The organism is Mesorhizobium sp. Root695 (assembly GCF_001428185.1).
In the GTDB taxonomy this organism is placed as follows: Bacteria; Pseudomonadota; Alphaproteobacteria; order Rhizobiales; family Rhizobiaceae; genus Mesorhizobium.
Genome location: NZ_LMHO01000012.1, coordinates 226,062 through 283,732, shown reverse-complemented (window position 1 = coordinate 283,732; position 57,671 = coordinate 226,062). Strand labels below are relative to the sequence as shown.

General features: G+C 63.1%; 48 protein-coding genes (2 of these 48 cut by a window edge). 22 read left to right on the top strand and 26 right to left on the bottom strand.

Annotation, left to right across the window (positions count from 1 at the left end; genetic code table 11):
- The 11 genes in view from icmH to tssA are tightly spaced (at most 47 nt apart) and all read right to left on the bottom strand, a layout consistent with a single transcriptional unit that may run on beyond the window.
- Positions 1 to 155, bottom strand: partial view of a type IVB secretion system protein IcmH/DotU gene (icmH, locus tag ASD99_RS14400; protein ID WP_056581796.1) — the 5' portion only. It extends 1,168 nt beyond the left edge of the window; 155 of the gene's 1,323 nt are visible here — the first part of the coding sequence; its start codon is at positions 153 to 155; its stop codon lies beyond the left edge, outside the window.
- Positions 156 to 159: 4 nt separating this feature from the next.
- Positions 160 to 1,494: a type VI secretion system baseplate subunit TssK gene (gene tssK, locus ASD99_RS14395; RefSeq protein ID WP_056581795.1), complete on the bottom strand. Its 1,335-nt coding sequence runs from the start codon at positions 1,492 to 1,494 to the stop codon at positions 160 to 162.
- Between the two features lie 39 nt (positions 1,495 to 1,533).
- A complete protein-coding gene (gene tssJ, locus ASD99_RS14390) occupies positions 1,534 to 1,986 on the bottom strand; it encodes a type VI secretion system lipoprotein TssJ (RefSeq protein ID WP_056581794.1) in 453 nt (150 codons plus the stop codon).
- Between the two features lie 3 nt (positions 1,987 to 1,989).
- Entirely contained in the window at positions 1,990 to 3,462 is a 1,473-nt protein-coding gene (tagH, locus tag ASD99_RS14385) for a type VI secretion system-associated FHA domain protein TagH (protein WP_057144121.1), read from the bottom strand.
- Positions 3,459 to 4,526: a type VI secretion system baseplate subunit TssG gene (gene tssG, locus ASD99_RS14380; RefSeq protein WP_057144030.1), complete on the bottom strand. Its 1,068-nt coding sequence runs from the start codon at positions 4,524 to 4,526 to the stop codon at positions 3,459 to 3,461. Before tssG ends, tagH begins: the two co-directional genes overlap by 4 nt.
- Positions 4,490 to 6,364 (bottom strand): type VI secretion system baseplate subunit TssF, encoded by a 1,875-nt coding sequence (gene tssF / locus ASD99_RS14375; protein ID WP_057144029.1) that lies wholly within the window; start codon positions 6,362 to 6,364, stop codon positions 4,490 to 4,492. The genes tssG and tssF overlap by 37 nt, the downstream gene beginning before the upstream one ends.
- A 1-nt stretch (position 6,365) precedes the next feature.
- Positions 6,366 to 7,121, bottom strand: a complete 756-nt coding sequence (tssE, locus tag ASD99_RS14370; protein ID WP_057144028.1) for a type VI secretion system baseplate subunit TssE — start codon at positions 7,119 to 7,121, stop codon at positions 6,366 to 6,368.
- Positions 7,108 to 7,569 (bottom strand): type VI secretion system tube protein Hcp, encoded by a 462-nt coding sequence (locus tag ASD99_RS14365; protein ID WP_056581790.1) that lies wholly within the window; start codon positions 7,567 to 7,569, stop codon positions 7,108 to 7,110. The genes tssE and ASD99_RS14365 overlap by 14 nt, the downstream gene beginning before the upstream one ends.
- Positions 7,570 to 7,616: 47 nt before the next feature.
- Complete coding sequence (tssC, locus tag ASD99_RS14360; protein WP_027035515.1) at positions 7,617 to 9,122, bottom strand: type VI secretion system contractile sheath large subunit; 1,506 nt, start codon at positions 9,120 to 9,122, stop codon at positions 7,617 to 7,619.
- 3 nt (positions 9,123 to 9,125) lie between these two features.
- Positions 9,126 to 9,665: a type VI secretion system contractile sheath small subunit gene (gene tssB / locus ASD99_RS14355; RefSeq protein WP_027035514.1), complete on the bottom strand. Its 540-nt coding sequence runs from the start codon at positions 9,663 to 9,665 to the stop codon at positions 9,126 to 9,128.
- Between the two features lie 6 nt (positions 9,666 to 9,671).
- Entirely contained in the window at positions 9,672 to 10,844 is a 1,173-nt protein-coding gene (tssA, locus tag ASD99_RS14350) for a type VI secretion system protein TssA (protein WP_057144027.1), read from the bottom strand.
- Positions 10,845 to 11,157: 313 nt separating this feature from the next.
- On the opposite strand from tssA, the gene tssH reads away from it, so the two are divergent.
- The 15 genes from tssH (at position 11,158) to ASD99_RS14275 (ending at position 31,259) form a co-directional block, all read left to right on the top strand.
- Positions 11,158 to 13,953, top strand: coding sequence for a type VI secretion system ATPase TssH (gene tssH, locus ASD99_RS14345; RefSeq protein ID WP_057144120.1), 2,796 nt, complete (start codon positions 11,158 to 11,160; stop codon positions 13,951 to 13,953).
- 117 nt (positions 13,954 to 14,070) lie between these two features.
- Positions 14,071 to 15,471, top strand: coding sequence for a phospholipase D family protein (locus ASD99_RS14340; protein WP_057144026.1), 1,401 nt, complete (start codon positions 14,071 to 14,073; stop codon positions 15,469 to 15,471).
- A gap of 512 nt (positions 15,472 to 15,983) precedes the next feature.
- Positions 15,984 to 17,519, top strand: a complete 1,536-nt coding sequence (locus tag ASD99_RS14335; RefSeq protein WP_057144119.1) for an FGGY-family carbohydrate kinase — start codon at positions 15,984 to 15,986, stop codon at positions 17,517 to 17,519.
- A complete protein-coding gene (locus ASD99_RS14330; protein WP_056581786.1) occupies positions 17,516 to 18,292 on the top strand; it encodes a DeoR/GlpR family DNA-binding transcription regulator in 777 nt (258 codons plus the stop codon). Before ASD99_RS14335 ends, ASD99_RS14330 begins: the two co-directional genes overlap by 4 nt.
- The gene (locus ASD99_RS14325) at positions 18,289 to 20,001 is read left to right on the top strand and encodes a glycerol-3-phosphate dehydrogenase/oxidase (protein ID WP_057144025.1); all 1,713 of its coding nucleotides are present in this window, start codon (positions 18,289 to 18,291) and stop codon (positions 19,999 to 20,001) included. The genes ASD99_RS14330 and ASD99_RS14325 overlap by 4 nt, the downstream gene beginning before the upstream one ends.
- A gap of 415 nt (positions 20,002 to 20,416) precedes the next feature.
- A complete protein-coding gene (locus ASD99_RS14320; RefSeq protein WP_056581784.1) occupies positions 20,417 to 21,427 on the top strand; it encodes a sugar-binding transcriptional regulator in 1,011 nt (336 codons plus the stop codon).
- A gap of 33 nt (positions 21,428 to 21,460) precedes the next feature.
- Positions 21,461 to 22,117, top strand: coding sequence for a DUF2291 family protein (locus ASD99_RS14315; protein ID WP_057144024.1), 657 nt, complete (start codon positions 21,461 to 21,463; stop codon positions 22,115 to 22,117).
- Positions 22,114 to 23,655 carry a sugar ABC transporter ATP-binding protein gene (locus ASD99_RS14310; RefSeq protein WP_056581782.1) on the top strand — a complete coding sequence of 514 codons (1,542 nt, stop codon included), beginning with the start codon at positions 22,114 to 22,116 and terminating at the stop codon, positions 23,653 to 23,655. Before ASD99_RS14315 ends, ASD99_RS14310 begins: the two co-directional genes overlap by 4 nt.
- Positions 23,656 to 23,681: 26 nt before the next feature.
- A complete protein-coding gene (locus tag ASD99_RS14305) occupies positions 23,682 to 24,812 on the top strand; it encodes an ABC transporter permease (protein WP_057144023.1) in 1,131 nt (376 codons plus the stop codon).
- A gap of 37 nt (positions 24,813 to 24,849) precedes the next feature.
- Entirely contained in the window at positions 24,850 to 25,791 is a 942-nt protein-coding gene (locus ASD99_RS14300; RefSeq protein WP_082525202.1) for a D-ribose ABC transporter substrate-binding protein, read from the top strand.
- 93 nt (positions 25,792 to 25,884) lie between these two features.
- Positions 25,885 to 27,444 (top strand): FGGY-family carbohydrate kinase, encoded by a 1,560-nt coding sequence (locus tag ASD99_RS14295; RefSeq protein WP_056581779.1) that lies wholly within the window; start codon positions 25,885 to 25,887, stop codon positions 27,442 to 27,444.
- Positions 27,441 to 28,958, top strand: coding sequence for a glycerol-3-phosphate dehydrogenase (locus ASD99_RS14290; RefSeq protein WP_057144022.1), 1,518 nt, complete (start codon positions 27,441 to 27,443; stop codon positions 28,956 to 28,958). The genes ASD99_RS14295 and ASD99_RS14290 overlap by 4 nt, the downstream gene beginning before the upstream one ends.
- Positions 28,958 to 29,896 (top strand): sugar phosphate isomerase/epimerase family protein, encoded by a 939-nt coding sequence (locus tag ASD99_RS14285; RefSeq protein WP_057144021.1) that lies wholly within the window; start codon positions 28,958 to 28,960, stop codon positions 29,894 to 29,896. Before ASD99_RS14290 ends, ASD99_RS14285 begins: the two co-directional genes overlap by 1 nt.
- Before the next feature lie 63 nt (positions 29,897 to 29,959).
- Positions 29,960 to 30,727, top strand: coding sequence for a triose-phosphate isomerase (locus tag ASD99_RS14280; RefSeq protein ID WP_057144020.1), 768 nt, complete (start codon positions 29,960 to 29,962; stop codon positions 30,725 to 30,727).
- 94 nt (positions 30,728 to 30,821) lie between these two features.
- A complete protein-coding gene (locus ASD99_RS14275; RefSeq protein WP_056581936.1) occupies positions 30,822 to 31,259 on the top strand; it encodes an RpiB/LacA/LacB family sugar-phosphate isomerase in 438 nt (145 codons plus the stop codon).
- Between the two features lie 25 nt (positions 31,260 to 31,284).
- Here the strand turns inward: ASD99_RS14275 and dhaL are convergent, their stop codons facing one another.
- From dhaL to oiaX, 4 genes are all read right to left on the bottom strand, one after another.
- Positions 31,285 to 31,926, bottom strand: a complete 642-nt coding sequence (gene dhaL / locus ASD99_RS14270; RefSeq protein WP_057144019.1) for a dihydroxyacetone kinase subunit DhaL — start codon at positions 31,924 to 31,926, stop codon at positions 31,285 to 31,287.
- A 27-nt stretch (positions 31,927 to 31,953) separates the two neighbouring features.
- On the bottom strand, positions 31,954 to 32,961 hold the full coding sequence (locus tag ASD99_RS14265) for a dihydroxyacetone kinase subunit DhaK (protein ID WP_057144118.1): 1,008 nt from the start codon (positions 32,959 to 32,961) through the stop codon (positions 31,954 to 31,956).
- Positions 32,962 to 33,090: 129 nt separating this feature from the next.
- Positions 33,091 to 34,425 carry a four-carbon acid sugar kinase family protein gene (locus tag ASD99_RS14260; RefSeq protein ID WP_057144018.1) on the bottom strand — a complete coding sequence of 445 codons (1,335 nt, stop codon included), beginning with the start codon at positions 34,423 to 34,425 and terminating at the stop codon, positions 33,091 to 33,093.
- A 4-nt stretch (positions 34,426 to 34,429) separates the two neighbouring features.
- Entirely contained in the window at positions 34,430 to 35,680 is a 1,251-nt protein-coding gene (gene oiaX, locus ASD99_RS14255; protein ID WP_057144117.1) for a 3-oxo-isoapionate-4-phosphate decarboxylase OiaX, read from the bottom strand.
- A 184-nt stretch (positions 35,681 to 35,864) separates the two neighbouring features.
- Between oiaX and ASD99_RS14250 the strand changes: the two genes are divergently transcribed.
- A complete protein-coding gene (locus ASD99_RS14250) occupies positions 35,865 to 36,578 on the top strand; it encodes a transcriptional regulator NanR (RefSeq protein WP_056581773.1) in 714 nt (237 codons plus the stop codon).
- A gap of 2 nt (positions 36,579 to 36,580) precedes the next feature.
- Here the strand turns inward: ASD99_RS14250 and ASD99_RS14245 are convergent, their stop codons facing one another.
- The 11 genes from ASD99_RS14245 to ASD99_RS14195 form a co-directional block, all read right to left on the bottom strand.
- Positions 36,581 to 38,419, bottom strand: a complete 1,839-nt coding sequence (locus tag ASD99_RS14245; protein ID WP_057144017.1) for a hypothetical protein — start codon at positions 38,417 to 38,419, stop codon at positions 36,581 to 36,583.
- Positions 38,416 to 39,450: a Gfo/Idh/MocA family protein gene (locus ASD99_RS14240; RefSeq protein ID WP_057144016.1), complete on the bottom strand. Its 1,035-nt coding sequence runs from the start codon at positions 39,448 to 39,450 to the stop codon at positions 38,416 to 38,418. Before ASD99_RS14240 ends, ASD99_RS14245 begins: the two co-directional genes overlap by 4 nt.
- Before the next feature lie 2 nt (positions 39,451 to 39,452).
- Positions 39,453 to 40,517, bottom strand: coding sequence for an ABC transporter permease (locus tag ASD99_RS14235; RefSeq protein WP_057144015.1), 1,065 nt, complete (start codon positions 40,515 to 40,517; stop codon positions 39,453 to 39,455).
- On the bottom strand, positions 40,510 to 42,066 hold the full coding sequence (locus tag ASD99_RS14230) for a sugar ABC transporter ATP-binding protein (RefSeq protein WP_057144014.1): 1,557 nt from the start codon (positions 42,064 to 42,066) through the stop codon (positions 40,510 to 40,512). Before ASD99_RS14230 ends, ASD99_RS14235 begins: the two co-directional genes overlap by 8 nt.
- Complete coding sequence (locus ASD99_RS14225) at positions 42,063 to 42,707, bottom strand: DUF2291 family protein (RefSeq protein ID WP_056581768.1); 645 nt, start codon at positions 42,705 to 42,707, stop codon at positions 42,063 to 42,065. Before ASD99_RS14225 ends, ASD99_RS14230 begins: the two co-directional genes overlap by 4 nt.
- A 94-nt stretch (positions 42,708 to 42,801) precedes the next feature.
- The gene (locus ASD99_RS14220; protein ID WP_024502459.1) at positions 42,802 to 43,743 is read right to left on the bottom strand and encodes a D-ribose ABC transporter substrate-binding protein; all 942 of its coding nucleotides are present in this window, start codon (positions 43,741 to 43,743) and stop codon (positions 42,802 to 42,804) included.
- A 333-nt stretch (positions 43,744 to 44,076) separates the two neighbouring features.
- Positions 44,077 to 44,904: a phosphogluconate dehydrogenase C-terminal domain-containing protein gene (locus ASD99_RS14215; protein ID WP_057144013.1), complete on the bottom strand. Its 828-nt coding sequence runs from the start codon at positions 44,902 to 44,904 to the stop codon at positions 44,077 to 44,079.
- A gap of 111 nt (positions 44,905 to 45,015) precedes the next feature.
- Positions 45,016 to 46,035, bottom strand: coding sequence for an ABC transporter permease (locus tag ASD99_RS14210; protein ID WP_056581766.1), 1,020 nt, complete (start codon positions 46,033 to 46,035; stop codon positions 45,016 to 45,018).
- Entirely contained in the window at positions 46,032 to 48,515 is a 2,484-nt protein-coding gene (locus tag ASD99_RS14205) for an ATP-binding cassette domain-containing protein (protein ID WP_057144012.1), read from the bottom strand. Before ASD99_RS14205 ends, ASD99_RS14210 begins: the two co-directional genes overlap by 4 nt.
- A gap of 74 nt (positions 48,516 to 48,589) precedes the next feature.
- On the bottom strand, positions 48,590 to 49,612 hold the full coding sequence (locus ASD99_RS14200) for an ABC transporter substrate-binding protein (protein WP_056581764.1): 1,023 nt from the start codon (positions 49,610 to 49,612) through the stop codon (positions 48,590 to 48,592).
- 247 nt (positions 49,613 to 49,859) lie between these two features.
- A complete protein-coding gene (locus ASD99_RS14195) occupies positions 49,860 to 50,540 on the bottom strand; it encodes a GntR family transcriptional regulator (RefSeq protein WP_057144011.1) in 681 nt (226 codons plus the stop codon).
- A gap of 321 nt (positions 50,541 to 50,861) precedes the next feature.
- Between ASD99_RS14195 and ASD99_RS14190 the strand changes: the two genes are divergently transcribed.
- From ASD99_RS14190 to ASD99_RS14165, 6 genes are all read left to right on the top strand, one after another.
- Positions 50,862 to 51,989, top strand: a complete 1,128-nt coding sequence (locus tag ASD99_RS14190; RefSeq protein ID WP_057144010.1) for a sugar ABC transporter substrate-binding protein — start codon at positions 50,862 to 50,864, stop codon at positions 51,987 to 51,989.
- Positions 51,990 to 52,067: 78 nt separating this feature from the next.
- Positions 52,068 to 53,597 (top strand): sugar ABC transporter ATP-binding protein, encoded by a 1,530-nt coding sequence (locus tag ASD99_RS14185; RefSeq protein WP_057144009.1) that lies wholly within the window; start codon positions 52,068 to 52,070, stop codon positions 53,595 to 53,597.
- Positions 53,594 to 55,678: an ABC transporter permease gene (locus tag ASD99_RS14180; RefSeq protein WP_056581760.1), complete on the top strand. Its 2,085-nt coding sequence runs from the start codon at positions 53,594 to 53,596 to the stop codon at positions 55,676 to 55,678. The genes ASD99_RS14185 and ASD99_RS14180 overlap by 4 nt, the downstream gene beginning before the upstream one ends.
- 13 nt (positions 55,679 to 55,691) lie before the next feature.
- Entirely contained in the window at positions 55,692 to 56,498 is an 807-nt protein-coding gene (locus tag ASD99_RS14175) for an SDR family oxidoreductase (RefSeq protein WP_057144008.1), read from the top strand.
- An 11-nt stretch (positions 56,499 to 56,509) separates the two neighbouring features.
- Positions 56,510 to 57,457: a 3-hydroxyacyl-CoA dehydrogenase gene (locus tag ASD99_RS14170; RefSeq protein WP_057144007.1), complete on the top strand. Its 948-nt coding sequence runs from the start codon at positions 56,510 to 56,512 to the stop codon at positions 57,455 to 57,457.
- A protein-coding gene (locus ASD99_RS14165; RefSeq protein ID WP_057144006.1) for a 3-keto-5-aminohexanoate cleavage protein crosses the window boundary here: on the top strand, positions 57,454 to 57,671 show its start. It continues 745 nt past the right edge of the window; 218 of the gene's 963 nt are visible here — the first part of the coding sequence; its start codon is at positions 57,454 to 57,456; the stop codon falls past the right edge of the window. Before ASD99_RS14170 ends, ASD99_RS14165 begins: the two co-directional genes overlap by 4 nt.

The following is a 57,671-nucleotide window of genomic DNA, read 5'->3' as shown; positions in this document are numbered from 1 at the left end:
AACGCGTTGACAAGCGCGTTCGGGTGGGTCCGAGACCGCTTTGCCGCCGCGCCCGGCAAGAGTGGCGCCATGGGCCGCGGCATCGGAGCGCCGGTCAATCGTATGCGAGTGCGTTCGCGATCCTCCGACAGTCCGAAAGGATCATCGCGGCTCATGATCTCACCTGTTCACCGAATAGCAGTCCACCTGCGGCTCGCTTGGCAACACACCCGAAACGCCAATGACGAAGCCTGGGGCATCGAGCAGCGACGCCCAGTGCTCGCTTTTCTGGTCAAGCTCGAGGCACAGCCGATCGCCATCGTAGGGGATCTCGCGCGGCTGGGAATGAAGCGGTTTCAGCGGAATGCCGGGCAAACGCGATTTCCACAGGCCCTCGAACTGGTCGGCCGAGCCGACAGTCGCCTGATTGACGAATATCTTGCGCAGCGCGTCCTCCGACAGCTCCGAACCGACCCGGATGACGATCCGGCTGGCCACCAATAGCTTCGGGTTGTCGATGCGGATTTTCCAGACATTGGTCGAATGCCGCATGACAGGCAGCGCACGCGATTTCGGCTCGATGTAACGCAGGCTGAGGATGAGCGAGCGCAGCGCATCCGCCAGCGCCGAATAAGCGAGGCCTGGCGCCATGTGATCATAAGCGGGCAACTCGCCCAGCCGCCGCGCGCTCGATCCGTAGGTAGCCATCGAACCGGCGAGCCCGGCAAGTTCCAGGTAGAGCTCGGCCGGATGGAAGACATCCTGCGCCAGCATGTGGGCCAGCCGCGGGCGCGCCGCATTGGCGAGATTGAGCATCAGCAGATCTTCGACGCTGCGCCCAGGCCCGCCCATGACCATCTTGCCATGCGCCTCCGCGATCTGGTCGAGGCCCGTGACAACCTCCAGAAGCAATTGTCGATACCAGGCCACCGCGCCGGTAACCAGTGTCGGCGGCAGGAAGGTCTCGTCCACGGAGACGCCGCCATCGGCTCGAACCCCCTTGAGGTCGGCTATCGGCAAGGCTGTGTAGCCACCGACCGACTTGCCGGGTGCAAGCAACAGCGCCTGCGGACGGGCGATCTCGATTTCTTCAGGATCTGAGCCGCCCTGGACGGCGTCACGCACCGAAACGATCCGTCCGTGATAGCGTGCTCCCGAGGCGGCGGCGTGTGCCGGATCGAAGCCGACACCGCCGGGAGGCTCCAGCGGCAAGGCGACCAGCACCGGCCCGGCGCCCGTGTCTGGGGTGACCAGCAATGGTCGCGGTGCGTCCATCATGTCTGGAATGGAGAAAGGTGTCCCGTCCGGAAAGATGCCCCGTGCGGACAGGATCGAGATCTGGCCGGCATCGAGCAATGCCTGATCCAACGTCAGCTGCTGAAAGCCGAACGTGTGCAGTTGCCCGGCCTGCAACGCGCCGCGCACTGTCGCCTCGAAAAACCGATCCTGCTGCTGGAAATGCTGAGTCCGGAGAAACAGACCTTCGGACCACAACACCCTGTTTGCATCGCTCATGCCGCTACTCTCTGCATTGAGCTCCCCTTGCCTTGGCCGCTAGGCGGAAATGCCGCCGCTGCCAAGCGTGACGTTGACCGTAAATTGTGATCCCGCCGACACCGACTTGGTCGTCCGCCAGTTCCTGCCAGTAGGCTCGCGGATCAGTGCAACGAAGCCCAGCGCCGTCGCATCCGGCTCGACGGTGATGGTTTTGGACGCGGATTTTCCCGGCCCGACGGCGATCTGGTCGGACCCGATGAGGTCGCCTGCGAGTGCAGAGCCGGCATCTCCCTGCAGGGCAAAGTAGTCGGCGGAATTGAACTTGCCGGTGCTGCGCAGCCGCATCACGAGGACCGTCACCGGCCGGTCACCGCCACCTGGTCCCGGATTCATGCCAGCCCCCCCGGTCACATTGATGGTGATCACCGAAGGTTTTGGCGGACCGCTCTGGCAAGCCGCAAGCAGCCCGGTTGCGCCCAGGGCGACGATAAATTCGCGTCGATCGATCATGTCTCACTCCTCCTCATATGCGTCCCGAAAATCAGCGCCGATCTCACCCAGGAAGCTTTTTTCCGCGCTCTCGGCGATTTCACGATGGCGTTTCTGGTAAAGCTCCCACAGCTTGGCGCCGCGCCCGCCTGAAAGCAGCGTGCCGATCGCGGAATTCGATTTCAGCTCTTCCTCGATCGCTGCCGGGTCAAAACGGTCAATCATCCGCCGCAAGGCGCCCTGTACGCCTCGCCAGGCGCGCACGTGATGTTGAGCGAGGTCGCGAACCGCGTCGGCGATTGCCGCTTCGCCGGCGAGAAATCCCGGGCTGCGCTCGGCGAGAAGCGTGACGATGGCGTCGTCGACCGTCGGCAGAAACTTGAGCGGATTGACTTCGGAAGCCCCGACCATGGTCTGGGCGACGCGAGCGTTTCCCTTTTCCTCGGCCCGCTTGCGCAGAAGCTGCATCAGGCCTTCCATCATCAGCCGATATTCGCGGCCAAACTTCTCCATTTCCGCAAGGCTGTCGCGTCCGGGGAAGTCGGCTTCCTCGACACCCAGGCCGTGCAGGAATGCGGAGCGAAGCGCCATGTCGCCCAGTTGCGGCGCTGCCGGCAGGCGAGCGGGTTTGGCAGCGGCGCCTGTCCGCGCTGGAGGTGGGACATCAGCCGCTCGCACGGGCAAATCCCAGGGATTGGCGGATTGTGGCCGTTGGGCGATGTGCTCGCGCTTTCCGGCCGAGCCGGTGCCGTTTGCCGAACCGGGCGCCGTGGCTGATCCGAAACCAAAATCATCATTGAAATCGGACGGCTTTCCATGAGCGTGTTCGACTTCGCGGCTTGGAGACGGCTCGGGGTCGAGGCTGAATGGGTCCGCCCGGTTCGCCGCGCCGCCCGGTTCGAGATAAGGGACGGCATTTTTCGACACAGGCGTTGAAACCGGATCGAGGCTGAACGGGTCATCGAAAGCAGGCGAGCTGCGCTGGCCGGAGGTGGCACGTTCGAACGCGCCCGGAACCGGCTGTTCGAACGGGTTCGGCAGATCCGCCGGACGTGGGCGTCGCGGCTCTTCTTCGACCGTGGCGGAAAAGAAGTCGTCGCGGCCGATGCTCACAGGCGCTCGGGATACCGGCGGCAGGCGTTCCGGAGCCGGCTGGCCGGCTGTGGATGCTTGGGCGGTTGGCGTCTGCAGATCGACATAGACGACGTAGTCGCCCAGTCTTAGCCGCATGCCGCTTTGAAGGCGCGTCGACTTGCCGGCGCCGAGCGGGCTGTCGGAGTCGTTTATGAACAATCCGCTGCTTGACGTATCGGTGACGAAATATCCATCCCGCCCGCCCGAGATCCTGCAATGAGCCCGCGAAACGAACATGTCGGGATCATCGATCTGCCAGCCAGCGTCCGCGCTGCGGCCGATCACCAACTCGCCCTCGTCCAGCCGGGTCTGCCGCACCGCCTGGGTGCGTGGCCCTTGTTCCAGCGTCAGCAGCAGGCTCATGCCGCGACCCCCGCCATTTCCGGCCGCCATCCGACGATTGTCCGCAGCCGCATGTCGTCAGCATCGCCCCTTTCAACGGGCCGCGCAAGCCAGGCGGTCCGGCCGAGCTGTACCGCTCCGATACGGGGCGGCGGCACTGCTTCGCGCGCAAGCACGATGCGCAGATCGACGTCGAGCGATTCCCCGACCATGTCGCGAACGGCTTGCTTGAACAGTTTGAGCCGCTGGCCGCCAGGCAGGAACGCCTTGAAGTCCTCGTACCCCAGCGGGCCGACACGGAGTTCGATCCTGCTTTGGCGGTTGAAAACGCGCGGGCCGATCGTCGCCCCCCGGCCGAGCCCAGCATAGGCTTTTGCAAGGCGGGTCTGGAGCCCGGCCGGGATGTTTATCCAGGCGGCGATGAACTCTTTGATCTGAACCGGCACCTTGAAGGCTTCCGCCAGGAACAGCGTCAGCCGTTCCGGGCCATCGACCTGGCTGGCGAGCGAAGCTGCCTGGCGAAGCTTCACCGTATCGAGATCGGTGCTCTGGGTGCCCGGAAGTCCGATTCCCGCCATGGCTTCAAGCATGGCGCGGACGCGCCCCCCAACCGCACGTTCGACCTGTACGGCGGGGTGCGCATCCGCCCATGCCCGATAATACAGGGCGATCATGCGGTGCTGCAGAATGTTGACGAAGTCCATGAATGTCGTGTCGCTGGTTTGCCGGGCATCGGCGCCGGTGAACCAGCGCTGCGACAGCCGATCGAGCACCCAGCGCGTCAGATGCAGCGGCAGCGGACCTTCGGGTCCCATCAGGCCAAGATTTGCGACCGTGACCCTGGCCGGAGCCTTGTCGTTCGCTTCGCGGAATTCAACCACGTCCCTGGCCGAAAAGCTGAGACGCATATGCTGTCCGAGCCTCGCCGGCTCGCGCTCCGGCGAGCTGGAATAGCCGAACAGCCCGCCCCTCCGTTCGAGCCGGCGCAACAGCTCGAAGAAGTCGAACGTCTCGGACAGCCCCTCGGTCTGGCTCGAGTCGACTGTGTCTAGATCAGGTAGCGATTGCCGGGCGTCATCGGCCATGGCACATCCTCCTGCTTCTGCAGCAGCCGCGTACGGGTTCGCACAAAGCCGTTTATACCGGCATGACGGGCAAACAGCCGTGCCAGCAAGGCCGAAAGCAGCAATGTGCTTTGCCCCGCCAGGACCGACTGGTCGACATGCAATGTCACTTCCGTGCCGCGTCCGAAGCACATCGGCCCGTCGATCTGCAGCCGTTCGATGACCGGCCGCGAGTCTATGCGAACGATCGAATGCACGTTGCGGGCAAGGCTCGGATCTCCCCGGTCGGCGTACAGATCAAGCAGCGCATGCAGCGGATCGACGCCGCGGCCTTCCTTGGCAAGGCTGAGAAAGTTGAGCGCCAGTTGGGCCACCAGCCGCCAGGCGAGATTGTCGGCGCGGGATTCGCCCGCCGCGCCCACCGGAAGCGCGGCGGGGATGGCCGGGCGAGGCGGACGCAACGCGCCGAGAAGCCGCACCGTTTCGACCGGGTCGCCGGCCTCCAGCGTCAAAGTGGGATTGTCATCGAGGATCGGCAGATCGCGGTTGGTACAAAGCGCCACGATGTCGACACGCTTCAGCGGCCGGTTCGCCGGGCTTTCCACCGGGCGTGAAATTGCCAGGAAAACATCGTCCCCTGCGTAGGAGGTGCGGGTCAGCCCGTCGCGCCGCTCGTCTTCCGTCGGGCGACGGGGGCGCCGCTCGGTGGAGTAGACCCAGCCACTGCCGCGATTCTGACCCAGGCTGAAGAGCTCTGGAATTTCGGCATCGCTACCCCCGGTGTCGGCGTCCTCCACGCGGATGACCCGATAGATTTCGAAGTCGCGCGCCCGCGTCCGATCGGCATGCAGCACCTGGCGCGTCTTGCGCGGATCAAGCTCGATGACGTTGCACTCACGCTCGAAGAGATTGATGATGGGCGTTGCGAAAAGTTCGAAATCGGCCGGTGTCAAGTCGGCAAGCTCGGGCACCGGGCGCCTGAACATGAAGATGATCTCGACCCCGGCCGCGCATCGACGCACGACGGGCTGCAGCCCGGAAACCCGCGCATAGTGAAAGCGCTCGGGCATCATGAAATATTCGCGCAGCAGGCGGTACCCCTCGAATGTCGGACGGGTACGAGGCATCAGGGACTCGTCGTCGCTGATGCCGATCATTTCGGGTTCCGGCAAAGGCGATAGGGGATTGGTCTTGCCTTCCGCGCGTGCGCCAACGGCCGAGCAAGCGCCGAAAATCGCGTCGAAAAGCAGGGGGGCCTTGGTGCGTCCCGCAAAGTAGAGATCAAGCCGATCGAGCGACAGTTCGTCGAGCCTGCCTTTTCCGGTTCGGGCCAGCACGATGCGGAGCGCCGCCTCGCCGGCCACACCGCCGATCGGTGCTATGCCGGCCGCTGCCAGCGCGCTGCGATCTTGAAAATAGCTTACGGAAGTCAGCGCTATCGGCCACAGCGTGATGTCCTGGGCGGTGGTGAAGGTGCAACGCGTCGAAAGGCCGGGCTGCAGGCCGGAGACCAGCCGGGTGTTGCGCTTGACGACATGGCCGGCAACCATCGTCTGGACCTGCTGGCCGGGTTTCAGCACCACCATCGCCGTTGCCGGCGCCGGCGTGACCAGATCGGGATACAGAACGTCGAGAACGCTGCGTGAAAACCGCGAGCGCTCGGCGTCGACTTTCAGCCGGGTGCGCGCCGCGAGGAAAGCGACGCCGTCAAGCAATCGCTCGACATACGGATCCGGACACGGCACCGTGTCGAGCGAGAGATTGCGCGCCACCGCCGGATGCAGGTCGGCAAATTCCGCCGCCAGCGCACGGATATGGGTCAGTTCCTCCTCGTAATATTCTACGAAGACCCGATCCATCTCAGGCCTCCCTAAATTCGGTCCGCGCCAAGCCGTTGTCGAGATTGATCGTGGTGCGCAGGCGCATGCGTTCCGGCGTCGGCGTCATGATCAGCACCGCGTCAATCTCGATCTTCAAACCCACGCTCTTGTCGCCAAGCGTCACCGTGACCTTCGTCGTATTTTCCTTGAGGCGGGGCTCGAACGTTGCAAGCACCGAGCGGATCTCGCGCGCCAGGGCTTCGCGATCAAAGTCGCGAGAGGAACGGCCGGAGAAGGAGGGTACGCCGTAGTTGATCACGCTTCGGCGCACCTCCGGAAAATCGGCGAGCGACGGCGGGTTGTCCGCTGACTGCTCGCTTTCGAGATCGGAGAGAAGCGGAACAGCCTCGAAACGCTCGGTGTTGAACAGAGCCTCGATGTCGCGCCGCACGGCCTCCCGGAGCACGCGGGCCGACACGACCACGCCGCGGCTTTCCATCTCTGCGCGGTGCTGGGTCTGAAAGGCCAGTCGGTGCAGACGCCGCTTCTGATCGGCCGTCAACTCCGCATCGGCATCGATGAGCCGCGCGCTGCCCGCAGCCAGACCCTCCAGCCGATCCACGCCGAGTTCGTCCTGCAAGGCCCGGCGTAGCCCGTCTATCTCGGAGGTCATGCCCGGCAGGTCGTTTACGAGGCGGTCCCAGAGAGAGGGCTGGACCGCTTCGCGTTTTGCTCGCGAACCAGCGGTAACCTGCAGCTTGTCCGCGTCGGGCCGCCGGCCCTCACTTGCCGACATAGACATCCATTTCGATTTCGTCATTGCCGTCATAGACGAACTTGATCTTCTTGTAGGCGAAGCTGACCTCTTCCTCGATCAGGTCTTCCTCATCCTCGGCCTGCGACATGTCGTATTCCATGATCGAGGCGTCGGTGAGGGTGACGACCAGGTAATCCTTGGTCTCGCCATCGATGGTCCGGCGTGCCGAGAACACCACTTCGTCCAGCGCCTTGTTCTCGAACAGTGCTTTCTTCAGATAGGGCGACGACTTGTCATAGTGCTTGGTGAACTTGATCATGCCCAAGGAAACGCGACCGCGGCGCGAGAGCGAATTCGGATCGTATGGCGCGACTATCTTGTAATCGACCCCGTGGACTTCGATTTCGTCCTCGTGGCCGTCTCGAGCGCTTGGGCCTTTGATATCCGGAACTTTCAGAAAACCATCAATCTTCGTACCTGTGGGCATTGTCTTTCTCCACCGCTTTCAAAAAACCAAGATCGTGTTGCTGTAAATCAAGTCTTCACGGACGGCAGTTCCGAGACCAGTCGGAGCGAGGCATTGATGCCCTCGAGCTGGTAGTGCGGGCGCAGATAGAAGCGGGCGTTGTAATAGCCCGGCCGCCCCTCGACGCTGTCCACCTGAACCTCGGCCGCGGCAAGTGGGCGCTTAGCGCGCGCCTTGTCGTCGGCAAAGGCCGGGTTGGCCAGCACGTATCGGTTGATCCATTCGGTCAGCCAGATCTGCATATCGGAGCGCTCCTTGAACGAGCCGACCTTGTCGCGCGCAATGGCCTTGAGGTAATGCGCAAAGCGCGAGACCGGGAAGAGATAAGGCAGGTTGGCGCTCAGCCGCTCATTGGACTGCGCGTCGGGGTCGACCAGCCGTCCCGCCCGCGTCTCGTCGTCCTGCAGTGAGTGTGCGCCGATGAAGGCCGCGAGATCGGTATTCTTTCGATGTAGGATCGGCATCAGACCAAGCTTGGCCAGTTCCGCTTCGCGTCGGTCGTCGATGGCGACTTCCGTCGGACATTTCATCGCGATCGACCCGTCATCGGTCGGGAAACTGTGCACCGGCAGGTTGAGGACCGTGCCGCCATTCTCGACGCCGCGGATCTGCGTGCCCCAGCCATAGAGCTTGTGACTGCGGTTTATGTTCACGCCCATCGGGAAGGCGGCGTTCATCCAGACATATTTGTTGTGATCGCCCTGCACCTCTTCCTCGAAGGTGAAACCCTTCACCGGAACGGTATCCGTGCCATATGGCAGCCGCGCCAGAACGCGCGGCATGGTCAGGCCGATGTAGCGAGCGTCCTCGCTCTCGCGCAGCGATTGCCACGAGGCATAGGCCGGGTTGGAGACGATCTGCTGCAAATCTTGCGGGTTCGGCAATTCCTGCCAGCTGTCCATGCGGAACAGGCGCGGCGAGGCGGCTGCGATAAACGGCGTGTGCGCCGAAGCACAGATGCCGGAGATGTTGCGCAGCAAACCAACGTCGCGCGGGTGGTTCGAGAATTCGTAGGCGCCAATCACGCAGCCAATCGGCTCGCCGCCAAGCATCGAATACTCGTCCGTATAGACTTTCTTGAAGATCGGGCTCTGGTCCCACATTTGGCCTTCATAGTCTTCGAGCGTGTCGGCCAGTTGCTCCTTGGAGATGTTCATCACCCGGATCTTCAGCTTCTGATCAGTCTCGGTGTTGTTGATGAGATACCAGAGGCCGCGCCATGTGCCTTCCATTTCGCGCACTTCGGGCGCGTGCAGGATCTCGTTGACCTGTGTCGTCAGCATCTTGTCGATGCCCGCGATCAGCGACTTGATCGACTTGATCGCATTGGACGAGATGGTGGTTGTATCGGAACGGGACTGTGCCGCGAGGGCGAGATTGCGCACGAGTTGCTGCAGTTTCTCGCTGTCGTCCTTCTTGACCTTGAAATCTTTCTCGAGGAGTCCGCTGAATTCTCCAAGGTCTATGGCTTCGGCCTCGGCGGCGACGGCGGCGGTCTTTTGCTGTTCGGCCATGATTTACTCCCCAACCTTGTCGTCGTCAGCCAGCGCCTGGCTGGCGATCTTGCCAAGAAGCGGTTCGTTGTTCAGAAGTTGCGCGATGCGTTTTTCGGCGTCGACGCGGCCATCCATGAAGCCAAGCAGTTCCTCGAGTTGGCGACGCATCTTGAGGATCTCGGCCAGTTGCGGAACTTGCTCTGCAATCTTGTCCGGGGCGAAATCGCCCATTCTGGAAAACGTAAGATCGAGCGCCAGTTCCTCGTCCCGCTCGGCGCCCTCAGCCTGCGGCAGCGTATTCTTCACGCGGGCCTTTACCCGCGGTCCGAGCGCCTCCATGAACTTGGGGAAGCGGTTCGCGTCTGTCTCGACAAAGGAGCGGTCCAGCACCGACTTTGACGCTTCCTTGGTCTGCGAAGCACCGGAAAGGTCGGCCATCACGCCCATGACGAACGGCAGTTCGATCGTCGTCGGACTACCGTAGGTCTCCACATCGTAGGCGATCTGCACCCGCGGCGCGCGATTTCGTTCGATGACCTTCGCTTTGCTTTCGGCTGGCATGTGTTGTTACCTTTCATCCTTCTGAGCCGTCTTCTTGACATCGGGAACGCCGGCAAGGAGCCGGAATTCCTTCAACCCCGACGGGGCGAGATCTTCCATCAGTTCAACGAAATCCATATGCACCATTCGGCGCACACGCCGCGCCAGGTGCGGGATCGGGCTCGACGGTTCGGTGCGGTCATAGAAGGCGACGACGAGGTCGAGGCATTTCACCACGTCGTCGCGCGAGGAAATCCGGTCGGGAAGCCCCGTGCTCGAGTCCGTATAACTTGCCGCACTTGCCATAGTATCGGCTCCATGACCGTTTCGAGCAGGCGTTGCCGGTTCTGCCGGCGTGGGCGACTTGGCCGCGCCATTCGCCACGGCGCCGGCTGCCGAATTCCGTTCGAGGGTCGTCAGCAAACGCTGCAGAAACCGTTTCAATTCCGGAACAGGAGCGGTGCCGCCCTCGAGACGGGCGTTGAGAGCGGTCTCGACCGCGTCAAGGGCCGCGATCGCTGCCCGGGCGTCAGCGACGAGCAAGACCATCTCTGCGTTGGCTTGATCCATCTGTGCCGCACATCCGGCACGCACCCGGTTCAACAATTGTCCGTGCGCACTGACCAGTGCGGCCTTTTCTGCCGCATTCAACCCCGAGGCGGCCTCCTGGAGCATGACACGGTCGTCGAGCGCACCCTTTTCCAGATCCTTGCCCTGAATCGGGCCGATTGCACGCGGCGCAAAGAACGTCATTTGCCGCAGGTTCGCCAACAACCCCTCCTGACCATTCTGGAGGTCGAGCAGCGCGTTGATGCGGCGCAAGGCGGCATCGCGTGGCGAAGCGTTGGGCCGCAGTGCCGGATGCATGGTTTCCCAATGCTGATCGAAGGTCTGCGCAATGAGGGTCAGCCCCTGCGCAAGCCCGGCCAGTCCTTCTTCATTGGCCAGCGCGCGCGTGACGACGACGAGCAGGCGCAGGTCCCGGCCATGCGCGCGCAATTCCTCCGCCTTGGCGAGCACCGCAGGCCAGTCGACCGGAATGGTGCTTTGCGAGGCGGGTTTGTTTTGGCCGTTGTGGACGACCTTGATCTCAGGTTCCGTCAGGCGCTCCAGCTCATGAAAAGCCGGGTCGTTGCGCAAATCCTCCCCTGACGGATTTTCACCGTCGAGCGGAGCAAGCCAGAGTGCGACATCAATCACACCAACCCCCAGCAATCGGCCCATAAACCGTATGTGACCCTACGGTATCACACGGTTGCACTTTACCACAATTCAAGCACTGCTCAAAAAATTAACGAAAGCTGACCAGGCCGCGTCTTGGGTGCCGAAACCCTCGGCTAGATTGCCGACCCAGTATGTGAAATGCATTACACGGAGGCGGGCAATTACGTGGTTGTTTGCAGCCGATGGTGCGGTACTTTCCACAAATGGAAGGGCGCTGTCCACCACGCGCTTTGTCAAGTGGCGGCTTATGTGGCAGGTTATCGACTGGCAGATTGCAGGAGCACGTTCGATGGAACAGCGCCGGTCATCGCAGACCTTCAAACGCAAGGAACTGGTCGGCAAGCTCAATCCTGTCGGTATGCGCGCCTTCAAGGCCGCAGCCGACACCGCCAAACTGCGCGGCAATCCTTACGTCGAGCTCGTCCACTTCATCGAGCAACTGGTGCTTTCCGACCGTTCGGATGTGCAAATGATAATCGCCGATGCGGGCGTGGATGCGAGCCGGCTCACGGCCGATATGACCCGCGCCGTCGACAAGCTGCCTTACGGCGCAACATCGATCGAGGAATTTTCCGACCATATCTTCCATGCCATCCAGGAAGCCTGGAACCTGGCAACGCTCGAGTTCGGCGTCGAGGAAGTCCGCAGCGCCCATATTCTCCTTGCCTGCCTGAAGACCCCGGTGCTGGAAGGCCTGCTATCGAAGATCAGCGGCGAGTTTGACAAGATCGACGCCGGCGCGGTCATCACGCGGTTCGCCGATGTGATGGAGGGCTCGCTCGAAGCCGGCGCAGGCATAGCGGTTGCCGCAGCCGAAACGCCGAAGCGGCCTCCGGGCGGGGATTCGGCGCTGGCGAAATACGCCACCGACCTGACCCAGCGCGCCCGCGACGGCAAGATCGATCCGGTCGTCGGCCGCGATCCGGAGATCAGGCAAATCGTCGATATCCTGATGCGACGCCGGCAAAACAACCCGATCCTGACCGGCGAGGCCGGCGTCGGCAAGACCGCGGTCGTTGAGGGCTTTGCCTTGCGCATTGCCGCGGACGACGTGCCGCCCACGCTGCAAGGCGTCAGTGTGCGCATGCTCGATGTCGGATTGATGCAGGCGGGTGCAAGCGTAAAGGGTGAGTTCGAAAAGCGGCTGAAGGCTGTCATCGATGAGGTGCAGTCTTCCGAAACACCGGTCATCCTGTTCATCGATGAGGCCCACACCTTGATCGGCGCAGGCGGTGCGGCTGGAACCGGCGACGCGGCCAATCTCTTGAAGCCGGCGCTGGCGCGCGGCGAACTGCGTACGATCGCGGCAACGACCTGGGCCGAATACAAGCAGCACATCGAGAAAGATCCGGCGCTGACCCGCCGCTTCCAGGTGGTCAAGATCGACGAGCCTTCGGAGGCGGTGGCCGTTCTCATGTTGCGCGGCGTGGCCGGCGTTCTGGAGCAGCACCATAAGGTGCAGATACTGGATGAGGCTATCGAGGCGGCGGTCGGCCTCTCGCATCGCTACATCCCGGCGCGGCAACTGCCTGACAAGGCGGTGAGCCTTCTCGACACCGCTTGCGCCCGTGTCGCCATATCACAGCACGCCACGCCGGCCGAGGTCGAGGATATCATGCGCCGCCGCCAGGCGCTGGAGGTCGAGCGCGGCATCATCGGTCGCGAGGCCGCGATCGGCATCGAGGTGAACGATCGGCAGGCACGGGTCGACACCGGGCTAGCCGAAACCGAAGTTGCGCTGGCCGCCGCGCAGCAGCGTTGGGACCGGGAAAAGGCACTCGTTGCCGAAATACTCGAACTGCGAGCCAGGCTGCGCGGCGAAGGTGTCCCGCTCGATGCGGTGGAGACGCCGGAGACCAATAGCGAAACGGCAGGCGCGGGCGCGGCTGAGACTCAGCCGCCCAAGAGCGAAACGCCCAAGACCAAACCGGCCAAGACCAAAACAGCCAAGGCCGATGTGGAGGCACAGGCGGCGACCGATGCCCCTCCACCCGATCCGGCCGCCGATCTCACCCGGCTGCGCGAACTGATGGCCGAACTGGCCGAGGCGCAAGGTGAGACGCCGCTGATCCTGCCGTCGGTCGACCGCAACGCCGTGGCGGCGGTGGTTCAGGATTGGACCGGCATCCCGACGGGGCGGATGCTGTCGAGCCAGACCGAAAAGGCTTTGCGGCTGGCCAGCACTCTGTCCGAACGCGTGGTCGGCCAGGATCACGCCATGGAAATGATCGCCAGGCGGGTGCAGACCAGCCGCGCCGGGCTCGGCGCGCCGGAAAAGCCGGTGGGCGTGTTCCTGCTCTGCGGCCCCTCGGGTGTCGGCAAGACCGAAACCGCATTGGCCTTGGCCGAGACGCTCTACGGCGGCGAGCAGAACCTGATCTCGATCAACATGTCCGAATTCCAGGAGGCGCATACGGTCTCTACCTTGAAAGGGGCGCCGCCTGGATATGTTGGCTACGGCAAGGGCGGCATCCTGACCGAGGCGGTCCGCCGCAAGCCTTATTCGGTGATCCTGCTCGACGAGGTCGAGAAGGCGCATCCGGACGTGCACGAAATCTTCTTCCAGGTCTTCGACAAGGGGATGATGGACGACAGCGAGGGCCGGCGCATCGATTTCAAGAACACGCTGATCCTGCTCACCTCGAATGTCGGCTCCGAAGTCATCATGGATCGGACCAGGAATGGCACGCTACGGGCAGGGCTCGACGATCTGGACACCGCGCTGCGCAGCCCGTTGCTGAAGGTCTTTCCAGCGGCCTTTCTCGGCCGGGTGGTGACCATTCCTTATTACCCGCTCTCGGATTCGATGATCGAAGCGATCACCCGCCACCAGTTCGCCAAGATCGCTCGCCGGCTGCGCGCGACCAACGACGCGGAATTGGTGATCGGCGATGGGGTCATGGACCTGGTCAAGGCCCGCTGCACCGAGATCGAATCCGGCGGACGGATGATCGATGCCATCCTGACCAACACGCTTCTGCCGGAATTGAGCCGTGGCGTGCTGAACCGGTCGCTCGAGGGCGAAAAGATGACGAAGGTGACGGTCGGCGCCTCCAAGGAGGGCTTTACCTACCACTTCGAGTAGCTTCAGGCGAATGTAGGGCCTCTAAAGGCTTCCTTGCAACCAGATCGCTCCTCGGAGGTTCTTGCTTTGATTCTAAGCAAGGGCGGCTTTCGATCGCCGCCAACAGGTAGCCAATTTATGGATGTCTCCATCGCCCAAGCAAAGGACGACAATATCAAGGCCGGCAAGAGCGGCTTGCTGCTCATCTCGGACAATTATGATGCCTTCGCCACGCGCGTTTTGGCGGCACGAAGCGCGGTTCGCACCCTAGACCTCATGTACTACCTCTGGCATGATGACCACACCGGGCGCCTGCTTCTGCAGGAAGTTTTCCGCGCCGCTCAGCGGGGTGTTCACGTGCGAATGCTCCTCGATGATGTGAACCCGCGGACGAACGATTCTGCGTATCTAGCGTTGAGCAGCCACCCAAATATCGATCTGAAGCTGTTCAATCCGAGCGGAGTCAGATCACGCGGCATCGCGCGCAGTATAGAAGTTCTCCTGCGGCTTTTTGCACTGACTCGCAGAATGCACAACAAGGCGTGGATCGCGGACGACAACCTCGCCATCGTCGGCGGGCGCAACGTTGGCGATGCCTACTTTGATGCTGCAGAAACCAATTTCCGCGACCTCGACGTGCTGATGCTAGGTCCCGCCGTGCAGCAAACCGCCCAAATATTCGAGGCCTTTTGGAATTGCGAAGACGCAAAATCAATTGCTGAGCTCGGCTCGGCCACGCAGATTGCGAATGCCAATCTATTTGAAGGAAGCGAAGCTGATACAGAGTCACCGCTCTTGAACGGAATTGGTGATCGAGGGTCCATCGCAGAGTTCATTGCGGCCAGCAACGACGTCCATTGGGTGGAACGCGTTCGGGTGATTTCTGACCCTCCAGAGAAGGTTCGTGGCTGGAGACGTCGCAGTTGGCTGATGAAGGAGTTGCTCCCCATCATTCAGTCGGCGCGTTTTTGCCTGGAAATCGTCTCCCCCTATTTCATCCCCGGCAAAAGAGGGTCCGCGACCCTGTCGGATCTTGTCGGCAACGGTGTGGACGTCGCGGTTTTGACCAATTCCCTAGCAGCCACGGATGTCGCCGCAGTGCATGGAGCTTATGCGAACTATCGCAAGCGATTGCTCAGGAACGGCGTCAAACTTTTCGAGCTTCAGCCCTTCAGCCGGCAACCGAAGATCTCGGTATTCGGGTCCAAGGGTGCCAGTCTGCACACCAAGGCTTTCAGCGTTGACGACAAGACGGGCTTCGTCGGCTCCTTCAATTTTGACCCGCGGTCTGTATCTTTGAACTCGGAAATGGGCGTGCTTTTCGAGGATGAGAAGATGGTCGCTGAACTGCGGCACCGCTTCCAGTCAGAGATATCACCGGAAGCGAGCTATAGGCTCGAGCTGAGAAACAATGTGCTACACTGGCATGGCTGCGACGAAGGCAGACTCCAGAACTATATCCACGAACCCGAAGCGGGAATTCTTCGCCGTATCATGGCGACTTTGGTTCGCTGCCTTCCGATCGAGTCTCAACTCTAGAGGAAGCGCCCCGCGCCTTCGTCAGCCACTTCCACACGCAACTAACCTTTGACAGGAAGCAGGGGGCTTCGGCGAAGCCGCCCTTGGTTTTCGGAACATTTCCGGCACCGGTCCGAAGGGCTGCCGGACTTTTGCTCCCCAGCATCGAGCTGGTTGGTCTGGCGTGGCGATGGCCAAGCGCCAAAACATCGCGGTGCCTTTCGGTTCTATGGTGTCCGCAGGCTGAATGAACGCCTTGAATGGGATATTTTAGTTGCGGAAAATATCAATAAAATTAGTTAGTTTGATATAGTGACATCTCTGACGGCAGGCAAATTTTTATCGATGCCAACATCATTGTCGCACATATTGACGTTAAATTAACAGCGCGATATGGTTCGTTTGATCCGCAAGGTACCCACTGCACTTGTATCACCGTTGCTCGTCGATCGTCGCTATGTCTGTCACCCTTGCCCCAGCCTGCAGGATTGCCTTGCAGTGCGCATCGCCAGTCGCTGAAAGAGGCGGTGACCATGCCCAGTCTGCTTGGAATCGATAACGGTCTCACGGTCACCAAGGCGGTGATCTTCGATGCCGATGGCACGCAGCTCTCCGTGGCGCGTCGGCGGGTGCCGCAGTCGATGCCCCATGCCCGCTGGGTGGAGCGCGACATGGCCGGCCTCTGGCAAGCGACCGCCGACGCAATCAAGGAGGCGATCGCCCTGTGTGGCCGCCCGGCAGACGACATCAGGGCGGTGGCCGCGACCGCGCATGGCGACGGTCTCTATCTGCTCGACAAGGGTCGCCGGCCGCTGGGTCCTGGGATCCTGTCGCTCGACAGCCGTGCCGGCGAGATCGTCGAACGATGGTCGGCGGACCGGGTCTTCGAAGACGCGTTGGCGCGCACCGGCCAGGCACCGCACGTCTCGGCGCCGTCGGCGCTGCTGGCCTGGATCAGGAAGAACCAACCCGACCGCTATGGCTGCATCGGGCATATACTGGCCTGCAAGGACTGGCTGCGCTTTTGCCTGTCGGGCACGATCGGCACCGACCGTACCGAGGCCAGCACCTCATTCACGGATTTCCGCACGCAGGACTACGCGCCGGAAGCGATGCGCATCTTCGGACTGGACGATCTCTTCGACGCGCTGCCGCCGATGGCGCATTCGGCTGAAATCGTCGGCCACGTCACCGCCGAGGCCGCCGAAATGACCGGCCTTGCCAAGGGAACACCGGTTGCGTGCGGACTGCATGACGTGACCGCCTCGGCGCTTGGCATGGGCGGCCATGAGGAGGGCGTGCTCGCCATCGTCGCCGGGACCTATTCCATCAACGAAGTCGTCTCTTCAAAACCGTGCGTCGACCCGCGCTGGTTCTGCCGCAACGCCATCGATGCAGGTAGCTGGAACAACATGGCGATCTCGCCCGCCTCGACCGCGAACTACGACTGGTTTCTCGACACGTTCTGCCGCTCGGAGCAGGAAAAGACATCGGTCGATGTTGGCTCCATTCACGACTTGCTGGCGGCGGAGATCGACGCGGCGCTGAAGAAGTCCTCAACCATCCTGTTTCACCCCTATCTGTTCGGCTCCCCCTTTGGCGATGTCGCCAGCGGCAGCTTTGTCGGCCTGCATGGCTGGCACAATCGCGGCGATATGCTCAAGGCGGTTCTGGAGGGCATTGCCTTCAACCATCGCACCCATGTCGAAGCCTTGCGCGAAGGCTTTGCTATCAGCGAGATCCGCCTGACCGGCGGCGGCTCGCGCAATCCGGCCTTCGTCCAGATGTTTGCCGATGTGCTGAACGCCCCGGTTATCGTCACCTCGACCGACGAGGCGGCGGCCTTTGGCGCTGCCCTTTGCGCGGGTGCCGCGGTCGGCATGTTCGCGACGCCGCAACAGGGCGCCAGGCAGGTCGGAATGACGGCGCGCCAATACGAGCCAGTGCCGGCCTCGAGTGCTGTGTTCAACGAGCGTTTTTCCCTCTATGGCCGCATAGCCGGTGCGCTCAAGCCGCATTGGCCGGAGATCGAGAAGCTGGCGCGGCCAGACACTGGGGGAACCGCATGATCAAGGCCGACGAACGACGCGAAGAGATCGCCGACTATGTGATCAAGCTCGGCCAGGTGCGCATCGACGATCTGGTCGAGCATTTCGGCGTATCGCGCATGACCATCCACCGACACATCGACCGGTTGGCGCAGCAGGGTGTGCTGCGCAAGCTGCACGGTGCGGTGACGGTTCAGCCTTCCGGCCTCTATGAAAGCGCCTTCCGCTACCGGGTGACGGTCAACCGGGCCGAGAAGGATGCGCTGGCGCGGGCAGCACTCGATTATGTCGAGGCTGGCCAGGTGGTGATGCTGGACGATTCCTCGACGGCAAACGCCGTCGCCACGCTGCTGCTCGACGTCAAGCCGCTGACCGTCATCACCAACTCCGTGGCGACGGCGTCACTGCTGACCAATGTCGACGAACTCGATTTCATCTGTCTCGGGGGCCAGTACCACAGCACCTACAGCGCCTATATCGGTATCGTCTGCGAGAACGCCGTGGCGCAGCTGCGCGCCAATGTGCTGATCTGTTCGGCTTCGGCCATCACCGGAACCACGGCCTTCATCCAGGACCCCAATGTCGTGCGGGTCAAGCAGGCGATGATGGCCGCATCGGTCAAGCGCATTCTGCTGGTCGACCATGCCAAGTTCGACAGGATCGCCCTGCATGTCTTCGACGATCTGACCAGCTTCGACGTCGTGCTGGCGACCGAAGGCTTGGGGGATGCGCGGGCGCAAGCCCTCGAACGGGCCGGCGTAAGGCTGCGCATCGTCAAGACGAAAGCGCCATGAGCCCAGTTGAAGGAACATTTACGGAAAACCCCGCCGGGCGTTTGGCCACCATGGCCGGGACCGGCGAGGTCGACGTCGTCATCTTTGGCGCCGGCATCAACGGAGCGGGGCTGTTTCGCGATCTGTGCGAGCAAGGCGTCAGCTGCCTGATCGTCGACAAGGCGGATTTCGGCTCAGGCACCAGTGCCGCGCCATCGCGGCTCATTCACGGTGGTTTGAAATATCTCGAAACCGGCGAGTTCGGGCTGGTGGCGCAGTCGACGCTCGAACGCAATCTGCTTTTGAAGAACGCGCCGCACTATGTCAGCCCGCTGCCGACCGTCATCCCGATCTTCTCCTGGAGCAAGGGCATGCTGGCGGCGCTGCGGACGCTGTTCGGCTCGACCAGCGCGCCGCGCAGCCGCGGCGCCATCCTGATCAAGGTCGGCCTGATGATCTATGATTTCTATGGCTCGCGAAACCAGGTCATGCCGCGCCACCGCATGGTCGGGCGGCGCCAGGCGCTCAGCGAGATGCCGGCGCTCAACCCCTCGATCGTCGCCACCGGCACCTATTACGACGCCAAGATAAGCCACCCCGAAAGGCTGGTGCTCGAACTGATCCTCGATGGGCTGGAGGCAAACGCGGCCTCGGCCAGCGCGAACTACACGGCGCTGGTGAAGTCCGCCAATGGCGTGCTGACCTTCCAGCCGGAAAACGGCGGGGCCTTTTCGGTGCGGCCGAAGCTGGTGGTCAATGCCGCTGGTCCCTGGATCGATGATGTCAACGATTTGCTTGGCGCGCCATCGAAGATGATCGGCGGCACCAAGGGCTCGCACATCCTGTTGAAAAACGACGAACTGGTCAAAAGCCTTGCCGGGCGCATGCTTTATTTCGAGGCCGATGACGGCCGTATCTGCCTTGTCTACGACTATCTCGGCCTGGCGCTGGTCGGCTCCACCGACATCAAGGCCGACAATCCCGACGAGGTGCGCTGCGAGCCTGACGAAGTCGAATACCTGCTCGACAGCGTCCGGACGCTGCTGCCGGGAATGGCGTTCGAGCGTGACCAGATCGTCTATGCCTATAGCGGCATCCGGCCGCTGCCGGCTTCGGATGCATCGCTGCCCGGGTTGATCAGCCGCGATCACTCGGCGCCGGTCGCCGAGCCGGACCGGAACAGACCTTTCGCGGTCATCTCGCTGGTCGGTGGCAAATGGACGACTTTTCGCGGCTTCGCCGAAGAAGTCGCCGACACCGTGCTCGGCCGTCTCCAGCGCAGCCGCAAGGTGACGACGCAGATGATGCCGATCGGTGGCGGCAGGAATTTCCCCGCCGATGCGGCAGCGCGAGCAGCCTGGCTGGCGCTGGCTTACTCGCAGACGGGTGCTGAGGAACGGCGTCTCGACGAGCTGCTGTCGCGATATGGCACCAGAGCCACGCAGATCGCCGGGCATGGGTCGGGCGATGAGGGTCGGCTGCCGGATTCGGCAAGCTACAGTTGGTCGGAAATTGACTACATCGTCCGCAACGAGTTCGTCGAACATCTGGCTGACATCGTCATGCGCCGCAGCACTCTGGCGATATCAGGTTCGCTGACAGGCCGGGATCTGCAGGAGATTGCGGCGATTGCCGGGCGGGCGCTGGGCTGGAGCGCCGAGCGCCTTGCAGAGGAAGTCGAGGCCGCAATTGTGGAGCTCGAGGGCCGGAACCTGATGCGGCTGGACTGATCACTCCGTCGCCGATGCTCTCCCCAAGGCAATTCGATCGGTTTGCCCATGGATTTCACGGCATCCACAAGTCACAGACAGATTGGGATTTTTCTTGTGGCCGATATTATCCATCAAAAACAAACATTTGATGCAAAGTAAGATGGTGATGATCTGTGCAATTCCGCTGGTGTCAGCAGGAGGTAACACAGATTGACGTTAAGTTAACACAACAGTATGATCGAGCAACATACCTACCTCCAAATAGGTCGATGTTGCCTGCCGAACGCCGGCAGGCCGGCATATCGGGGAGGGGCGAGGCCTGTGAATTCCCCGCAGGCGTATGCGCCAAATCCGGCGAGGGATTGACAGCGATGCAGAGATGTGAAAATTTTTGCACACAAAGATAATAATATCATCTCAGGGAGGAGATGGCTTGAAATCCGGCGGAACCGCTAACCGCGACCATGAATCCAGCCTCGCCACGCGCGCGGCCTGGCTTCACTATGCCGGGGGTCTCACACAGGCCCAGGTGGCCAAGCGGCTCGGCCTGACCAGCCTCAAGGCGCACCGGCTCATCACCAAGGCCAACCAGGACGGCCTGGTCAGGGTCTTTATCGATGGCGACGTCGCCGAGTGCGTGGAGCTGGAGCAGCGCCTGACCGCCGCATACGGGCTCGACTATTGCGAGGTGGTTCCGGATCTCGACCAGGAAGACCTGCCGCTGAAGGGACTGGGCATCGCCGGCGCGCAGTTCCTGAAGCGGGAGATCGATCGCGGCGAGGACATGCTGATCGGCGTCGGCCATGGCCGCACCCTTGCCGCAAGTGTCGAGTATCTGACGCGCACCGCCGCCGCCCATATCCGTTTCGTCTCGCTGCTTGGCGGTGTGACGCGCAAATTCGCGGCCAACCCGCATGACGTTATGCATCGGCTGGCCGAGCGGACCGGCGCACAGGCCTATGTGATGCCCGTGCCCTTCGTCGCCAACACTGCCGAGGACCGCGAGGTGCTGCTTGGCCAGCGCGGCATCAGCGATGTCTTCGACCTCGCAAGCCGGTCCGACCTGATGTTCGTGGGCATAGGGACCGCCGAGCGAGAAGCCTCGCTGGTCGCCACGGGCATGATCGAACATTCCGAAATCGATGAGGTCAAACGCGATGGCGGTGTCGGTGAGCTGCTCGCCCACTTCTTCGATGACAAGGGGCGCCCTGTGGAAACGGCGCTGTCGGAAAGAATTCTGGCGCTGCCGCGGGACCAGTTGAAAGGCCGCAGGATCGTCGCCGTCGCCGGCGGCAAGGTGAAAGTGCTCGCCATCAAGGCGGTGCTCGAAAGTCGTTATCTGAGCGGCCTGATCACTGATGAAAGCACCGCCCGTGCCCTTGTCGAACAAAACCAATCCAATGGTGCGAAGCGCCATGTGAACGGAGGATCGTCAAATGTGTGACAACGGCAGATCTGCCTCGCTGGCGGTTGCGTCATGAGCGCGAAGGCCGCCACCGCATCGACAAGGCCGGCATCGCCCGGCTTGCGCCGGGCATTTGCCGGCGCCGCGGTTGTCGTCCTGCTCGGCGCCATGGCGCTCGACACCAAGGTGGTCAGGATCGGCTCCGCCGGCGATGTCCGCAGTGCCGTGTTTTCCGCCGCTGACTACGGCAAGTCGGAATTTCCCAAGGTTCAGGCCGATGTCGAGGCGCGCGCCGTCGACGCGGTGACGGTGGCGACGGCGATCGCCAAGGACAGGGCAACGGCCGAGAAGGAATACGGCGTGCCTGCGGGCGTCGGACCGGTCATCTCGGTCAAGTTCACCGGCGTCGTCGGAGAAGGAAAATCGGGCATCTACAAGGTCGCCGTCGAGGGCGTGCCCGACACGCTGATGATCCGCGTCCAGACGGGGCCGGCGATCAACGGCACCGAGCTTCGTGACGCCACCGGCAAGATCACATTCGGCCAGTTCACCAACCAGATCGAATACCAGGACGCCGGTTCCGCGCTTAACAACGAGATGAAGAAGGAAGTCCTGGCAAAGCTCGATACGACCGCCTTGACCGGCAAGACCATATCGGTGGTCGGCGCGTTTAAGCTGGTCAACCCGAAGAGTTGGCTGGTCACTCCCGTGAGGCTGGATATCAAATGAAAGCGGCGTCCGGCACCGAGCCCGCGACTGGCGAAGCCGTGCTTTCGGCGCGCAACATCGTCATGTCGTATGGCGGCGTTCATGCACTCAAGGGCGTCAATTTCGACATCCATCGCGGCAAGGTCACAACGCTGTTCGGAGAGAATGGCGCCGGCAAGTCGACGCTGATGAAGATCTTGTCCGGCGTGGTCACGCCGACATCCGGCGACATCGTGCTCGACGGCAATCTCGTCAGTTTTTCATCATCCTCGGACGCGCGCGATCGCGGCATCTCGATCATCCACCAGGAACTCAGCCTGGCTCCGAATCTCAGCGTGCGCGACAACATCTTCATGGGCCGTGAACTGCGCACCAGGACCGGCCTCGACTTCGCCGAAGAATCGCGCCAGGCGCGCGCGCTGATGGCCGATCTCGAAGAGGACATCGACCCGATGACCCTGGTCGAGGATCTGCGCCTGGGCCAGCAGCAGATCGTGGAGATCGCCCGGGCGCTGTCGGTCGATTCGCGCATCCTCATCATGGACGAACCGACCTCGGCGCTTAGCGCAACAGAGGTTGAGGTGCTGTTCAAGGTGATCCGCGACCTGACCAGTCGCGGCGTCTCCATCGTCTATATTTCGCATCACCTCGAAGAAGCCCTGCAGATCACCGACTATGCGGTCGTCCTGCGCGACGGCGCGATAACGGCAACGGCCGAAGCCAAGGATATCGATCTCGAGTGGATCGTGCGCAACATGGTCGGCGAGAATTTCGATCTCGGCTCGCCACCGACCGGCCATGCGTTCGGCGGGGTCGCCTTGTCGATCGAGGATGTCAGCGTCGTCGACACCTCAGGCTCAGGCTATTCCGTCGTCGACCACCTGTCGCTGGACGTTCGGGCAGGCGAGATCGTCTGCATCTACGGGCTGATGGGCGCCGGGCGCACGGAATTGCTGGAAGCCATCGCCGGACGGGTGCCGATGGCGGGCGGGCGCGCGCTGCTGGAAGGAGAGGACGTCTCGGCCTTGAGCATAGCCCAGCGCATCGCCAGAGGGCTCGTGCTCGTCCCCGAGGACCGCCAACGCGACGGGTTGGTGCAGACGATGACCGTCGGCCGCAATCTGTCGCTCGCCAGCATCGAAGCGTTCGCCAGGGGGCTGTTTCTGTCCCGCTCCAGGGAGCGAGAGCTGGTCGAAGACTCGATCCGCAAGGTGACCGTCAAGACCGCTGGCGGCAACGCCATGATCGGATCGCTGTCGGGCGGCAATCAGCAGAAGGTGGTCATCGGCAAGATGCTGACGACCAATCCCAAGGTCATCCTCCTCGACGAGCCGAGTCGCGGCATCGATGTCGGCGCCAAGGCCGAGGTCTTCCGCTTGCTGAGCGAACGCGCCGCGCAGGGCCTGGCGGTCGTCTTCTCGACCTCGGAGGTCAACGAGTGCCTCAGCATTGCCCACCGCATCGTCGTCATGCGGCGCGGCAGGATTTCAGCCGAATTCGGCGCCAACGCCACCAAAGAGCAGATCATGGCCGCCTCCGGCGAAGCCGTGGTCGCCTGATCACCAGGAATTTCGGAGCCCAGACCATGACCGATGTCAGCCAGGCCAGAAAACAGTCCAGTCCAAGCGCGAGCGAAGGCTTCGATCTCGCCAAGTTGCTGCTCGAGGGCCGGGCCTTCTTTGCCCTGATCGTCATCATCGTCGTCTTCTCGATCCTGTCGCCCTACTACCTCTCGGTGGCGAATTTCCTGACCATGGCCTCGCATGTCGCCATCTTCGGAATTCTCGCGGTCGGCATGCTGCTCGTCATCCTCAATGGCGGCATCGACCTGTCGGTAGGGTCGACGCTGGGCTTGGCCGGCGTCGTCGCCGGCTTCCTGATGCAAGGCGTGACGCTGACCTGGCTGGGCATCGTTCTCTACCCGCCGGTCTGGGTGGTCGCGGTGATTGCCTGCATGCTGGGCGCTGCTGTCGGGCTGATCAACGGCGTGCTCATCGCGCGCTTCAAGGTTCCGGCCTTCGTGGCGACGCTCGGCGTCATGTACATGGCGCGCGGCCTGGCGTTGCTGATGACTAGCGGCCTGACCTACAACAATCTCGGCGGCAAGCCGGAGCTGGGAAACACCGGCTTCGATGCGCTTGGCTTCAACCGCCTGTTCGGCGTGCCGACCGGCGTCGTGGTTCTCGCGGTCATCGCGCTGATCGGCAGCATCGTCCTGAACCGCACCGCTTTCGGGCGCTGGCTCTACGCCTCGGGCGGCAATGAACGCGCGGCCGAGCTGTCCGGTGTTCCGGTCAAGACCGTGCAGATTTCCGTCTATGTGCTGTCAGGCATCTGCGCCGCCATTGCCGGCCTGATTCTATCCTCGCAGCTGACGTCGGCGGGGCCGACCGCCGGCACCACCTACGAATTGACGGCCATCGCGGCCGTCGTCATCGGCGGCGCGGCGCTGACCGGCGGGCGCGGCAACATCCGCGGAACCCTGCTCGGGGCCTTCGTCATCGGCTTCCTGTCCGATGGTCTGGTGATCATCGGCATCTCATCCTACTGGCAGACAGTGTTCACCGGCGCCGTCATTGTGCTCGCCGTGCTCCTCAATGCCGTTCAGTATCGCCGCCGTAGCAAGCTCTCGGCTTCGACGGGCGGCCAACCGACTTCTCAGAAACGGGGGAAGGCCGAAACGGCCAATCCTGCCCAAGGGAAGACTGCCAGGTGACTGGCAGCAACACCGCGTAATCATTGGAGGAATGTACATGAAAACAATGCTGAAAAGTCTGCTCGCCGCCGCGATGGTCGTCGGGTTCACGGCCGCCGCGTCGGCCGCGGGCCTGATTTCGATCATCGTCAACGATCCGGCCAATCCGTACTGGCTGACCGAGGGCAACGTCGCCAAGGCCGAAGCCGAGAAGCTTGGCTATACGGCCAATGTCGCCGCCCACAAGGGCGACACCAACACGGAAAGCAATTTGATCGACACCGCCATCACCAATAAGTCGGTGGCGATCATTCTCGATCCGGCCAACGCCGACGGCTCTGTCGGCGCGGTGAAGAAGGCGATTGCCGCCAACATCCCGGTTTTCCTCGTCAACGCCGAGATCAACCAGGAAGGCCTCGCCAAGGGTCAGCTCGTCTCCAACAACGCGCAAGGTGCCGCTCTCGGCGCCCAGCAGTGGGTGCAGGCAGTCGGTGAAAAGGGCAAATATGTCGAACTGCTCGGCGCCCCGTCGGACAACAACGCCGCCACGCGCTCGAACGGTTACGCGACCGTGCTGAGCCAGTATCCGGATCTCGAAAAGGTTGCTTCGCAGGTCGCCAACTGGGATCGCACCCAGGGCCACGACAAGATGCAGAGCATGCTGCAGGCCAATCCCGACATCATCGCCGTGATCAGCGGCAATGACGAAATGGCTCTCGGCGCGGTTGCGGCACTGAAGGAAGCAGGCAAGCTGGCTGGCATCAAGGTCGGCGGCTTCGACGGCTCCCCGGACGCGGTTGCGGCGATCAAGTCCGGTGAACTGCAGTACACCGTGCTTCAGCCGGTCGCCATCTTCTCGGCCAAGGCCGTGCAGCAGGCGGACTCGTTTATCAAGACGGGCGCCACCGGTGCGGCGACCGAGAAGCAGCTGTTCGACTGCCTTCTCATCACCAAGGACAATGTCGACAAGTACACCGCACCCTTCGTGCTGTCGGAATGAAACCTGCACAGGGGGTGTCCTTGCGGACACTCCCTGCCTCTTCTACGAGATTGCCCTAGTGAACTGCCTTCGTAACCAACCGGAATTTGCGGCATGAAAGACCTGCTGATCGGCATCGACGCGGGAACGTCGGTGATCAAATCGGTCGCTTTCGATCTGTCCGGGCAGCAGCTCGCCATGACGTCGGTGCCCAACAGCTTCGTCACGCTGGAAGGCGGCGGCGCCGAGCAGGACCTCGATCAGACCTGGCACGACATGGCGCGGACCGTTCGCGATCTCGCGGCCAAGGTCCCCGACCTCGCACAACGAACCGCGGCGATTGCCATCACCGGGCAGGGCGACGGAACCTGGCTGATCGATGGCGACGGCTTGCCTGTCTCGCGCGCCTGGCTGTGGCTCGACGCCCGCGCCGGACACCTGGTGGACGAGATGCGCGCCGATCCCCGGGATCGCAGGCGATTCGAGCTGACCGGCACGGGGCTTAATTCCTGCCAGCAGGGTGCCCAGCTTGCCTTCATGAAAAAGAACAATCCGGACATGCTGGAGCGGGCGGCGACCGCACTGCATTGCAAGGATTGGCTCTACTTCAAGATGACGGGCGAACGCGCCACGGATCCGTCCGAAGGAACCTTCACCTTCGGTGATTTTCGGTCGCGCAGCTATTCCGACGAGGTCCTCGACAGTCTGGATCTGACGACGCACCGCCGCCTGCTGCCGCCCATGCTCGAAGGCACCACCGACCAGCATCCGCTGTCGCGATCGGCGGCAGCAGAGACCGGCCTGCTCGAAGGCACGCCGGTGGTGCTGGGTTACGTGGATATGGTCATGACGGCTCTCGGAGCCGGCCTCTATGATCCCTCAGGCAATGTCGGCTGCACGGTCATCGGCTCGACCGGCATACACACACGCTTTGCCGCCACTCCCGACGATGTCGTGCTGAACGGCGATGGCTCCGGCTACACGATCGCCATGCCTGTTCCGGGTGGCTATGCGCAACTGCAGTCCAACATGGCGGCGACGCTCAACATCGACTGGCTGCTTGGTCTGGCGCGCGACGTGCTCGCCACGGGTGGCGGCAAACCTTCTCATGACGAGTTGCTGAAGGCACTTGATGTCTGGGTGGAGGCGTCGGAGCCGGGATCGCTGATTTACCAGCCTTATATATCGATGGCCGGCGAAAGAGGGCCGTTCGTCGATCCTGATGCACGCGCGGGCTTTATCGGCCTTTCGGTCAAGCACGGCTTTGGCGATCTGGCGCGTGCCGTGCTCGAAGGGTTGGCCTTCGCCGCACGCGATTGCTACCAGGCGATGGGCACCGTGCCGAGCGAGATCCGGCTGTCGGGCGGCGCCGCGCGCAGCCCGTCTCTACGCCGCATCATCGCGGCGGCGACCCGGGCGCAGGTGCGCACCAGCAGCCGCCAGGAAGCCGGCGCTGCGGGCGCCGCGATGATGGCCGCGGTCGGGCTCGGCGTCTATGGCTCCATGGAGGACTGCGCGGCCGAGTGGGTGACGCCGCTTCTCGGCGACTGCGATGCCTATGACGAGGCGCTGTCGCAAACCTACGATGCGCTCTTCCCTTCCTTCGTCGCGGCGCACCGGGCGCTTCGGCCGGTGTGGAAGGGCATGGCGCACCGCACAGGAGCAAGATCTTGAGCAATACAACAGATGTCGTCGATCTCTTCGTGATCGGCGGCGGCGTCAATGGGGCCGGCATAGCGCGTGATGCGGCAGGTCGCGGGCTGTCCGTCATCCTGTGCGAAAAGGACGATCTCGCGCAAGGCACCAGTTCGCGCTCCGGCAAGCTGGTGCATGGCGGCCTGCGCTACCTCGAATATTATGAATTCAGGCTGGTTCGCGAAGCATTGATCGAGCGCGAGGTGCTGCTCGAGGCGGCGCCGCACATCATCTGGCCGATGCGCTTCGTCCTTCCGCACAGCCCGCAAGACAGGCCGGCATGGCTGGTCCGGCTCGGACTGTTTCTCTACGACCACCTTGGCGGCCGCAAGCGGTTGCCGGGGACAAGAACGCTGAACCTGGCGACAGCGCCGGAGGGGGCGCCAATCAAGGATGAATTCAAGCGCGGTTTCGAATATTCCGATTGCTGGGTCGACGATGCGCGCCTGGTGCTGCTCAACGCTCTGGACGCCAAGCAGCGCGGCGCAAGGGTGCTCACGCGCACAGCCTGTGTCGCGGCGCGCCGCGAAGACGGATTATGGTCGATCGACATGCAAGACGGTCGCACGGGTGCGGTAACGAAAGTCCGCGCGCGTGCGCTGGTCAACGCAGCCGGCCCCTGGGTCAACGACATTGTCAGCCGCGTCGCCGGGCAGAATTCCACCCGCAATGTTCGTCTGGTGAAAGGCAGCCATATCGTCGTGCCCAAATTCTGGGAGGGGCGGCAGGCCTATCTCATTCAGAACAACGACAAGCGGGTGATTTTCGTCAACCCGTATGAGAACGATCTGGCGCTGATCGGCACCACCGACATTCCCTACGAAGGCAGGCCCGAGGAAGTGGCGGCCGAGGCAAGCGAAGTCGACTATCTGATCAAGGTGGTCAATCGCTATTTCAAGCGGCAGCTGACGCCACAGGACGTGGTCTACAGTTTCTCGGGCGTGCGTCCACTCTATGACGACAATGCCGACAATCCAAGCGCGGTGACGCGCGACTATATTTTCGAACTCGACGCCTCCAATGGCAACGCGCCGCTGCTTTCGGTGTTCGGTGGCAAGATCACCACCTTCCGCAAGCTGTCCGAACATGCGCTGGAAAAGATCCAACCGTTCTTTCCGACGATGAAGAAAGCCTGGACGGCCAAAATTCCCTTGCCGGGGGGCGACCTGCCCAATGCGGACTTCGAGCAGTTCCTGAGCGGCTTGCATGCCGAGTTTTCATGGCTCAGCCCGTCGCTGGTGAAGCACTACGCTCGAACCTATGGCACCCGTGCCAGACAATTGCTGTCCGGCGCGCATAGCGTGGCGGATCTCGGCCGCCGCTTCGGGCCCGATCTGTATGAACGGGAGGCTAGGTTCCTGGTTGAAACCGAATGGGCCGGCACATCAGCCGATATACTGGAACGCCGCACCAAACATGGCCTGCATATCAATGCAGCCGAGCGCGAGATTTTCGAAGACTGGTTCGGTAACATCATGGCGACGGCAGACTGATGGCCTTCACGCTTTCCCTCAACACCAATCCTCTGGTCAATCGCTTCGCCGATCCAGACGATTTGATCGACGCGATCGCCTATGGCATCGGCATCCGCGACGTGCAGCTGACGCATGAATTCGTCAATCCGGGTTGGCCGGCGGCGACGATTGCCAAATTCCTGCGCCGGTTCAACAGCGCCCTGGCGCGGACCGGCGTGCGGATCACCTCCGGCATGACCGGACCCTATGGCCGGCTCAACCATTTCGGCCACCCGGATGCCGATGTCCGGCGCTACTATGTCGACTGGTTCAAGACGTTTGCCGATATTTCCGCCGAACTTGGCGCGTCGGGCATGGGCACACAGTTCGCCATATTCACCTACAAGGACTTTGACGATCCGCAACGGCGGGCGGCGCTTCTCGACATCGCGCTCGAATGCTGGCGCGAAGTGGCCGAGCACGCAAGGGCGGCGGGCCTGTCCTATCTGTTCTGGGAGCCGATGTCGGTCGGCCGCGAGTTCGGCCACACGATCGAAAGCTGCATCACGCTGCAAGGCGCCATCGATGCGGCGAAGCTGCCCCTGCCGATGAAGATGATGGTGGATATCGATCATGGCGACGTGACCTCACCCGATCCCGCCGATACCGATCCCTATGCCTGGGCGAAAGCATTTCCATTGCAATCGCCGATCATCCACATCAAGCAGTCGTCCATGAACAAGGGCGGCCACTGGCCGTTTACGGCTGCTTACAACAAGGATGGCCGCATACTTCCGCAAAAGCTGCTGGATGCGGTTCGCCAGGGCGGCGGAACCGACAACGAAATTTGCCTTGAACTTTCCTTCAGGGAGAGGGAACCGGTGGATCATCAGGTAATCGAGATGATCCGCGAGTCGGTGGATTTCTGGGCGCCTCACATCGACAGCGGCCGCGACAGTCTCAAGCCTCGAGCTTGAGCGAATACGTCGCCCGAGAGCCGGCTTCGATGTCGGCCGCGAAAGTATCGAAGGAGAAAATGAATGGCCCCATATTGGGTCGGCACGAGCTGGAAGATGAACAAGACACTGGCGGAGGCGTTGCAGTTCGCGGATGCGCTGGCGGCCTTCGTGCCTGACTTCGATCAGGCGATACAGCCTTTCGTCATTCCGCCATTCACCGCGGCGCGCCAAGTCAAGGCGGCGCTGGCCAAGACCCGCGTGAAAGTCGGCGCCCAGAACATGCATTGGGCCGACGCCGGCGCCTGGACGGGCGAGGTCTCGCCGGTGATGTTGAAGGATTGCGGGCTCGACCTGATCGAACTCGGCCATAGTGAGCGCCGCGAGCATTTCAGCGAAACGGATGCGACTGTCGGACTGAAGACGGCGGCCGCAGTCAGGCACGGCTTCGTGCCGCTGATTTGCGTCGGCGAGACGCTGGCTGAGCGTGAATCCGGCCGCGCCAAGGCGGTGTTGACGGCGCAGGTTCTCGGCGCGCTGCAAGAGCTGAGCGGCGATCAACTGAAGTCAGAAATCCTCTTTGCCTACGAGCCCGTCTGGGCAATCGGCGAGAAGGGCATCCCGGCAAGCGCCGACTATGCCGACAAGCAGCAGGCGCTGATCAAGAAGGTCGCCGCCGACCGGCTGCCGGTTACCCCGCCTGTGCTTTACGGCGGCAGCGTCAATCCCGGCAATGCGGCTGAGCTGATCGGTCAGCCGCATATCGATGGCCTGTTCATTGGCCGCTCGGCGTGGCAAGCGGAAGGCTATATCGACATTCTGAAAAAGGCGTCGGCCGCCATCGCGCGCTGACCCAGAGCAATTCCAGGAAAAGTGTAAAGCGGTTTTCCGTCCGGAATTGCGTCAAATCAAAGAGATAGAGACAAAAGCAAAGGAGTTTATTGTCATGAAGATCGCACTCGGAGCCGACAGTGCCGGCAAGCCGCTGCTCGACGTCATCGCCAAGCATCTCGCCAGCAAGCCGGAGCTGCAGGTCGTCGACCTCAGCCAGGCCGGGTTCTACGCCGATATCGCCGCCAAGGTCGGTCACGAAATTCTCGACGGCAATTACGACCGGGCCATCCTGTTTTGCGGCACCGGCATCGGCGTCAGCATCTCCGCCAACAAGGTGCCGGGCATTCGCGCCGCGTTGACCCACGATACCTATTCCGCGGAGCGCGCCGCCAAGTCCAACAACGCCCAGATCATCACCATGGGTGCCCGCGTCATCGGTCCCGAACTGGCGAAATCGATCGCCGACGCGTGGCTGGCCTCGGAGTTCGATCCGAACGGCCCCTCTGCCGCAAACGTGCAGGCCGTCGACAAGCTCGACGCCAAGCGCTGAAAGGCGCAAGCGATCCGCTACGGAGCTAACTGGTCAAGGCGATCCGCATCGCCTCGATCACGGTGACGGCGGACGCGGCGCCCGGGTCGATATGGCCAAGCGAGCGCTCGCCGAGGCGCGATGCCCGGCCCTTGGTGGCGACCATCGCCTTGGTCGCTTCCGCGCCCGCCTTTGCAGCCTGCCCCGCAGCCTCGAGACTGCCCGCCAAACCCTTGCCGGAGGCCAGCGCTTCGCCCGCCGCATGCGCTGCCGGCGCCCATGCATCGATCATCGTCTTTTCGCCTGATACGGACTTGCCGCGATCCTGAATGCCCTTGGCCATGGCCTGGAACAGGGCAACCACGTCCGCGTTGTCAAGCGTCGTCTTGCCCTTGACGGCCGCCGCGCCACGCATGAAGGCGGTGGCATAGAGCGGACCCGAGGAGGCGCCGACGGCGTTCAGGAACGACTTTGCCGCCGTGTTGAGCAAAGTGGTCGGATCGGTCGCGCCAGCATCCAGTGCGGCTACCGCATCGCGTGCCGCGGAGAATCCAAGCTCCATCGCAATGCCGTGGTCGGCGTCGCCGATAACCCCGTCAAGCGCGCACAGCCGGTCCCTGTCGGCTGACATGGCGGTTGCGATCGCTGCGAACATCGCAACAAGGCGGGCGGTGTCGATTGTCGTCATGCTATTGTCCCTTGACGAGGAGCAGATTTAGCCGGCGCGAAACATGGCGCAGTCGCAAGGGTGGTCCAGCATCGTCTGCAACTCGCCGTCCAGCCGATGCAGAGTGAGCGAGGCCCCGGCCATCTCGAGCGAGGTGCAGTAATTGCCGACCCAGCTTGCGTGGATGGACACACCGATGTCATCGAGCCTCTGCTTCACGCGCCGGTTCATAATGTAGAGTTCCATCAGCGGCGTCGAGCCCAGCGAGTTGACGAGCACCGCGACCTTGTCACCGCGCGTCGGCGCCATCTCGTCGAGGATCCTGTCCAGCATCTCGTCGGTGATCTCGTCGGCTGTTTTCAACTTTTCGCGCGCGATGCCGGGCTCGCCATGGATGCCCATGCCGATCTCCATCTCGTCCGACCCGATCTCGAAATTCGGCCGGCGGGTCTGCGGCAGCGAACAAGGCGACAGGGCCACGCCCATGGTGAAGGTATGGTCGTTGGCCTTGCCAGCGATGCGCTCGCATTCGTCGAAGGACAGCATCTTGTCGCAGGCGGCGCCAGCCGCCTTGAAGATGAAGAAATTGCCGGCGACGCCGCGCCTCTTGTGCCTGTCGCCAAGGGGCGCCGAGGCCACATCGTCGGTGCTCAGCACCGTGCGCACCTCGATGTCATCCATCGCAGCCATCTCGGCGGCCATGTCGAAATTCATCACGTCGCCGGCATAGTTGCCGTACATGAACAGGACGCCGGCGCCGCCGCTGACCGCCTTGGCGCATTCGAGGATCGGGTCTGGCGGCGGCGAGGCGAAGACATTGCCGATGGCCGCAGCGTCAGCCAACCCCTTGCCGACGAAGCCGAGAAAGCTCGGCTCGTGGCCCGAGCCGCCGCCAATCACGAGGCCTACCTTGCCCAGGCGCGGTCCGTCGCGGGCGATGATGGAGCGTGGACTGCCGTCCACGCTCTTGAGATGGCGGGGATGCGCTGCCAGGATGCCTTCCAGCATCTCGTCGACGGCGCGGTTGCCGTCGTTGATGATCTTCTTGGTCTGCACCCGCATCCTCCCGATTTCGGTATTTTCGCAGATAGTACCGGGTGTTACCGGGATTTCCACCCGGCAAGAAGCATTTCGCGCGTTGAGATGTTCCCGCCGGCTAGCACCTGGACGCAGGCACTGGCTGTTTCAACCCCCGAGGCCATCGCGGATGGCTGAGAAATAGCGATCGGTTCCGACCTGGCCGCCCTTGAGCGCAACCTCCAGTCCGTCGATCGCCTTGACGCGCGAATGGGCAACGCAAAGTGGGGAACCCGGCGAAGCGGGCAGCGGCATGCGAATTGTCAGGGCATCGACACCCATCTCGCCGAGTGCATGGCTCGACGTGTCGCCGCCGGCGATGACCACGCGCCGCAGGCTCTGTTCGATCGTCAGACCGCGAAGGATTTTGCCGAGGCCGCGGCCAAGCTTGTGGCGGGCGCCTTCCTGCCGGTCGATTTCGGCGCCCCTGTCGGCAGTGGGACCAAGCGCGGTGTAGAGGATGACGCTGTGCCCGGCTTGCAGACTGGCACGGCCGCTTGCCGTCGCGCGCGCGATCGCCTGCTCCGAAGCCTCCGAAACCAGTTCGACCGGATCGATTTCGATGCCGTCGAAACCGTCGGTCAGGGCATGCCGGATCTGTCGTTCGGTGGTCGGCGAGCAACTGCCCGACATGACGGCTATCCGGTCGGCAACGCCCGGCGGCGTGAAGCCTGGTCCAACGCTGACGATGTCATTCGACGCCCATTCGGCCAGCAAAGCATACTCGACCCCGGACGAGCCGACGACAAAAGAACCGCCTGGCTTGCGGATGCGCCACAGCTCCTTGCCGGCCAGGGCCTGCGTTTCCAGATTGTCGACATCGACAAGCACTATGGCGGTGCCGTTTCCGGTCAGGCGATCGAACGCCGCCGACCGCGACGCGGACTGTAGCGTTGCGATGTCGACCAGCTCGGAGCTCAGCGCAGTCTGCCGCGACAGATGGATCAGCAGATCGGACTCATCCATCGGCGTTGTCGGATGGCGGCTCATCACCGGGTGGCGGTCGATGCGAAAATATTGGTCGCGATAGGCGGCGAACAGATGGCCGAAGGCGGTGTAGCGCTTGAGCTGCGGCGCGCCGACCAGCAGCGGCACGCTGTCCTGCGCGAAGACCGAGCGACCGATCTCGATGGCCCGGCCGATGCTGCCGATCGTCGGGCTGGAATCGAAGGTCGAGCAGACCTTGTAGTGGCAGATCGCGGCGTTGAACGTTTTCAGCCAGGCAAAGGCTTCGCGCAGATGCGTGTCCATCCATTGCGGCGTCTCGCTGCGGCTGGTGCCGGCCAGTCCGATCGCCTGGCAGAGCGCGAATCGCGACAGCAAGGCTGCGTCCGGCTGGCGCATGAACAGCACGGTCGGCACACCGCCGAGTTCGAGCGCCTCCATGACGTCGGTCGAGCCGGTCAGGTCGTCGCCATAATAGCTGAGAAGCAGGTCTTGCATGGCTTCAGGCTGCCTTGCCGTCGCCGAATTTTTCGATCGACCGCGCCAGTTCGGAATGGGTCAGGGCGAAGTCCGCTAGCGGAATGCCGTCGACGGCCGCTTGCCAGGCTTGCTGCACGGCACGCACGCCGGCCCCCGGGCCGTCCGGATGGCTGACGATGCCGCCGCCGCAGAGGTAAAGGAGATCGACCGTCCGGCCGGTCCGTGCATATGTCTCCGGCGCTTGGCCGCCCCACTGGCCGGAGCCCGCCACTGGCAAGGCGCAGTCCTCAGGCGAGAAGATCGGTGTCGTCACTGCCTTGAAGGATTCGACGAAAGAGTCATCCGGCTCCCAGTATTTCGAGGCGATGCCGTTGATCTGGAATTGGTCGACGCCGAGCAGTCGCCAGAATTGCTGCCAGACCTTGAAGTCCATGCCGAGACCGGGGTGACGGGTGAGGATATCCCAGCCGTTGCGATGGGCATGTAGCACCAGGCTGGAGCGCTTCCTCAGGAACGTCATGCCGCTGAACCCGATCGAATTGATGTTGATAACCGCGCAATTGCCGCCGGCCTTCGCCACCAGATCATGGTTGCGCATCATCTCGTCGGGGTCGGCGTGCGAGATGCCGAAGGCGTACATCACCTTCTTGCCGGTCTTCTGCTCGTGGTCGAGGATCAGCGGCATGATCGCCTTCACCCGTTCCGACAGGGGAGAATAGGCCGGGCTCATCAGCTTTTCATCATCCTTGATGAAATCGACGCCGGCAGCGATCAGTTCCGCCACCATTGCCGCCGTCTCGTGCGGCCGCAATCCGAGCGCCGGCTTGACGATCGTGCCGATGATCGGGCGGTCCGTCACGCCGGTCAGCCGGCGGCTGCCGGCGACACCGAACTGTGGGCCGGGATGCGCGCCGCGAAAATCCTCCGGCAGCTTCAGGTCGACGACGCGGATGCCTGTGAGGTCCTTGATCGAATAGGTGCCGCCGATGGCAATCGTCATCAGCGCTGCAAGGTCAGTGCCGATGGCATCGAACGGAAAGGCGATGTCGACATCCGCACGCCTGAACGGCCCGTTGCCGCCATCGGGGAGTGACGACCGCTCGGCGTCGGGCAGAGGCCGGATCGCCAGCACGCGTGCCGCCACCCGGGCCTTCAGCTCTTCGGTCTCGCCGGGCAGCGCGACGAAGGTTCCGGTCGACTGGTCGCTGGCGATCTTGGCCGCCAGCGCTTCGATGCTTCCAGGCGTTTCGATGCGATAGGTGAGGGTGATCATGGTCTGCTGTCTCAGGCCGAATGCATTCGAATAAAGTTCCCCGATCTCGAAATCTGGTATAATGAGTACATAAGTATTGCAAGCGATATCCTGCTCGCCAAACAAGGCCGGTTGACGGACAATCATTCCGGGAATCGCGTCAGCAATGCTAAATAGGGGCCGGTCAAGGGAGTGATTCGCGACGATGAACCGTTCGGAACCGATTGTCCGACGCAAGCTTTCCGACGAGGTCTTCTTGCGGCTGAAGCGTCTGATCACCAGCGGCGAGTTGATGCCGGGCGACGACATGCCGTCTGAGCGCGAACTGATGGAGCGCTTCGAGGTCGGCAGGCCGGCGATTCGCGAGGCGATGCAGGCGCTGAGCAATATGGGTCTGGTCGCGATCTCGCATGGCGAACGCGCCAAGGTGCTGCAACTGACCGCCAAGTCGATCATCAGGCAGGTCGATGGCGCCGCCAAGATCATCCTGTCGTCGTCGAAGGACACGCTTGAGCACCTGAAGACCGCGCGCATCTTCTTCGAGCGCGGCATGGTCAGGGAAGCCGCCGAAAAGGCTACCGCCGAGGATGTGCAGCGGCTCAGGGCAACCGTTGCCGAACAGCGGGGCTTTCGCGGCGACTCCGAAGCCTTCATATCCGCCGACATGAAATTCCATACCCAGATCGCGGCGATATCGGGCAACCCGATCTATGTCGCCGTCAGCGAGGCCATGCTTGGCTGGCTGAAGGAATATCACACCGAAATGCTAATCTGGACCGGCAAGGAACAGTTCACGCTGACCGAGCACGAAGAGATCATTGGCCGCATCGAGAAGAAGGATGCCGACGGCGCCGAGAAAGCGATGATCAAGCATCTCGAACGCTCGCGCGCCCTCTATGTGATGAATTCCGAAAAGTAACTTCAACCGATCCGGACGATCGCGTAAGGCGTCATCACGAGATGGTCCCGGCCAAAAGCTGAAATGTCGACCGGCACGTCGTCCGCCGTCAGGTTCGCCAGCCACACGACAGTTTCGCCCGAGGCCGAGCGCCCGGCCAGCGCCAGCACCTTGGTCTCATCGCTCGTCCTCGCCGTCACATGCGCAAGGCCGGCCAGTTCGCAAAGCCCCTTGATGGCCCTGAAGATCGGCCGGAGCGATCCTTCCGTGACGGGTTCCCCGGCTGACGCCAGCACGCCGAACGGTCCAGTGAAGCTGGAGAGCGTGAGCTGTTCCAGTCCGGCGGGCGCGACGCGTGCGGCATAGCCGATCGTCCATGCCGCCGCGAACAGGCCGGCATGGCGCGGATCCCGATCGGCCATGGCGATACGTTGTCCGCTTGGATTGGGTTTGGTCGCTCCGCCATAGGGGTTCTGGCGCATGGCAATCGTCGACGGACCGATCCGGTAGGGCTTTGCCCCGAAGATCGCCCGTGCCGATTGGGTGATGAAAGGCAGCGCCTCCAGCGATTGCATAATGCTGAGATCGTCGGCGGCATGCACGATCGGGCAGGTGCAATGGGTGACGAAATCGAGCTCCTCTGCCGGCACTCGCTTGCGGTTCAGCTCGGTGAAATAGCTGAACATGCCGCCACCGAGGCGGATATCGGGAAAGGCGCGCCGCGCGGCGGCGTAGACGTCTTCGAGCGGCGGGCATTCAGGCCACGTGCTGCCCGGCGGGGTCGACTGCCGGTCGACCGAAGGCGAGACGGCGATGGCCGAGAGTTTCAGCCCTGCTTGGCGCACCATGCCGGCGACGGCTGAAAGTTCAGCGTCGAGGTCGCCCGCGCCGGCAACGACGCATTCGAGGGTGGTTTCGGCCGTGTAGGCAGTTTCAAGTCGGGCGAAAGCGCACAAGGCGTCGAGCCTGTGGCCGCGCGTCGGATCGTAGTGAAACAGCAGCTGTTGCGGGCCAAGCGTCGACAGCAGCGGCAGGTTCGCCAGCGCCGTCTCGATATCGTCCGGATAGATGATCACGCCGACATCGGGCAGTGCCGGACCGAGCTCGCCGAGTTCAACGCGAACCGGCTCGCCGGCCCCGGCGGCAGCCGGCGCTTTGCCTTCACCCTCGATGCGCAGGCTGATCGTTTGGCGATTGGGCTCGCCGCCCCGCAGCACATAGGGCCACGGCAATGCCAGCGGCCGCACATAGGTCTTGTAGGAGGCGTCGGACCAGTTGCGCTGGTCCTCCATCTCGAACGTGTCGCCCTCCATCCGGCATTCGGCACTGACGCCGGGCCGTACCCCGTGGGTGATCGCGCGTAAATCCTTGAAAGGCTGCCAGGGGTCGATCAGCAGCGGAAGCTTGGTCGCCGCCACGCTGCCATCGGTGTGCTCGACCGTCACCGGGCTTCCAGCGAGGCCGGAGATCGGATGCAGGATGCAGAAGCCGCAGCGATTGGTTTCGAAATCGCTTTCGGGAAGGGCGTTGACGTCGAAGGCCAGTCGGCCATCGGCGAAGCCTTTGATCGCAGCGTGGAAGCCGAGGCGCCTTCCGCCGGGTCCAATACAGCTTGCCGAATAGCTGACCGAGAAGGCGTCAGCGCCCTGGTCGATGACCAGACCGGTCAGTTCAGGCTCGTAGGTGCCCCAGTCGCGGTCGCGCACGATATAGGCAATGGCGCGCAGCACTTCGGTGCCGTCATGGCGGATGGTGCGCAGATTGCCGTTGACGAAGTCCGCGCTGAGCGCACCTGCGCTGAGCCTGACCGGCTCGGCCTCGACGGCGCGCGTGCCGTGGAGAAGGAAGGCGTCGGCGGTCATTTCAGCAGCGCGTCGAGCTGCACCGGTTGCCGGCTCGCGGCACCGGCATAGGCGGCCTCGACCAGCGCAAGCGTTTTGAGGTTGTCGGCGCCCGAGGTTGCCGGTTCGACCCCCTTCGCCAGGCAGTCGACCCAGTGCTGCTGGATGGCGACGACGCTTTCCTGGATGTTGTGCCAGGGCCGCGACGCCCACGGCAGCAGCGACGGCGAAATGTCGGTGACCTTCGTACCGCTCTTGCCGGTGACGGTGAGCCGGTAACCCTGCGCCAAGCGGATCGTGCCGTCGCTGCCGTCGATCTCGATCAGCGTCTCGGGAAACGGCTCGGTGGCGAGTTTCGTCGCGTAGCTGCAGTCGACCACACAGGTGGCACCGCTGTTGTGATCCATCAGCATCGTCGCGACGTCCTCGCCTGATATGCCGGGGTTGATGCGCGCCGTTCGCGTGGTGATGACAGACACGTCGCCGAGCAGAAAGCGGGCGATGTCGAGGATGTGGATGCCGAGGTCTTCGATGATGAAGCGCTTTCCCGTCGCCAGATAGGGCTGGCCGGAAAACACGTCATAGGCGGAGCGAAAGGAGATGCGCCCGAAGAAAGGCGTGCCGATCTCGACGCTGTCGAGCACGGCGCGCACCGCCTGGATCGGCGACTGCCAGCGAAAATTCTCATGCACCATCAGCGGCACGCCGGCTTCCACGCATGTCTTCACCATAGCCTTCGCATCGGCAAGCGTCGGCGCGAATGGTTTTTGGCAGATCGCCGGCACGCGATGGGCGGCCGCCATTTCGACAAGCGGACGATGGCTGGGCGCGGTGGTGGCGATATCGACGAAGTCGAGGCTTTCGCCGGCAAAAAGTTCCGCCGCATCGGTATAGCGCTTCGCAATGCCGAACTGGTCGCCGACGACCTTGAGCCGCTCCGGATCACGGTCGCAGATGGCGACGATAGAGGTGCCTGCTATGTCGCGCCAGGCATGCATCTGGTTGACGGCAAAGAAGCCGCAGCCAATCAGGGCTCCTCGCAATTCCGTCATGGTCAGCCCGCCTTCGCCATCTGCATCAGTGTCACCCGACTTTGCAGCCGGCGCTGCGCCTGGTCGACAACGACGGCAACGATGATGACGAGGCCCTTGATCACCATTTGCCAGAACGAACTCACACCCATCATCACCAACCCGTCCGAAAGGATGCCGATGACGAAGGCGCCGACGATGGTGCCGCCGATCGTGCCGCGGCCGCCCGACATCGAGGTGCCGCCGAGCACTGCTGCCGCAATGGCGTTGAGCTCGAAACTTTCGCCTGTCGCCGGATGCGAGGCCATCAGCTCGGACGAGATGATCAGGCCGACGATCGCCGCGCAGAAACCGGAGAACATATAGACGAACATTTTCACCATGTTGACACGGACGCCCGAAATCCGCGACGCCCGTTCATTGCCGCCGACGGCGAAGATGTGACGGCCGAGCGGTGTGTACTTAGCGAGATAGGCGGCTCCCAGTGCAACGACGATCAGGATCCAGATCGCCACCGGCAGGCCAAGCAGCCGGCCGGCACCGAGGAAACCGAAGCCGGTGGTGCCAAGCTCCGGCTTGCCGACGAGGTTGGGGAAGGTGCGGCCATCCGACGACAGCAGCGCCAGGCCGCGCGCGACATAGAGCACGCCGAGCGTGGCGATGAACGGCGCGACGTTCAGCCTGGTGATCAGCAATCCGTTGACGGCGCCGATCAATATGCCGACCGCCAGCGTGATCAGCGCGATCTCGAGGACGTTGAAATAGATGGTGTAGCCGATCTGCAGATCGATGCCGTTGAGCACGAGATAGCCGGCCACCATGCCGCACAGGCCGACGATCGAACCGACCGAAAGGTCGATGCCGCCGGTGATGATGACGAAGGTCATGCCCATTGCCAGGAACGCGTTCAGCGCCACGTGTTTCGACATCAGGATCAAATTGGCGGTCGACAGGAAATTAGGCGCCGCGATCGAAAAGAAGATCAGGACGGCGATGAGCGCGATGAAGGTCCTGAGCTTCATCAGAGTCAGCAGCACGGAGCCGCTGGAAGCGGAGGGAGTGGCCGCCTTGGCTGGGATGTCAGTCATGCGCGGTGCTCTCCGTGTGTGGGGCCGGTCCGTGGCCAAGCGCCGATGCAGCGACGAGTGCCGCCTCTGTCGCCTCGGCGCGATCGAACATGCCGGTCAGTTTTCCGTTGCTCATCACCGCGATGCGGTCGGACAGCGCCATCACCTCATCGAGATCCGAGGTGGCGAACAATATCCCCAAACCGTCACGGGACAGTTTGCGCATGGTGCGGAAGACGTCGGCCTTGGCGCCGACATCGATGCCGCGGCTGGGCTCGTCCATCAACAGCACCTTGGGTTCGGTAAGCAGCGCCTTGCCGATCACCACCTTCTGCTGATTGCCGCCCGACAGCGAAGACACTTCCTGCGCCGGGTCGGCGACCTTGATCGCCAGTTCCCGCACCATCTGCGTCACCGCCTGCCTTTCGTCGGCGCCATGGATATGGTACAGGCGGGCAAATCGCGACAGACTGGCAAGCGTCAGGTTGCTGGCTACCGATAGGATCGACACCAGCCCTTCGCGCTGGCGGTCTTCGGGGATCAGCGCCAGGCCGCGCCGGATGCGACGCGTCGTGTCGCGCTCCTTGACCTTAATGCCGCCAATGAAGATCGCGCCCGTCGAATGGCCGTGGCGGCCCATGATGCAGTCAAACAATTCGCTGCGACCGGCACCCATCAGGCCGTAGATGCCGAGGATCTCGCCGGCGTGCAACGACAGCGAGACATGGTCGACGGCAAGCCCGCCAGTGGCACGCGGCAGGCAGATCTCCTCGGCGCGGAATATCTCCTCGCCCGGAAGATGGCCGTCGGCCTTGGCGAAGTCCTTGGCGTCGGAGCCGATCATCTGGCGAACGATCCACTGCGTGTCGACGTTTTTCATCTCTTCCTGGCCGGTGATGCGGCCGTCGCGCAGCACGGTGATGTAGTCGCCAATGCGGATCAGTTCTTCCAGCCGGTGCGAAATGTAGACGATCGCCACACCGCGCGCCTTGAGGTCGGCAATCACCTTGAACAGGATCTCGACCTCCGCAGCACTCAGCGCCGAAGTCGGCTCGTCCATGATCAGGATGCGCGCGTCGAGCGAAACGGCCTTGGCGATCTCGACCAGCTGCTGCTGTCCGATGCGCAGATCCTCGACCAGCATGTCGGGCCGTATGCCCGCTTGCAGTCGTTCTAGAAATTCCCCCGCGCGGTTTTCTTGTTCCTTGCGGTCGATCTTGCCAAACCGGTTGGTGATCTCCCGGGTTGCGAAAATGTTCTCGGCAACGCTCATGTTGCCGAACAGGTTCAGCTCCTGGAACACCATGCCGATGCCGCGGTTTACCGCATCGCCGGATGACGAGAAGGAAACCTCTTCGCCCTCGAGCAGGATGCGACCGGCTGTCGGTCGTTCGACACCGGCGATGATCTTCATCAGCGTCGACTTGCCGGCACCGTTTTCGCCGACCAGCACGTTGACCGAGCCCTTGCGCACCTCGAAATTGGCGCGCTTAACCGCGACGGTGCCGGAGTAGACCTTGGAGACGTCCTCCAGCTTCAGGATGATTTCGCGCTCCCTGGCCGCGCTCATGGTTTCGGCCCGATCTCTGCCTCCGCAGGCGTCACCAGCGGCAGATCCTGGCCGCTGCCCAGCGTATAGGCGCCCACCACCTTGGCGCTGCGGCCTTCCAGCGCTTCGCGCGGCAGCTTGGCCAGCACGGTCTTGTCGACGTAGCTGTTGAACGCCTTGCCGAACTGGGCGAAGTCGATCTGGTTGGTGAAGTCGTTGAACTGGATGAAGTCCAGGCTGTCGCGCAGCGCCGTCCCGCGCACCGCCGGTCCGATCTGTACCCGCGCATCAGCCTTGCCGTCGCCGTCCACATCGACATCGATCGTCGCCGCGCGGGACTGCGTGTTCGCCGCGACGATCATGCCTTCCAGGCGAACCGCGAAAGTCCACGGCGAGTTCGCCTGCTTGTTCGGATTGCCGTATTTGGCGCCGGCGGCCGCGGCATCGGTCGTTGCCAACGCGTGAACCTCTGGAAACGGTCCGGCTTTCTGCTGGAGATAGGGCACGACCTTTGCCGCCCAGATCTCCTCGACCATCTTGTCAGGATTGAAGGCGGGCGCGTTGCCGGCGTCTCCCGATTTCGTAGGCAGAATCTTGCAGGCGGTCAGGCTGATGCCGACCATCACGGCTAGGATCGGCCAGTTCGGCTTGGTGTTCAGCATGGCGGCCTGTCGGTCAGCATCGTGGGCGGCCCACGGAAAATGGCGGCGAGGGGCGACCCCAGGGTTCGCCCCTCGCTATTCGTCTCACGCTAGCTCAGTTCGTCAGCGCGAAGGTCTCCAGCTTGGCGGCATTGTCGCCATTGACCAGAACGCAGTCCATCAACTGCTTTTCCTTGGCCGGCGATTTCTTGTTCTTGATGAAGTCGTTGGCCTGCTCGACTGCCATCTGCGCCTGCGCGAAGGCCGGCTGCAGCACGGTTGCCTTGATGCCGCCCGACGTGATGGAGTCGCGCACGTCGTTCGATCCGTCGAAGCCGACGACGATGACATCCTTGCGGTTCGCCGCGGCAAGTGCCGCATAGGCGCCCATCGCCATCGTGTCGTTGCCGGAGATGACGCCCTTGATGTCGGGGTTGGCCTGAAGGATCGATTCCATCTTGGAATAGGCTTCCGTCTGGCTCCAGTTGGCCGACTGCTGGGCGACCATCTTCAGGTCCGGATAGTCGTCGATGACGTCGTGATACCCCTTGGAGCGAATGCCGGCATTGGTGTCGGATTCCTTGCCGACCAGCTCGACGAAATTGCCTTTCTCGCCCATCAGCTTGACGAATTCCTGCGCGCCGAGCTGGGCGCCCTGGTAGTTGTTGGAAACGATCTGCGCGACGGCGACGCCGGTGGCGTTGATCTCGCGGTCGATGAGGAAGGACGGAATGCCTGCGTCCTTGGCCTTCTGCACGGCGGCGACGGTGGCGTCGGCGCCGGCATTGTCGAGGATGATCGCCTTGGCCCCACGGCCGATCGCCGTGTCGATCAGCTCGGACTGCTTGTTGGCGTCGTCGTCATGGACCAGCACCAGCGCCTCGTAGCCGAGTTCCTTGGCCTTGGCCTCGGCGCCGACGGCTTCCGCCTTGAAGAACGGATTGTCGTGCGAGGGCGTGATGATGGCGATGAGATCCGCCGCGTAGGCGGGAACGGCCGTGCCAAGCGCCAGCATGCCGGCGAAAGCCGCAAGCGTCATTCTGCGTGTGAGTTTCATGAAGTCCTCCCGTTTGAAAATTGCCTTGGTCAACCAAGGCCTCTGTCGGCATCCGAATTCGTCAGGCAGCGCGGGCGGCGGATCGCTCTCGGGCTAAAGAGCCGTTTGCCGGCTTCCCCTCCACGGGTCGTTGCTCCCCAGCCATCTCCCATTCGCCCAGGCTTGGAACTCCCTGCGAAACCCTGTCGATCCGAGCCAATGAACAGCTAAGCCAACTGGTATGATGAGTCAACCACTAATTCAGGTGATATGTACCTGATGAGCGGCGACAACCGACCGTCGGCAACGGTACGCCGACGCGTCGAGGCGCTGCGGCAAGCGCCTGTCGTTTCTTCAGGTGATGCGCTGAATGCTGGCGGCGATCTCTTCCGGCTCGAACACGCGTTTCCAGTCGTCACGCATCAGCACCGGCTTGCCGAACTCGATCGCCTTGTTGCAGGCGTCCGAGAAAACGCCCTTGGTCTCGCCGAAGATGACGGCGCCGAGCACGTTCATATGGCCGAGCAGGAAGTCGAGCGCCGCCTGCTTGTCGACGCCGCGTGCCACGACCTCGTCGACGGCTTCCTTCATGACCACCAGCAGCGAGGCGCACACCGTCTCCGAAAGGCCGGGTTCCAGCAGCGCCATCTGGTCGACGGTGACGCGGTGCGAACGCATGACCGGCGCCCAGATGATTTTCGCGATCGCCTCACCCTTTGCGTAATCCTCTTCCGGTCCCTGCATCAAGGCGCTGACCATATGCTGCTTGGCCTTGACGCCGCCGAAATAGTCCTTCTTGGCCGCCATGTCTGTCTCGTCATTGAAGATCGGTGGATGGCAGGGGTGGGTGACGAAATAGGTGAGGTCCGGCCGCTTCGGCAGATGGCCGGCGAAGGGTGCCGCCGCGTCGAGCACCACCACCATCGTGCTTGATACCAGCTTGCTCTCGATACTGGTCGCCACCTTGCCGATATGCGTGTCGGGAACGGCCAGGATCACCACATCGGCACCCTTGAGCGCTTCGTCGGCACTGACCGTATCGAACCCGAGTCCGGTTTTCAGCCGTTCGCGGCCGGCATCGCTGACCTCGACATGGCGTATCGTGTAGGGCGATCCGCGAAAATTGGTCGACAGGCGGTAGCCCATTTTTCCGCCGGCACCGAACAGCGCAATCGTTGTCATCTGGTCACTACTCCTGATCTCAATCGACGGTGTCGCCCGTCGTCAACTTATTAAGTGGTATAATCACACTACCAGATTTTGGCAATCCGATAATGGGTGAATGCGTGCAAGTCATGGCTGCCGGTCTCCCGCCGGCACCGCGGCGTCGCCGCCTGTCGGCTCGACCGGCGCTCGCCGTATCATCGCCTGTCGTCCGGCAAGTGCCAGCACGAAGATGACGACGATGCCCTGCACGATGTCCTGGGCGCCCGGAGGCAGGCCGATGATCTGCATGGTGGTGACGATCAGGATCAGCAAGATGCTGGCGAACAATGTGCCGACGGCGGTTGCAGAGCCGCCGAAGATCAGTGTTCCGCCGAGCACCACCGCTGCGATCGACTGCAAGAGGTAGGGCTGGCCCATTTCAAGGAAGGCCCCGCCGATATAGGCGCCGAGCAGCAGTCCGTTGAGCGACGCCAGCACCGACGAGATGATGAAGGCCGATGCGATCACTGGGCCGGTCCTGATGGCGGCGAGCCGCGCGGCAGTGCGGTTCTGGCCGACCGCCGACAACAGCTGGCCGAACACCGTGTAGCGCAGCACGAAGGAGGTTGCCGCCACACCTGATATGGCGATGACGGCCATGACCGGCACGCCGGAAATGCGGCCCGATGCCAGGTATTTCAGTGCCGGGCTGACGGTGAAGCCCGAGATCGCACGGTTCGACAGCAACGTCGCGGTGGCCAGCACATAGCCGGTCGCCAGCGTAGCGATGATGGCCGGGATGCCGAGCCCGACGACTAGCAGCGAATTGAGCGCCCCGACCGCAAGGCCGAGCAGGATCGCGGCGGCAACGCCGATGGCGAGATTGGCATCCTCGCCCTTGATGGTGAGCAGCGCGACGAAGGCGCTAAGCGTGATCACCGAGGCAACGGACAGGTCGATGTTGCCGCGGCCGGTCGTCACCACGAACATCTGGCCGATGCCGACGATCGTCAGGAAGGACGCCGACAAGATGATGCCCGACAGGCTGGACAGACTGAAGCGATTGGTGACGATCGACAGCACCAGCCACAGAAGCAACACGCCGATCGCCGCCCAGATCCAGCGGTTTCTCTGCGACCAGAGGCTAAAGGCGGTCAGGGCGTTCATTGTTCGCTCCTGCGGTCGGCGGTCAGGCTGTGCAACGTCAAAAGGGCGATCAGGATCAGGCCTTGCGTCGCGGCGTTGAAATCGCTGCTGACGTTCAGCGTGCCGAGCAGCGCGCCGATCAGCGACAGCGTCACCGCCCCGGCAACGGCGCCGACCGGCGAGATGATGCCCCCCAGCAGCGAGCAGCCGCCCATCACAGCGGCGGCGACGCTGAGCAGCGTGAACGAATTGCCGGAGTTGATGTCGCTCGCCGTGTTGATCGCCGTCAGCGACAGACCGGCTGCACTCGCAAACAGCCCTGCAATCAGATAGCGCACTAGCGCGTAGCGTGTTGGCGACCATCCCGAACGGATCATCGCCGTCGGGTTGTTGCCGAACCCGCGCAGCACCACGCCGAGCGGCAGCCGGTCGATGACGAAGACGATCAGCGCGACGGCCGCGATGAGGATGATAGAGGTGGGCACGAAGCCGAGCGACCAGCTGAAGAGTGCCGACAGCCATTCCGGGCTGGCCCCGCCGGGCGTCGGCTGCAGCGCATAGCCCAGCCCCACCCAGATGAAGGAGGCGCCGAGCGTGACGACGATGGCTGGGATCTTGCGCGCCTGGATCACCCCGCCAAGCCCGGCATAGGCGGCGAGCGCCGCCACCAGTGCCAGGGCGCCGAGCCATGGCTGGTCGTAAAGCAGCGTGGCGCCGAGCACGCTGACGAGGCCGGCAAAGGCGCCGACGCCGAGGTCGATCTCGCTGCCGCCGACGATGAACATCTGCGCCGCCGTCACCAGCACCAGCGACAGTGCCGGCATCAGCAGTAGATCGAGCCCGAAGATCGAGGCGACGGCGGGATTGGCTGAGATCATCACGGTCAGCACGGCGGCGAGGCCGATGAAGGGCGCTGCATCCACCAGCCTGCGGCCGAGCCTTGCCGCTGGCGCGTCCTTGTGTCGGGCAGTTGCGTGCCTGTCCGCCGGTTGGGCGAAGGATGCGCCGACAACAGCCGGTTCCGTGATCGCATCGCCGGCGAGTTCCCTGACGATGCGTCCGCCGGCAAAGACCAGAACGCGATCGCAGGCCAGCAGTTCGGCATCCTCGGTCGTATGCCAGACCAGTGCGCGGCCGCTGCGCGCGATCTCGTTGCACAGCCGGTAGAAATCCTGCTTGGTGGCAATGTCGACGCCGCGCGTCGGGTCGTCGAGCAGGATGATCGGGGTGTCGGCGACCAGCGCTCGGGCGACCAGCGCCTTTTGCTGATTGCCGCCGCTGAGTTCGGTGATGTTGGACTGGAAGCGGCTGTCGTCCAGCCGCAGTTTGCTGGCGGCACCAGCGGCCATCTCGCGGTTGGCGCGATCGGAAACCAGGCCCAGCGCCCGGCGGCGGGCCAGTGCGCCGATGCTGATGTTTCCTAGCACGCTCCACAGCGGGAACACGCCTTCCTTCTGCCGGTCTCCGGCGATGAAGCCGGCCTGCGCATGTCTTGTGACCGCGCCGTTTTGCTTGGCGTGGGGACTGAAGATCCCATGCAGCAGCTCCTTCTGCCCGCTGCCTTCGAGGCCGGCCAGCCCGACGATCTCGCCGCGCACGATCTCGATGTCGCGGCCGAGTTCTGATGTCAGCGGGCCGGAGAGCCGCACCAGCACATCCTGGGCGGAGGCGGTGGAGACGGCGTGCTGGTGCACCGGATTGGCATCGCCGCCCATCAACTGCACCAGTCCGCCGATCGAGGCGTCCGCGACCTCGCCCTGCCACGCGGTGCGGCCGTTGCGCAGCACCACGATCTCGGTGGCGATGTCGATGATCTCCTGCAGCTTGTGGCTAATGAAGATGAAGGCAAGCCCTGCCTTCGCCCGTTCGCGAATGAAGGCTCTCAGTTGCTTGGAGCGGTCGAGATCGAGCGACGATGTCGGCTCATCGAGCACGATCAGCCTGACGCCGGGCGTTGCCGCGGCGCGCGCGATCTCCACCATCTGCCGTTCGGCGATGGAGAGGTGGCCGACTTCGGCGTCGGCATCGATGCCGTTGCCTGGAAAGACAGCGTCGAGTGCTGCGCGGGCCCGAGCCCTGTAAACCGTTCTCCACCCCGGTCGGGCCGCCGCATCCTGAGGCGTTTCCAGAAAGAAATTCTCGGCGACCGAAAGGTTGGCGCAGAGCGAAAGCTCCTGATGCACCATGCGGATGCCTTGCCGCTGCGCCTCGGCGGTGCCGTAGTCGGCGAAGTTCACCTGTGCGTCGGCGAAGGAAATCGAGCCTAGGGTCGGCCACATCGCGCCGCACAGGATACGCATCAGCGTCGATTTTCCAGCGCCGTTGCCGCCGACCAGCCCGATCACATTGCCGGCACCGACGCAGAGGTCGATCCCTGCGTTGGCGAGCGTCGGGCCAAAGCTCTTGGTTATCCCGGTGAGCGAAACGACACTTTGCCGGACGGGGGCGGCAAGCGCCGCCAACGCGGCCCTGTCCTGATCGGCGACGGCAGACTGGGACATTCGTCCTCCGTTTCTTCGACGGCGACGATCGGGCGGTGCTCCGGCACCGCCCGATCCTGTAGCGCTGGTTCGCGTTACTTGCTCAGCAGGTTCTGCTTGACCCAGTCCAGCGAATAGCTTGGGCTGATGATCTGGCCGCCTGGCAGCTTGGCGTATTCCTTGAGGTTGCCGGCATCGACCGTCGCCACCGGCATGATCATCAGCTTGGGCGCCTGGGCGCCTTTCAGCAGCGACAGGCCGAGCCAGAAGGCAGCACCGCCGATGCCTGGCGTGGTGTTCATGGACACAGTCTGGTAGCCGTTCTTGGCGTTCTCATCCGCCCACCATTTGACGAAGTCGGTGCCGCCGCCGCCTTCGATGATCGGCATCTTGCCGGCGTAGTCGCCGCCATACTGAACGAAGGCCTGCGCGATGCCGACATCGTCGCTGCCGCCCTGGCCAAGCACGGCGTCGACGTGCGGCAATGAGGGCAGCACATTGGCGATCGCCGCCTGCGCCACCGAGGCGGTCGCCTGGCCATAGACGGTCGCGACCACCTTGATATCGGGATACTTCGCCAGCACCGACTGCTGCGCGTTGAACATGTCGTTGTCGGGCGCCGAGCCCTTCACGCCGCGCACCTGCAGGATGTTGCCCTTGCCGCCGAGCATCTTGAAGACGGCCTCGGCCTGGGTGGCCTTGTAGCCCTTGAAGTCGAAATTGAGCTGGTAGTTGCAGGGCGCCGAGGCCACCGAATCGAAAGAGATGACGATGATGCCGGCTTTGCAGGCCTTTTCGATGATGCCATTGACCGCCGTTTCCGAAGCGGCATCGACGGCGAGTACGTCGACCTTCTTGAGGATCAGCTCCGCGATCTGGCTGTTTTGCTGCGCCACCGACCCATCGCCGTTCATGACGATATAATCGGCGATCTGCCCGGCGGCCTTGGCTTCCTTGGCGGAGGCTTCGAACGCTTCCACCATCTGGTGCCGCCAGGTGTTGCCATAATAGGCGTTGGCGAGCGCGATGACCGGCGCGTCCGGTGATGCCATTGCCGGCAACACGGCAACGCCTACCATTGCGGCGCCGGCGAGCGCCGCCACAGTTACAAATCTCATGGTATTTCCTCCCAAAAACACGATCGGCTCGGCTTGCCACACGAGCACAGCGTAACCTCCAGAGACACGCTATGTGAGGTACATATTATACCAGCATACCAAATAGGCAAGCGCCGGCAATGTCATTGCCGCGCATCGCCTGTTGTTGCGGCCGCTACCTTGATGGAATGGTAATTCGTGATGGCTTTCTGCGGCGGCTTACGAGCCGCTCTTTGGACAGAAGCCGTGAGACCGGGGAGTCCGAGCACTACTTCAAAAGATCGGCCAGCACGTCGAAAGCGGCGTCGATGTCGGCGCGGACTGCGGCCCTGACGGCTTCCACGTCCCGGTTGCGCAGTGCCGCGAACATCTCCTGGTGGTGTTCGTTGGCGGTCGAGTAGTTTCCCGAATCGTGCAGCATGTTGAAGTAGGGGCTGATCTGCAGCCAAAGGTTCTCGATGATGTTGAGCATGTTCTCTGAACCGGCCGCCCGATAGATCGAGAAATGAAAGGCGTAGTTGGCGCGCAGATAGGATTTGACGTCGCCGGCGGCATTGGCCTGTTCGAGCGCATCCAGATGCTGGCGCAACTGCGCTACGGCCTGGTCGTCCATGCGCTCCGCCGCCCATGCGGCCGCGATCGCCTCGATCTCGAACCGGACACTCCTGAGGTCGATGAGGCGCGCGCGACTGAGTGCCGGAATGCCGATCGAGCGGCCTGAAACCACCATCAGCGCGTTGGCTGCCGTCAGGCGCCGCAGCGCTTCCCTGACCGGCATCGGGCTGACGCCAAAAGCATCGGCAAGGCTCTGAACCGTTACCATCTCGCCCGGCACGATGCTGCCGTCGAGGATCAATTCGGTGACATGGCGATAGACCCTGTCCTGCAGGGTTTCCCTGGACAGGGGTGTGATCTCGACCCCTGGCTTTCTGTACGCCGATCCAGCCATCTCCCGTCAACCTTCCCGCCCAAGGGCGACGCTACCGCCAGAGCAATTCCAGGAAAAGTGTGAAACGGCTTTCCGTCCGGAATTGCGCCGAAGCAAAGAGGCAGAATGGTTCCGCGTTTCACAGAGACGCGGAACCACTCTGGTGTCCGGAATGCAAGGTTCAACATGCCGCGTCAAGCGCTCAGACCCCTGGTTTTGATATTAAGCGATTTCATCATTGATCTTTGATCAAATAGTGTTACGGTCGCCGGCATCGAATGGCAAGGGTTACGTTCGTGCCCTTGGGAGGCATTCGGTCGTTCGGATCGGGAGGAGTTTCATATGGGTATCGGATTGAAAGTCCGGCGGCTCGCGCTGCTGGCCGGCATGGCTTTATGCGCCCTTGGGCTGTCGGGCGCGCAGGCAGCCGAGAAGCACAAGATTTTTCTCAGCATGAGCTACATCGGCAATGATTGGCAGGCGGAGGCGGCCAACATGGTCAAGGCCATGGCCGCTCACAAGAGCCTGGCCGACAAGGTCGACCTGCAGGTCCAGGTCGCCGGGCCGAATGCGCAACGCCAAATTCAGCAGATCAACGCAATGGTGCAAAGCGGCGCCGAGGCGATCGTCGTGTACCCGATCTCGCCGACCGCGCTCAATCAGGTCGTCAAGAATGCCTGCGACAAGGGCGTGAAGGTCTTTGCCTACGACGCCGAGATCACCGAGCCATGCGCCTACAACGTCCACATCGACCAGTTGGAAGCGGGCAGGGTGACCGCCGAATGGCTGGTCAAGAAGCTCAACGGCAAGGGCAACATCATCGCCGTCACGGGTGTTCCGGGAACATCCGTCGATGATCAACGGACAAAGGCCGCCAAGGAAGTCTTCGCCAAATACCCTGACATCAAGATCGTCGGCGAGGCTGTCGGCATGTGGAGCCAGGCGGTTGCCCGCACCGAGCTTTCGAAGATCCTGGGCACCCGCAATTGGGACGACATCAACGGGCTGTGGATGCAGGTCGGCTGCTTCACCGCCAACTCGATGCAGCTCGAGGCCGGTAAGAAGACCAGCGAACTCCTGCCTTGTGCCGGCGAAGGCTCCAATGGTGGTCGCATCCAGATGCTGCCGGAGGGGACCGAAGTCGAAGGTGCGGCGCCGCCCTATGCACCGGCAGGCGCGCAACGCATTTCCTATGCCTCGCCGCCTTATTCCGGCGCGCTGGCGCTGAAGCTTGCCGTCGAGGCGATCGAAGGCAAGGACGTGCCGAAGACCACTATCCTGCCGCTGCCGGTCGTCACCAATGAGACGATCAAGCTGTGCGACGAAGGCACATGGGCGGAGATGAAGGCAGGCTGCAACGCCTTCAAGCCGTCGCTGGTCTCCAATCCCGGCTGGTTTGCCTCGATCTTCTCGGACCAGACACCCGAGGTCGGCCTGGCCGCTGCCCTCGTCGGACAGCCTGAAGACTGAGCCTCCCAAGGCGATCGCGACGATGCGCGGACAGTCTTGTCCGCGCATCGTCTGCCCCAAGCTCGGCGATCGAGGACAATGACAGAACACTCCAAGGTTCCCGCCATCGAGATTGACGGCATCAGCAAGGCGTTCGGCCCGACCGTCGCGCTGGACGGTGTGTCGTTCGAGATCGCGCCCGGCAGCGTCCATGCGCTGCTCGGTGAAAACGGAGCCGGCAAGTCGACGCTGGTGAAGCTGCTGTCCGGGCTGGTCCGGCCAAGCGAAGGCCATGTCCGTGTCTTCGGCAAGGAGATCGCTTACGGCGCACCGCGCGCAGCACACGCGCTGGGCGTGCAGACGGCGTTCCAGGAGATGACCCTGGTGCGCGATCTTTCCGTCCTCGACAATATGCTTTTGCCGTACGCTCCCGTCGGCGTCTCCGGCCTGATCCGCCGCCGTGCCGCCCGCAAGGCTGTCCGCCGCCACATCGACGATCTCGGTTTTTCCGTCGATCTCGATGCCGAGGTGAGCGAGCTCGAGCTTTCGGTGCGCCAGAAGATCGAAATCGCGCGTGCCGTCTACCGCAAGCCGCGCATCCTGCTGCTCGACGAACCGACCTCGACGCTCGCCGGCCGCGACGTCGAATGGCTGGGTGATATCATCGCCAGGCTGAAGGCGGCGGGCACCACCATCGTCTTCATCACCCATCGCATGCGAGAAGTCCGCGCCTTTTGCGAGATGCTGACGATCCTGAGAAACGGCCGCCACATCGTTACCGCGCCGGTTGCCGACGTCTCGGATGGCGACGTCATCGAAAAGATCATCGGCCGCAGCATCGAGCAGACCTTCCCGCCCAAGCCCGACGGCGCCCAGGCCTTCGGTCCGCCGGTTCTGGGCGTGCGCGACCTCAAGGTCGGGCGCAAGCTCGACGGCGCCGGCTTCGACCTGCGGAAAGGCGAGATCCTAGGTGTTGCCGGATTGCAGGGCATGGGCCAGCAGGATCTGTTTCTGGCCTGCTTCGGCATGGCCGAAATCACTCGCGGCCACATCCTCGTCGATGGCCGCAAGGTCTGGCTCGGCTCGCCCGCCGATGCCTTGCTGCCCAACATGGCGATCGGCCTGGTGCCCGAAGATCGCAAATCCGAAGGCCTGTTCCTGAAACTGTCGGGCAGCCAGAACGCCACGCTTCCCGTGATATCGCGCTTCACACGGCTAGGCCTTGTCGACGCGCAGGCCGAAACCCGCTCCGTCGAGGCGGCATTCGCCACTGTCGAGGTCGACCGCCGCGCGCTGTGGACTCGGGCCGGCGCGTTTTCCGGCGGCAACCAGCAGAAGATCGCCATCGCCAAATGGCTGGTGGCGCAGAGCCGCATCCTGCTGTTGTTCGATCCCACCCGCGGCATCGATGTCGGCACCAAGCACGAGCTTTATGTGATGATGCGAAACTACGTGGCTTCGGGCGGTTCGATCCTGCTGCACTCGACGGAGATTCCCGAACTCGTCCACCAATGCGACCGGGTCCTGGTTCTCTATGACGGGCGCATCGCGGCCGAACTCGAAGGCGACACCATCACCGAGCCGGCCATCATGCGCCCAGCGCTCGGGCATGCTGGGGAAGCCGCATGAGCAGCGCAGCGGTTTCATCTCCTGTTTCGGGCGGCTTCGGTCTGCGCCGTGCGCTGATGCGCAACCGCGGCGCGCTGATCGCCGCGATCGTCCTGGCGATCCTGCTTTTCGTCGTCGACTGGATCAGCGCCGGTCCGCTGACCTATTTCGATGTGTCGTTCCTGTCGAGCGGTGGCGCGACCTCCGCGCTCGCGGCGATCGGCCAGACCATCGTGATCCTGTCGGGCGGCTTCGACCTGTCCGCCGGCGCGGTGATATCGCTGGTCAATGCCGTGCTGGCATCGAGCATGGACCCGATGGCGCCAGGCGCCAGCATCATCTTGTGGACCGCCGTCGGCATCGGCGTCGGCATGGCGGTGGGCGCGTTCAACGGCTTCTTCATTGCGGTGCTGCGCATGCAGCCGATCGTGGTGACGCTGTCCACCATGTTCATCCTGCAAGGCGTGACGCTGCTGGTGATGGACAAGCCCGGTGGCTTCGTGTCCCCCGATCTCGGCACATTCTATCTCGGTGACGCGATCACCGGCTGGCTGCCGATGCCCCTGGTGCTGATCGGCGTCGTCCTGCTCGCCTGGTTCTGGCTGAAGGGAACCCGCTTCGGCACCGCACTTTATGCGGTCGGCAGCGATACAGAGTCGGCCGCTTCTGTCGGCATCAATGTCGTGCTCGTGCGCTTTGCCGTCTATGTCATCGCCGGCGGCTGCTATGGCCTGGCCGGCGTGTTCATCAGCGCCCAAACCGGCAGTGGCGATCCGCTGGTCGGCAATCCGCTGCTTTTGTCGATGTTCGCGGCGGTCGTCGTCGGCGGTACGCGCCTCGGCGGCGGACAAGGCGGCCCGGTGGGTTCTGTCTTCGGCGCCTATATCCTGATGATCGTGGTGAACATCCTGCTGGTGCTCAATGTGTCGGCCTATTATTCGACGATCGCCGAAGGCACCATTCTCGTGCTGGCCGCACTTGCCGGCTCCATCTCCCACGCATCGGTGCTTGCCGTGCAATTGCGCGCCGCGCGCGCCCGGCTTGCCGCCTGGCGCGCCGGCATATTGCCCTCGCAGCTCGAGCGCGTGGACAGGCGTCTCAAGATCGCCGAGCCATCGCATGGCCAGCGCAGTCCGGCATCGCCGCGCCCTGCCTTCCATCTGCGCAACGCGGAGACGCTGCGCTATGCGCTGCCGGCCTATGTCTGCCTGCTGGTCATCGTGGTTGTCACGCAGATCTGGCTCGGCCGCGCCATCCTCAATCCGGGCTACTGGAATTCGCTGCTCGTGCTGTCGTCCTTCCTCGCCGTCCTGGCGCTCGGGCAGGGAACCGTCATCCTGACCGGCGGCCTCGACCTCTCCGTGCCGTGGACGATCGGTATCTCCGGCATCATCCTGGCCGGCATGGTCAACGGCTCCGACGCGGCGCTTGTCTACGCCTTGCCGGTCGTGCTGATGATGGCCTGCGCCATCGGCTTCGCCAATGGCTTCGGCATCGTCTATCTCGGCATCTCGCCGATCGTCATGACGCTTGCCACCAACGGCATCCTGCAAGGCTGCGCGCTGCTTTATTCGCAAGGAACGCCGGCCGGATTTTCATCACCGATGCTGCGCTGGTTCATGACGGCCAGGCTCGGCGGCCTGCTGACGCCGATCGTCCTGCTGATGGTCGTCTTTGTCGTGGCGGCAGTGCTGCTGCTCGGCCGCACGCCGTTCGGGCGCAGGGTGTACGGCATCGGCAACGGGCTGCGCGCGGCGCGCTTGTCGGGCATCGGCGTCGAGCGCACACTGATCCTGGTCTACATGCTCTCGGCCGTCTGCGCGGCTGTTGTCGGCATCATGCTGACCGGTTTTTCCGGTCAGGCGAGCCTTGGCATGGGCGACGACTATCTGTTGCCGTCGATCGCCGTGGTGGTGGTCGGCGGGGCGTTGATCACCGGCGGGCGCGGCCACTATCTCGGCATGCTTGGCGGGGTGTTGTTGCTGACGGCGTTGCAGATGCTGCTGGCCGGCACCACGCTTCCCTATGCCACAAGGGCAATTCTTTACGGGCTGGTCGTTCTGGGCGCCGTCATGGCGCTGCGCGAACGGCGGCTGCAATGAGAAGGACAGGACGATGAGCACAAGGGCGCCGGCATCGGCGGACGACTTTCTGACCGGGCTGAAAGGCCAGCGCGTGCTGGTGACGGCAGGCGCCGGCGGTATCGGTTTTGCCATAGCCGACACGCTGTCGCGGCTCGGCGCCCGCATCGTCGTCTGCGACGTTTCCGATGAGGCGCTGGCCGCCGCTCCCGGCAAGATCGATCTGGTCGCCGCTGTGAAGGCGGATGTTTCGCGCGACGATGATGTCGACCGGCTGTTCGAGGCTGTGAAGGAAAAGCTCGGCGGACTCGACGCGCTGATCAACAATGCCGGCATTGCCGGGCCGACCGGCGGTGTCGACGAGATCGAGCCGGCCGACTGGCGGCGCTGCATCGACATCTGCCTGACCGGCCAGTTCCTGTGCGCCCGGCGCGCCGTGCCGCTGATCAAGGCGGCGGGCGGCGGCTCGATCGTGTCGATGTCGTCGGCGGCGGGCCGCCATGGCTACGCATTCCGCACGCCCTACTCGGCGGCCAAGTTCGGCGTCATCGGTTTCACGCAGAGCCTCGCCAAGGAGCTTGGGCCGCATGGCATCAGAGTCAACGCCATCCTGCCCGGCATCATCGAGGGACCGCGCATCGAAGGTGTCATATCGGCACGCGCCAAGCAGGTCGGCATCAGCCACGAAGAGATGACGGATCGCTATCTCCAGAATATCTCGCTGCGCCGCATGACCAGCCCCTATGATGTCGCTGCGATGGTCGCTTTCCTGCTCTCCGATGCGGGGATCAACATTTCCGGCCAGTCGCTCGGCGTCGACGGCAACGTCGAAACACTTTGAGGAGCCTATCCATGGCCAATGTCGCGATCGTCGGAAGCGGGTTCATCGGGCGGGCCTGGGCGATCAGCTTCGCCCGCGCCGGCCATAATGTACGGATGTGGGACCAGTCGCCGGCCGCGACCGGTGGCGCCCGCGACTATATCGCCGGCGTGCTCGGCGATCTCGCCGCGAACGACCTGCTGCGAGGACAGGCGATCGACGCCGTGCTTGACCGGATCACCATTGTCGCCGAGCTGGCAGAGGCGCTGGCTGGTGCTGTCCATATTCAGGAGAACACGCCTGAAAACCTCGAGGTGAAGCGGGAGGTGTTTTCCCTGATTGACAGGCTTGCCGATCCGCAGGCAGTCATCGCCAGCTCCACTTCGGCGCTGTTGCCGTCGAAATTCACCGACCATCTGCAGGGCCGGCATCGCTGTCTGGTCGTGCACCCAATCAATCCGCCCTATCTCATTCCTGCGGCCGAGGTCGTGCCGGCACCGTGGACTTCTGCCGAGACGCTCGAGAGGACTCGCGCCTTCCTCATCGACGCCGGCCACGCGCCGCTGGTGATGAAGCGCGAGCTCGACGGCTTCATCATGAACCGCCTGCAAGGGGCGTTGCTCGAAGAGGCTTTCCGGCTCGTCGCCGACGGCTACGCCAGCGTCGAGGATGTTGATATCGGCATCCGCGACGGGCTTGCGCTGCGGTGGTCGTTCATGGGTCCGTTCGAGACCATCGATCTCAATGCGCCTGGCGGCGTGCGCGACTATGTCGAGCGCTATCAGTCGATCTATTCGAACATTTTTCCGCAGATGCTGCGCCGCGTCGACTGGGCGGGCGAGGTGATGAAAACCGTTGAGGCCGACCGGCGCGAACGCCTGCCGCGCGAGAGTCTCGGCGAACGGCAGGTGTGGCGCGACCGCAGGCTGATGGCGCTGGCGGCGCACAAGAAAAAATCGGATCAGGAGTACGGACAATGAGCGAAACCAGCCGCAAGACCGGCGCCCCGCAGACCAGGGGCAAGGTCATCATCACCTGCGCGGTGACGGGCGCCATTCACACGCCGACCATGTCGCCTTATCTGCCGATCACGCCCGACCAGATCGCGTCGGAGGCGATCGCCGCGGCCGAAGCCGGTGCCGCGATTCTGCATCTGCATGCCCGCGACCCGGAAACCGGCAAGCCCGACCAGAC

Excerpts from the sequence above, each read along its gene's own strand:
- tssK (WP_056581795.1), bottom strand. The coding sequence starts at position 1,494 with ATGAGCGATGCAAACAGGGTGTTGTGGTCCGAAGGTCTGTTTCTCCGG.
- tssJ (WP_056581794.1), bottom strand. The coding sequence starts at position 1,986 with ATGATCGATCGACGCGAATTTATCGTCGCCCTGGGCGCAACCGGGCTG.
- tagH (WP_057144121.1), bottom strand. The coding sequence starts at position 3,462 with ATGAGCCTGCTGCTGACGCTGGAACAAGGGCCACGCACCCAGGCGGTG.
- tssG (WP_057144030.1), bottom strand. The coding sequence starts at position 4,526 with ATGGCCGATGACGCCCGGCAATCGCTACCTGATCTAGACACAGTCGAC.
- tssF (WP_057144029.1), bottom strand. The coding sequence starts at position 6,364 with ATGGATCGGGTCTTCGTAGAATATTACGAGGAGGAACTGACCCATATC.
- tssE (WP_057144028.1), bottom strand. The coding sequence starts at position 7,121 with ATGTCGGCAAGTGAGGGCCGGCGGCCCGACGCGGACAAGCTGCAGGTT.
- ASD99_RS14365 (WP_056581790.1), bottom strand. The coding sequence starts at position 7,569 with ATGCCCACAGGTACGAAGATTGATGGTTTTCTGAAAGTTCCGGATATC.
- tssC (WP_027035515.1), bottom strand. The coding sequence starts at position 9,122 with ATGGCCGAACAGCAAAAGACCGCCGCCGTCGCCGCCGAGGCCGAAGCC.
- tssB (WP_027035514.1), bottom strand. The coding sequence starts at position 9,665 with ATGCCAGCCGAAAGCAAAGCGAAGGTCATCGAACGAAATCGCGCGCCG.
- tssH (WP_057144120.1), top strand. The coding sequence starts at position 11,158 with ATGGAACAGCGCCGGTCATCGCAGACCTTCAAACGCAAGGAACTGGTC.
- ASD99_RS14340 (WP_057144026.1), top strand. The coding sequence starts at position 14,071 with ATGGATGTCTCCATCGCCCAAGCAAAGGACGACAATATCAAGGCCGGC.
- ASD99_RS14335 (WP_057144119.1), top strand. The coding sequence starts at position 15,984 with ATGCCCAGTCTGCTTGGAATCGATAACGGTCTCACGGTCACCAAGGCG.
- ASD99_RS14330 (WP_056581786.1), top strand. The coding sequence starts at position 17,516 with ATGATCAAGGCCGACGAACGACGCGAAGAGATCGCCGACTATGTGATC.
- ASD99_RS14325 (WP_057144025.1), top strand. The coding sequence starts at position 18,289 with ATGAGCCCAGTTGAAGGAACATTTACGGAAAACCCCGCCGGGCGTTTG.
- ASD99_RS14315 (WP_057144024.1), top strand. The coding sequence starts at position 21,461 with ATGAGCGCGAAGGCCGCCACCGCATCGACAAGGCCGGCATCGCCCGGC.
- ASD99_RS14310 (WP_056581782.1), top strand. The coding sequence starts at position 22,114 with ATGAAAGCGGCGTCCGGCACCGAGCCCGCGACTGGCGAAGCCGTGCTT.
- ASD99_RS14305 (WP_057144023.1), top strand. The coding sequence starts at position 23,682 with ATGACCGATGTCAGCCAGGCCAGAAAACAGTCCAGTCCAAGCGCGAGC.
- ASD99_RS14300 (WP_082525202.1), top strand. The coding sequence starts at position 24,850 with ATGAAAACAATGCTGAAAAGTCTGCTCGCCGCCGCGATGGTCGTCGGG.
- ASD99_RS14295 (WP_056581779.1), top strand. The coding sequence starts at position 25,885 with ATGAAAGACCTGCTGATCGGCATCGACGCGGGAACGTCGGTGATCAAA.
- ASD99_RS14285 (WP_057144021.1), top strand. The coding sequence starts at position 28,958 with ATGGCCTTCACGCTTTCCCTCAACACCAATCCTCTGGTCAATCGCTTC.
- ASD99_RS14280 (WP_057144020.1), top strand. The coding sequence starts at position 29,960 with ATGGCCCCATATTGGGTCGGCACGAGCTGGAAGATGAACAAGACACTG.
- ASD99_RS14275 (WP_056581936.1), top strand. The coding sequence starts at position 30,822 with ATGAAGATCGCACTCGGAGCCGACAGTGCCGGCAAGCCGCTGCTCGAC.
- dhaL (WP_057144019.1), bottom strand. The coding sequence starts at position 31,926 with ATGACGACAATCGACACCGCCCGCCTTGTTGCGATGTTCGCAGCGATC.
- ASD99_RS14260 (WP_057144018.1), bottom strand. The coding sequence starts at position 34,425 with ATGCAAGACCTGCTTCTCAGCTATTATGGCGACGACCTGACCGGCTCG.
- oiaX (WP_057144117.1), bottom strand. The coding sequence starts at position 35,680 with ATGATCACCCTCACCTATCGCATCGAAACGCCTGGAAGCATCGAAGCG.
- ASD99_RS14250 (WP_056581773.1), top strand. The coding sequence starts at position 35,865 with ATGAACCGTTCGGAACCGATTGTCCGACGCAAGCTTTCCGACGAGGTC.
- ASD99_RS14245 (WP_057144017.1), bottom strand. The coding sequence starts at position 38,419 with ATGACCGCCGACGCCTTCCTTCTCCACGGCACGCGCGCCGTCGAGGCC.
- ASD99_RS14240 (WP_057144016.1), bottom strand. The coding sequence starts at position 39,450 with ATGACGGAATTGCGAGGAGCCCTGATTGGCTGCGGCTTCTTTGCCGTC.
- ASD99_RS14235 (WP_057144015.1), bottom strand. The coding sequence starts at position 40,517 with ATGACTGACATCCCAGCCAAGGCGGCCACTCCCTCCGCTTCCAGCGGC.
- ASD99_RS14230 (WP_057144014.1), bottom strand. The coding sequence starts at position 42,066 with ATGAGCGCGGCCAGGGAGCGCGAAATCATCCTGAAGCTGGAGGACGTC.
- ASD99_RS14225 (WP_056581768.1), bottom strand. The coding sequence starts at position 42,707 with ATGCTGAACACCAAGCCGAACTGGCCGATCCTAGCCGTGATGGTCGGC.
- ASD99_RS14220 (WP_024502459.1), bottom strand. The coding sequence starts at position 43,743 with ATGAAACTCACACGCAGAATGACGCTTGCGGCTTTCGCCGGCATGCTG.
- ASD99_RS14215 (WP_057144013.1), bottom strand. The coding sequence starts at position 44,904 with ATGACAACGATTGCGCTGTTCGGTGCCGGCGGAAAAATGGGCTACCGC.
- ASD99_RS14210 (WP_056581766.1), bottom strand. The coding sequence starts at position 46,035 with ATGAACGCCCTGACCGCCTTTAGCCTCTGGTCGCAGAGAAACCGCTGG.
- ASD99_RS14205 (WP_057144012.1), bottom strand. The coding sequence starts at position 48,515 with ATGTCCCAGTCTGCCGTCGCCGATCAGGACAGGGCCGCGTTGGCGGCG.
- ASD99_RS14200 (WP_056581764.1), bottom strand. The coding sequence starts at position 49,612 with ATGAGATTTGTAACTGTGGCGGCGCTCGCCGGCGCCGCAATGGTAGGC.
- ASD99_RS14195 (WP_057144011.1), bottom strand. The coding sequence starts at position 50,540 with ATGGCTGGATCGGCGTACAGAAAGCCAGGGGTCGAGATCACACCCCTG.
- ASD99_RS14190 (WP_057144010.1), top strand. The coding sequence starts at position 50,862 with ATGGGTATCGGATTGAAAGTCCGGCGGCTCGCGCTGCTGGCCGGCATG.
- ASD99_RS14185 (WP_057144009.1), top strand. The coding sequence starts at position 52,068 with ATGACAGAACACTCCAAGGTTCCCGCCATCGAGATTGACGGCATCAGC.
- ASD99_RS14180 (WP_056581760.1), top strand. The coding sequence starts at position 53,594 with ATGAGCAGCGCAGCGGTTTCATCTCCTGTTTCGGGCGGCTTCGGTCTG.
- ASD99_RS14175 (WP_057144008.1), top strand. The coding sequence starts at position 55,692 with ATGAGCACAAGGGCGCCGGCATCGGCGGACGACTTTCTGACCGGGCTG.
- ASD99_RS14170 (WP_057144007.1), top strand. The coding sequence starts at position 56,510 with ATGGCCAATGTCGCGATCGTCGGAAGCGGGTTCATCGGGCGGGCCTGG.